Below are 57,424 nucleotides of genomic sequence, written 5' to 3'. Positions count from 1 at the left end.
TAGAAAACTGACTCAGGTTCACCTGTTGGTAGAACAATGTTGAAAGTGGACATGAAAAAAATCAACTCTACTACTGTTTTGTAGTAAAACCTTGTTTTATCATGCTGTCTCTTCATCTTTCACTTTGCGAAGTTTGAGTAAATAAATTCATGATTTGCAAAATCCGTAATATCTATTGTGATATAAAAAGAACCAACATAATCTTGTCTACTCCTTATTTTGCATCTTTAAAAATATGTTCGTAATGAACTTAGACACGATAAACAAAACTACATAGAATAAAAATAAGTGGATGTAATTTACTCCATTAAACATGATGAAAAACGCAAAGTACTGCGGATCGCCTTAGAATAAATGCACCGACTTCTGACGCAATCGTTGCATAAAGATAAAAGCTTTTTTGAAGATTTAGCGTCCATTGATAAACAAATATAACTGCACACACCTTTTAAAAATAATTTACTTCCCATGCTAGGTTTTCCTATTTTAATAAAACAATTCTTATGACGATAACGCCTAGGGAAATCATCATTCTCATATTTGCCACAATTATTCGTTTTCTGCTTCTCCCCAAGCCCTTTTTTCATGAAAAAATGCACAATTAATGATATGATATTATCCGCTTGTCTATTCACGGAACCGATTCCTCTAATAAGGAAGAAACTCGGAAACATGAGACCATGCATTCTTAACAGGAGGATATTTCAATGAATATAAAACAAAAATTTCTACTTGGGTTTGGCGTTATCTTGCTATTTATTGCTGCGATTGCCTGTCTTGGTTATATAGGTAATGACAGGACCGATCAAAAATTAGCGGACATGATGAGGAAAGAGTATCAGTTAATTCAGCTGACTTCTGATATGGAGGAAAATGTCGCCAATCGTGTGATCCTTGCTCGGGGCTATGTGTTGTATGGCGATCCTGCTTATAAGGAAAAGTTTATTGCTGAAACAGAAAAAGCTGCTGTTTTAAAAGAAAAGCTGAAAACGGTAATGGGGGATTCTTTTGCTCTTCAAGATGCGGTGGCCAAAAGTGAAAAATGGGAAGGTTTAATCCTTCATCAAGTGATTCCCGCTTATGATGAAAACGGGTTTGATGTAGCCATTCCCATAATGGAAAAGTATTGCCAAACATGGTCAACGGATGCCAGAGACGCTTGGAGTGCAATCAAATCCAATGCTAATAATCAATTAATGCAGACATCTGATTCGATTATTGCTGATAATCATGTTCAAAAAAAATGGTTTGTAGGCATAGCTATCCTCACCACGCTTGCAGCAATTGTTGTTGCTGTTTGGATGTCCAAAAGCATTGTTTCTCCAATCCATGCGGTTGTCCATCGCTTGTCCAGCATTGCCAATAATGATTTATCAGGTCCACCTCTTTCTTTTAACAGAAAAGATGAATTTCAAGATTTAGGAAATGCCGTAAATAATATGATCCACAACCTAAGAGAAATGATTGCTAGCATTACGGAAATGGAGAAGGGTCTATTCACAGCTTCTTCTAAGTTAGTGGAAAATCAAGAGGCGCTAGAGGAAAAGGCGGAAACGATTCAAACATCTGTTTATCATGTATCTGGTGGTTCTCATATGCAAATGGAGAGTGCTGCTGAAACAGCGAAAGCGATGGAGACAGTGTCCAACCGAATGGAAGCTATTGCCCAATCATCTGTTGAGATGTCTAACTATTCACTGCGTGTTAATGATTTTGCTGCTAATGGGAATGAGATCATTCAAAACACAATTCAGAAATTGAAGGGGTTAGATGCCACTGTTTCAGACACAGCTGCTGTAATGGAAAAGCTTGGGCAGCAGACAAACCGGATTGGAGATATTTCTGCTCTCATTAATGATATTGCCGATCAAACGAATTTGCTGGCATTAAATGCTACCATCGAAGCAGCACGAGCAGGTGAGCATGGAAAAGGCTTTGCCGTTGTGGCAAATGAAGTAAGAATGCTTGCAGAACGTTCCAAACAATCTGCCGGAGAAATTGTTACCATGATATCGTCCATTACAGGAGATGCAGATGCAGCAGTTGGCACCACTGTAAAAAGCAAGGAAGAAATGGAAGCTAGCCTCCATTCAGCGAACAACGCCGGCCTTGCCTTTAAAAATATCCAATCTGCTGTTCAAAATATGACGGCACAAATACAAGAAGTTTCCTCTTCATCGGAGGAAATTTCCGCGGGTTTAGAAGAAACAGCCGCTTCTGTTGAACAATTAGCCAACATCGCAAAAGAAAACGCAGAAGCAATTGACTATGTTTCAAGCAGCACAACAAGCCAGCAGCAATCCGTAGAAAAAGTCGGCCATATTATAGAAGAATTAAACAGAATGTCAGGCGAGTTGAAAAGGATTATGGAGAAGTTTGAGATTTGATTGGGAGTTTTTGTGTTAAAGGAGGAAGGGTACGGTGCCTTCCTCTTTTTTGGTGATGGTAGAGGGGTGTGGACTCGCTTTTTTGAGTGGCATTGGAAACTATATTAGGTTTTATTGCGAAAAACTCAGTTTTTTTGCGATATCTCAATTTTTTTTGCGAAAACCCCTATTTTTTTGCAATATCTCCACTCTTTTTTGCGAATGAAAGCTTTAGCCTCTTCCTCCTTTAACATGTATAAGGAAAACGAAAGCAATTTTCTGCCCTTCCAATACCTTATTTAATCAATGAGTAAATATTTGTGTGATGGGGAACATCATTTTGGTGTAAGTAATTTCTTAAAACCCCTTCTTTTTCAAAGCCTAGCTTTACTAGTAGTTTATTAGATGCTTCATTTTCTGTGAAGACGACAGCTCCAATACGTATTAATTCTAGTTTATTAAATCCGTAGCTTATTACTTCAGAAACCGCTTCTTCAGCATATCCGCATCCCCAGTATTCAGGAAAAAGGGCATAGCTTAACTCAGCTTTTTTATGCTCAACCGACCAATTTTGCAACCCAATTGTACCAATAATGCTTTCATCCTCATTCCGCTGAATTCCCCACTTTATCCCTTGGTTCCCCTTGAAACTATCATCAAAATTTCTAATAATTTCCTTTACCTGTTCTATACTTGATAATGGCTGTTGTCCATAATACCGCAGTACTTTCTCATTAGAAAAACAATTTAAAATAGCTGGTGCATCACTTTCTGTTAATTCTCTCAAGACAAGTCGATCGGTTGCTATCGCAGGAAACATACTCCAACCTCCCCTTTTCTTCAATATGAATATTTTACCATTACCTAAATGTTAAAACAGGTCAAATTCAATTCATATTGAATGAAAGTTTCGTATTGGCCGATTCCCAGACTATTTCTTGATGAGGCAAAAAAATAAGAACTCAGTCTTCGTCACGTACTTTTTTATAAAACGGAGAAAATTTATCTCGTCTGCTTAAATAATGAGCCACCAAATAAATCAGTATCTGAATAGGAATTGAATAATGAAACTTCCATTTGGTCGGCACATAAACCCCCATCCATTGAAAAAATGGTTCTGCAATAAATGCTGAAAATAATGCAAACAAAACTGCCTTCAGAAAAGGATTGCTATTAGGTTTTATTTGCAAAAAGAATATAACGGTTACAGGCATTAAGGTAACATCCCAAGGAAAATATGTCGGAACAATCGGCAGCACATTAAATCGATAATGCCACAAACCAAATTGATCTCCCACTATATCAAGAGCAAGTGCAATAATGATGACAAAAAATCCAGCATAAAGAATACGATCCGTGCTTTTCTTTTTTCGGAAAATAAACCAAAGAATCCAAGGGAGGATGGATAACCCTACTCCTATCCACCATAAATCAGTAAAAACGACATGTTCCTTCCAAATATCAACTTTTTCTTGAATTAATCTATGTATGTCTGAAATATTATTATCAATCAACTTTTCAATATGTTGTTTATCTTCCATTTTGAACCTCTAGTTTTTTCATTATCATGCCATAAACGGGAGGTAACTATTCGCTTTAGAAAGGCAAAAAGGAGCAGCGATTGGCAGCTCCACAGGCTGTCGACAAACGCTCGACTCGAAATACAAACGTTTTCGATCAGCCTTTCAGTTTGTGCAAATACTACTTTGTCTACAATCTGAGGAGCAGCTTAAGCAGCTCCACTTACGAATATCATTAAATAAATCCCCCATTAACCCGTATTGTTTGACCACTGATCCACTGGGAGTCTTTGCTAGCTAAAAATACAACGGCACCTGCAATATCCTCTGGTTCCCCCAGGCGGCCGAACGCATTCATCCGGCGAATGCCTTCAATTTGTTCTTCTGTTTTTCCCACTGTAAACAGCTCTGTATTAACAGGTCCTGGTGCAACTGCATTAATCGTGATCCCTTTTGGCCCAAATTCTTTTGCCAACTGGCGGGTAAACTGTTCAACGGCACCTTTTGATCCTGCATAGACACTGTAAGCTGGGAAAATCTGACCGGCGACGGAAGTAGAGAAATTAATGATGCGCCCATTCTCTTCCATATATTTTGCTGCCTGCTGACACGCAAAGAAGGTTCCTTTTACATTAATCGCAAACATTTTATCAAAATCCTCTTCTGTAATGCTTACAATAGGTTTCGTTATCATGATCCCGGCATTATTGACAAGAATATCGATTTTTCCAAAAGCTTTGATCGTTTCTTGGAATAATTTCTCCACTTCGGAAACAGCACTAATATCCGCTTGGATGGCGACAGCTTCTCCATCATTTTGATGAATCTCCGCTGCGACTTCCTCTGCTTTTGCTGGACTGCTCACATAGTTTATGACTACTTTCGCTCCTTCTGCTGCCAATGTCTCTGCTATTTCTCGTCCTATTCCTCGAGAAGCTCCTGTTACGATAGCCACTTTTCCAGTTAATTTACGGTTCATTATTTCAACCTCCTATTGATAGAAATCGGATATATTTTATTTGTTGAATTGATTATATACTTTTAAAAGACAAATATCAACTGACATTTTTACATTTTTGTCATTTTGATAATAAAAAAGAGAGAGCATTACTATTCATAATTGCTCTCTTCCCCTTATTCAATACCTGACAACAGCAGCCTCCATACTGAATCAAATTCTTCATCAATAGATGAAAGGGACCATTCATATGCATGTGCGGGGTGATGAAAACGGGTTGTTGCACTAAATAATGCTTTCGCGATCTGATCTGGCTGTCCTATTCTGAATTTCTTTTGCTGCATTCCTTTTTCTATGATTCCGGATACCTGGATAATAAGGTTGTTTACATGAGTTGTGATCATATCAACAGCTTCTAATGTGACACTCGTATACATAGCAAACATTTCTGGATCCTCGTTCGCAAATTTCCTTTTCCTTTGCACTAATGTCTCAAACCACATTCGCAGCTGCTTAACGGCACTTTCAGTGGATTGTTTCGCAATTTGTTCTAATGGGTCCAAAATTTGCTGCTCCAGCCATCGCTCTGTTGTTGCCTCTCTTAAAGCCGCTTTGCTGGGGAAATGTCGATAAATCGTTCCATGGCTAACCTGCAAGGCACGAGCGACATCTACAACAGATGTTTTTTCGGGACCATAACGCCGCAGCACCTGTTCTGCCGTATCTAAAATGGCTTCTTTTGTTAATGGCAAGTCATTGGCCATACTCATCGAAGAGAAAACGAACTTTAACCTTAAAAACTGGCGATATCGTGCCCCTTCTTCCCTCCTCTTTTTTCTTTACATATACCTTATCATAACGAATATCAAGTATCAATATTGTTATTTTGTTATTAAGATGTTTTATTTTGTTTAATATGTAACTGAATTTGCTTTTTATGCTTTTCGTCATGTTCAATCATCCCAACAAAATACGCAGAAATAGTCATCTTCTTGTTGCCTGGATAAGGGAACTCAAATTTTTCTGGTGGTATTTTTTCTAATAACAAAATCAATTCTTCTCGAGTAGAAATAAACTCATCAATAAGATCTTCTTTCTTGATGCCTAACCTTGCATAATCAGATGCAGCTTGATTAGTTGCTTCTACATCTACTTGTACGGCAGGAAAGGCTTCTCCAGTTAGTAGAGGCTTGATTCTATTTTCTATGATAAATCGATCCCAAGAAATAAAATGGGCAATAACATCTGCCGTTCCCCATGCTCCTTTTTTAAATGGTTGAAACCATATAGAATCTGACAGGTTCTTTAATGAAAGCACCCATGCTATTAAACTCTTTTTTTCGTTTATTATCGCTTCTTTATTCATTAAACTTCTCCCTTAAGCAACGAAATTTATTACTTTTTTCCCCATTACTATTTTTCCGATTCCAGCTCTTTTCAATTATATAACAGAGACCTCCATGCTAATAAAGTGAACCTTTCCATCAGTGGGGGTTTTACTGCCCGTTAAGAGTGGGATAAAATTCGCACCATGGCACATGAAAAGAAGCAGTATCTCTATTTTTTAGCACAGAGCAGACGGATACACGAAGACTCCTATGGGATTAGCGGGACAGCCGAGACCCCGCAGGAGCTAGCGACGAGGAGGCTCGACGCCCGCCCCATGGAAAGCGAAGTGTATGCCGGCTGCGGACTACTCACAAGAACACCACACTTTTCAGGGTACATTTAAAGTAGAAATTAAAAAAAGAAAAACGACTTAATTGCACAAGTCGCTCAATAGATTGGTTGAGAGTCATATAACTCTTCGCTTTTATTAAAAACAATGATGATTTTCTTCCACTTTATCCGGATACATCCGATTAACCGCTTACAAAAATCTAAAAATATTTCATCTTAATTAGAAAAAAGAAAGAAACTCTACTTCCGTTAGAAATTTATTTATTTTGTATTAGTCCAAAACCAATCCCTGTTGGATCCACTAAATAAGCGAGGTAAAAGTCATCAAATTCCATTTTATCTCTTAAAATTACAGCTCCATTTTCTTTTGCCTTCGTTATCGCTTCATCTATTGAGTCTACTTGAATTTGAATTCGTGTTCCGTGCGGATGATCACTTGGACCTTTTCCAATGCCTCCGTTGATTCCAATAGATTCCTCTTCGCCAGTAGAAATAGACCAGTAATCCCAATTAGGCTCCGCCGCTTTCCAACCAAATACATTCGAATAAAATTTTATGGCTTTTTCAGGTTCTTGACTGCTTAATTCAAAACCTATTACTTTTCCCGTAACATTTCCCATAGATAACGCCCCTTTTCCTTTTTCTAACATTATAGAAAGATTGTTCTTCATTTTCAATTAATAGGCGTTTAATTTATTTTTGCCCAAGTATATTTTCTTCTTGACTTAGAGTCAACTCTAAATTGTAAACTTAGTTCCAAGATAACAGAAAGGGATGAGTTTTGATGAAAAAAGTTAAGAAAATGTATGTGGCTTCAAAAGAGGGTGCCAGAAGAAAATGAAACCGACTAAAATATATCTGCAGCTAATCTCCTTCGCTCTTTTTACTGGTGCTACCTTCCATCTTGCCAAATATACGGTTCTTTATTTTTCTCCTGCTGCTGTGGCAGCTTGGCGTTTTGGCATTGCCGCTATTGTAATGGGAATCGTATTATTTTTTACAGAAGGGATGAAAAAGATTACTTTGCAGAAAAATCGAGGGATCTTTCTTCTTCTAGGCATTATCGGGATCTTTGGGTTTAACTCCTTATTTTTTATTGGATTAAAATACACCTCTCCCGTGAACGGAGCCTTAATTATGGGGCTAAACCCATTAATAACAAGCCTTTTAGCCAGATTCATTTTGAAAGAACCGTTGAAAAAGAGGCAAATCATTGGGATGATGATGGCTTTTATTGGCGTCTTGTTTGTCCTGACACAAGGATCAATGGAAACTATCAAAAGTTTATCCTTCTCTATCGGCGACATAATTATATTCGGGGGAAATATTTGCTGGGCATTATATAGCGTATTAGGACGCCGCTATATTAAAGATGCTACATCCATGGCATCCACTACGTATACGATGATGATCGGGGCCGTTTGTTTACTAATTTTCTCCTTCTTTTCATCGGATCCTGTTCCCCTTTCCCAAATTCCTATTGGAGCTTGGGGAAGCGTGCTATTTATGGCTCTTTTACCAAGTGTCTTAGGCTATCTGTGGTGGAATCAGGCGATAAACATTATTGGTGCGAATAAAACTGCTTTATTTTTTAATCTTGTTCCAGTGGCAACAATGATTATTTCTTTAGCAGCTGGTACACCTATTCATTTATCGCAAATGATTGGAACTGTTTTTGTTATTATTGGAGTGTTGACTGCTTCTGGGGTGGTGGGTTTTTCGAAGGGAAAAAATGAGGTTGTTATGAATAAGGCTTGAGGAAAAAAGGGAAAGTGAACCCCCTTTGAAGGATTCACTTTCTTTTTTCATAAATAGCCTTCTAGAGGCTTTTTAAGCAGACTTTCTTTTTTACGCCCACCACATATCCGTATTTTCATCTCGGATTAAGACATCATTTAAGTTTTTCACTGCTCGTTTAAACCCTTCCTCTATTGACATTAGTGCATCTTCATGTTCAATGCTGACAACATAGTCATAGTTATATAAACGAAGGGCGCTCATCATATCCGACCATTCCTGCATGCTGTGCCCACATCCTACGCTGCGGAACGTCCAAGCACGTGTCTGCAATATCCCGTATGGCTGCATGTCCGTTAATCCGTACATGTTCACATTATCTTGATCGATATAAGTGTCTTTCGCATGGAAATGATGAATAGCGCCAGCTTTGCCAAGAATTTTAATGGCTGCAACTGGATCAATCCCTTGCCACCACATATGACTTGGATCTAAGTTTGCTCCAATAGCATCACATGTCGCCTCGCGAAGCTTCAGCATCGTATATGGTGTATGCACAAGAAATCCCCCATGAAGCTCTAATCCAATTTTCACTTGATACTGCTCAGCCATCTCTCCAATTTCTTTCCAATATGGAATTAATTTATGTTCCCATTGCCAGTTTAAAATATCGCTGTATTCTGTAGGCCAAGCTACTACTGGCCAATTTGGCTGTTTTGCATCTTCGCTGTCTCCTGCTGTACCGGAAAATGCATTTACTACCGGTACCCCAAGCAGTGATGCTAATTTAATCGTTTTTCGTAAAGTAGCATCTGATTCTTCTGCGAATGCTTTTTCCGGTGAGATTGGATTGCCGTGGCAGCTAAAGGCACTGACTGTTAAACCGCGTGACGTAACTGCGTCGATGTAGTTTTTCCGTTTTTGTTCATCCTCTAATAGTTCATCAAGAGGGCAATGTGCATTGCCAGGATATCCGCCGGTGCCAATCTCTACAGCATCAAGGCCTGCAACTTTTACATGGTCCAGCATTTCCTCAAAAGATTTATTTGCAAATAATACGGAAAATACGCCTAATTTCATGAACTGTAACTCCTTTTACATTATATTCTATTTATTTCTTATGCTGAAATAAATTCCTTATTATTATATTTTATCCCACTCTTAACGGGCAGTAAGACCCCCACCTCAGGGATTGTGAGAAATCGAGGAAGAAAGGTGGGGGATGGAAGAAAACCCCCACTGATGGAAGTTTCACTTTATTTATCAGCACCTGCAGTCAATCCTTCGATCAAGTGTCTTTGCATAAAGATAAACAACAAGGTAATCGGCACCGCAATTAAGACGCTTCCTGCTGCAAATACGGTAAATGCATTCCCAAATCGATCATTAATCATATTATATAAACCAACCGCCAATGTTTGTTTATCAGGAGTTCGCAAAACTAATTGGGCAAAAATAAAATCTGTAAATGCACCAGCAAATGACAGCAATGATGTATAAACAATCAGTGGTCTTGCTAATGGTAAAACAATCCTTGCAAAAATAGTGACATGACCTGCTCCATCAATCCGTGCTGCTTCCATTACACTGCTTGGCAGTGTATCAAAGAAATTTTTTGAGAATAGGAATCCTAATGGCGCACCTGCAACAGTCGTTAAAATAATCGCCATATGTGTATTTAATAAGTTTAATTGGCTAAGCAAAATATAAATGGCTATCATACTCATAAATCCTGGAAATAAACCTAGTATAAGCATGCCATGCATGGTGGCATTTCTTCCCACAAAACGGAACTTAGAGAAAATATAAGCCGTTATTAGAGTAAAAATGGTACTAAAAATCATACTCAAAATGGCAATCTTTAGCGTATTTCCATACCAAGTGGCGAACGGAAATTTTTCAAAAAGTGTCACATAATGAGCTATTGTAAATTGAGTAGGAATGACCCTTGCACTATATAATGATGTTCCAGTTCGGAATGAAGACAACACAATCCATACGATTGGATAGAGACAAAATATCGAAATAATAATTAACAACAAGTATCCGACCAGCAAATCAAACTTTCTTTTTACGTTTGACATTAATGTATATCCTCCTCTTTAAATGATTTTGTGTTCCGGAGGTTAAATATTGCATAAACAGCCAAGAGGATAAAAATAAATATTCCGATAACAGAAGCAAAATTATATTTCCCTTCTAACATGGTCAAATTGTAAAGCCATGTGATTAAAATATCCGTGCTACCTGCATACATGTAATCTCCATTCGTAGGCGACCCACCAGTCGTAAGAAAAATAACATTAAAGTTATTAATATTGGTTACAAATTGCATGATAAGAAGCGGTGTCATCGTAATCATGACACTAGGATAGGTAATAAACCGCAATTTTTGCAGCCCTGTTGCTCCATCCAATTCTGCTGCTTCATACATTTCCTTATTTATGGTCGTTAATATCCCCATTACCATTAGCATCGTAACAGGAAAACCCATCCAGAAATTGATAATTAAAACAGTAATTTTCGCCCAGACCGGATCGGATAGCCACGGTACAGGTGAAATACCTAATAATTTTAAATATTGATTAATTGGTCCAAACTGTCCATTAAACATATTGCGAAGGATCAGCGCGGAAACAAAGTGAGGCATGGCAAATGGCAAAATGAAAATGGTTTGCCATACTTTTTTGATTTTAATTCCCTTCTTTTGAACGAGCAAGGCAGTGGCAAATCCTCCAAAAAAACAAGTAAGTGTGGAAAAAATGGCCCAAATCAACGTCCATGAAGCAACACCATAAAAAGTATTTGCCCATGCTTTGATTCGAAAAATATCAGCAAATGCTTTTAAACCAATCCAATTCACCAAATGTGCAGGAGGCTGATTATTCCGTGTATAGTCTGTAAATGCAATCAAAACCATAAAAAGAATCGGCAATACCGTAAAAAATAAAATACCCAGCATCGGAATAGATAAAGCAAAAAAAGGAAATTTATATTCGAATAGATAATGAAGTGTTTGTTTAAAGGTATGAGGATTTAAACCTTTCTCCCTCAACTTCCCAATTTTATATGCATCCATCATTATCATTATATAAGCGATAATAATGATAAAAAATAGAAAAAGTGTGATTAATCCTTGAATTAATAGAAAGATAGAATGATCACCAGGTACATTTTGATAGATTCTCCCTACTTTTTCTAAATGGGACGATTTTGTTCCTAAAGTAACGATTCCCCAAAAAGCATGAGGAACTTTAAAGATTGCTGTATATAAACTGAACAAATAAAACAGAAACATCAGAAATCCTTTTGTGTATTGCTTGTTATATAATTGCCCTAATCCCATAACAAAAACAGACAAAATAAGAGCAGTCCTGCTATGTGGACGATTCTGTTTGTCAATCGATGGTTTTAACTTGGAATAAGTCTCTTTTGTATGATTATACTCCTCCATGCCATTGAAAACTCCTTTCAAGCTAGCTTTAAAATGATAATTGTATCAATGGGGTTCCCTTACCTCTATAGCTTACTTCATTACCAGCTTGAGGTAAGGGTCTTACTAGCAATATGATTGAAATAAATAGGCCATAACCACCTGTGTCAAATCAGATGATTAATACAAAACCATGATCATACCGTTTACTGATTATCCTCGATATTAGCTTTTAATTTTTTTGTAGCAGCATCCAATGTCTTTTTCACATCTTCGCCTTCCCAAATATCTTCTACTGCTGCATTTCTCACTTGATCATATAGTCTGATTGCTGGAATATTTGGTGTCGGCACGGTATGTTTCGATTGTTCAATAAAAGCTTGCAGCATTTGATTGTCTTTAAAATCTTCTGCTGTAATACCATTTGCAACTGGAATTTTACCGCCGATTAATTTTGCAGCTTCAATCTGCTGCTCTTTCGACGTGATAAAGTTAGCGAATATTTTAGAAGCATTCGGATATTTTGTATAGGCTGATACATAGAAAGAGTCAATCCCTGCATACGGTGTTGTATCTATATTTCCAGGCATTTTCGGGAGAGGAATTGCTTTTACTTTAAAAGGCAAATCTTTGTAAGTTGCAGCTTTAGAACTCGTTTCCATATTAATCGCTAGTTTGCCTTGTTGGAATAATCCATCTTTTACATCACCAGTCATATCTGTGATTGGCAACGGCAAGATTTCTTTTATAGATTGAAAGTACTCCATCCCTTTAACTGCTCCTGAACTATTAAGACCGATATCACTAGTATCTGTTCCATTTTTCCCAAAGTCATACCCGCCGGCACCTAGCATCATTGCCGCCGACAAGTTGCCACTATCCATCATAAATGCATATTTGTTATTCTTCGGATCATTAAATTTTTTAGCAAAAACCTTAATATCATCCCATGTATCAAGTTTTACACCTTTAGCTAAATCTTCATTTACATATAAAGCATAAGTAAACATATTACTTGGATATCCATACAGCATCCCTTTATATTTAGCTGCATTTAATGCAGAGGGCATTGTCTTATCAATCGTTCCTTCCTCAAAATAATCATTTGGGAGAACTGCACCTGCTTCTACCGCGTCCCCAAGATGATCTGGCTGCATATTCACAACATCTGCTCCAAATCCACTTGGTCCATCTGTTTTCAGTTTATCTAACTGTAAGTTCCACATAATATTTTCAATTTTTACTTTCACTTTATATTGCTGCTCAAATTCTGCAGCAGCTTGTTCAATCCATGGATTTGTTACTGTCCATAACGTTAATTGAGCTCCAGATTCTGGATTTAATTCTTCCGTTGAATCATTCCTGCTTTTTTCTGGATCCTCTGAAGATTTATTGTTTAAATCAGCTCCTCCATTACAAGCAGATAATACTAACATCAGTATTAATATCAATCCCCATATTCCCTGTTTCTTCTTCATCGCTTTCTCTTCTCCTTTATGATAAAGTTTCTTTCACTTTTTCTATCTCTATGGATGAAAGTTAATTTTTGCTCAATTTCCCTTTGCTCCTGCATCCAAAAAGCAGCATTTTTTCTAAAATAGATGTATTAAAAGATTTCAACTGATTTATACTCTCTATTGTTGATTCCCTCCATCTATTTCTATTTAATTTTCCCTCCTTTATGTAACGGATTACAATATGTAATCCGTTACATAAGTTTTGATAAATTTACAATACTATAACGAAATAGAAAAGTCTTGTTATTTGTCAGATTTTCTGACCGTATTTTAAATATTCCAACTATTATAATAGTGAAAAATAATTTCTTCTTAAAAAATATCTCGAAATATTTAATAGAAAATTGATATTTCGAGGAGAAAATATCAATTAATGGATTCATTTTACTTTCTCCTCTTTAAATAATAGAAAGAAGAATACTGCCACTACCGCTGCAAAACCTGCTGGATACATCCAAAAAACTTTCCATTGAGAAAGAGACTCCGCTCCTTGTGCTGTAATGGTTGTGTTGAAGACATTGCCTGAAACAAAGGAACCGATGACCATTCCCAGTCCCCACGTAAAAGTTCTTACTAAACTTTGTGCTTGTGCCTTTATATTCGTCTCTACCTTTTGGTTCGTATAAATTTCACCTGTTACGAAAAAGAAATCATAACAAATACCATGCAGCGCAATAGCTGTAATCATAAATGCTGCTACCATATCAGGTGCGCCTAATCCAAATAACAGACATCGCAAGATCCAAGCAATCATTCCGAAAAGGAGCATGTATTTGATACCTAAACGTATAAAGAAGAAAGGCATTAATACCATAAAAAGCACCTCAGACATTTGACCAATTGTCATCACACTTGCCACATTCTGAAATCCCTTATTTAGAAATACTGATGCAAAAGAATTATAGAAGGTACCTACTATAAACATAAGCGTTGTACCAATCAAAAATACTAGATAATTCTTATCTTTTAACAAAGCGAATGCATCTAGAAAAAGCAAATCTCTAAATGAGAAAGACCTTCCTTTTGCAGGAGCTGGAGTATGCGGCAAAGTAAAACTATAAATACCTAATGTAATGGAGGCAACAGCACTAATTTTAAAAATAACAGTGCTATTGGAAAGACCTAATTGACCAATTAACATTCCTGCTGCGATAAATGATATCGTTCCAAATACACGAATAAATGGAAATTCATCTCCATTATTCCCTATAGAATTAAAGGCAATATTATTGGCAATAGACGCTGTAGGCTGGTAAAGAAGACAATGCATAGAGAGCAATAATAAAAACATCGTTTCATTCCCTGCGTGAATTTGAGATGGGATCATCATTAATACAACACCACTTATAAGGTGAAGAATTCCCATTAATTTTTCGGATGGGAAGAATCGATCTGCAAGCATTCCTATAAAAATCGGTGAAAAAATAGTAGCAACTCCACCTACAGAGTATGCAGTGCCAATGATAGAAGACAGTCCATGCTTACTAAGAACAAGACCCATTGTAACTATCCATGAAGCCGTAATAAAATACTGAATAAACATCATGACTGAAAGTCGTGGAAAAACAAATACGTGATGTCTCATTAATCTCTCCTTATTATTTATTGTTAATATAGAGAAAAAAGACGAACAGGGATGTTCTTTTTTTCTCTATATTTTCTACGGTTAATGTAATGGATTACATTCAATTAATAATACTACATATAATAATAAAAAGCTCTCTTTTTTGCGTACTATCTAATATATTTTTATACATTCCCACTAGAAAAAAATAAAAATATTCCTTTGTATTAGTATAAAAAGAAATAAAACATCTAATAGCATCTTCTTTGCTATTCTAGTATCATTAGGATATTATGCCAATACATAGTATAATAGAAATAACTAACATTAACAGAAATAAGGGGAATTCTCGATGGATTTTGTAATCCATTACATCTACTTCACACTAGCAAAATAAATTTAAAAATATTCTTTCTTTTTTATAATGCATCCTTGTGCCATAATAAAAAAAAGTAAGAATCGATGTTATCTTATATTTTGGATAGAAATACTATAATTATTCAGGAGGAGTAAATGGAAAATAAAGCATCAACTATTCAAGAAGTTGCCCAAGCAGCTGGAGTTTCAGTAGCTACTGTTTCAAGAGTACTAAACGATAGTTCTCGTGTTAAAGAGGAAACACGAAAAAAAGTTCTTCATGCCATTAATCAGCTAAACTATCATCCGAATTTTTTAGGAAGGGACTTAAGGCGGGCACATACGAAGAGAATTTTGCTTCTCAGCCGAAGCTTAGTATGGCCAATTATGTCAGATGTATATAATGGAGTATATGATGCAGCAAATAAATACGGATATGTTGTGATGGCAGGTGCCACTAATAATAATATACACAAAGAAAGAGAGCTCCTTCAATTATTAACAAACCGATTTGTTGATGGCGTTATTTTAATCAATACTACTCTAAAAGTTAAAGAAATGAATAAATTGTCACAACAATATAATATTGCCCAATGCTTTGAATGGAATTCTGGTGAAAATGAAAATACTTGTTGTGTATCCATTAATAACGAGCAGGCTGCCTTTGATGCTGTTAAACATTTAATTGATAAAGGCCATAAGCGTATTGCTATGATAAGCAGCAAATCCACTTCTTCTGCAAAACTAAGAGAAAATGGATATCGTAGAGCATTAGATTCTGCCAATATTCCTTACGATGAAAAATTATTAAAGCACGGAGAGTACACTTATGAAGATGGAGTAAAGTTTACAAAACAGCTACTGAAACTAAATGAGCCTCCTACTGCTATATTTTGCATAAATGATGTCCTTGCAGTTGGTGCTGTTAATACCATCAAAAATAGTGGACTTACTGTGCCAAATGATGTTGCAATCGTCGGATTTGATGACACAAAAGAAGCGATCATGGCTATCCCAGAAATTACAACCATCTCACAGCCTAAGTATGAAATGGGCTATAAAATATTAGAAATGTTAATTCATAATATTACAAATGAAGAGAAATCTGTGGAACATGTATTTTTAGAACATGAACTTATTATTCGCGGATCTACCCTTTAATATAAGATTTCCTATTTTTCTACCCTTATGTAAGGCGAAAAATCCCGTCCGCTCAGGAATGGATTTTTTGGTTTACATCATGGGAAGAGGCTATTTACAAAGGTACAACCCTCCTCTTCTTTTCCACATAATATACCATCTCTTTAAAACCAATTTCTTTTAGCTTCTTTTGAACATACAGGTAGCTGTCTCCTACTCGATCAGGATGATGTGCATCAGAACCATATGTCACATCCACTTCAAAATAGCTGGCCCGCTCTAAAATTTCTTGAGATGGATACCAATCTCCGCAACCCTTCATCGTGCTTGATGTATTAATTTCGATTGAAATACCTTCTTCTGCGATTACCTTCAACGTTTCATCGATAATGGGTGTTTCTATATTCGAAAATGCTGGAAAATTCCCTTTCATTGCATCCATATGCCCAATAACTTGGAAAATTCCGCTTTTTGCGGATTGTTGAATTAGGTGGTAGTAGGCCTCTTTTCTTTTTACTCGCTGTTCGCTATCCAGCCCCTCCCATTGACTCGTTTCAAAGATGTTTACTCCATAGACAAAATGGACCGATCCAATTAAATAATCAAAGGGATATTTTTGATATTTTTTTCGATATATCTCGATGTGCTTTGGAAAATAATCGCTTTCCATACCAAGCAATACATGAATTTTAGACTTGTATGCTTCCTTAAGCTGAAGCACTTCTTTGATATAGTGATCAAATTCACTGTTAGCCATCGCATAAATTGGTCTCAAGTGGTCAATATCACTGTAAAAATGGGGAGAATGATCGGAAACGCCTATATAGTGCAATCCCTTCCCAATCGCGGATAAAATATATTCTTCCAACTTTCCAACAGCATGACCGCATCGATCATGGTGAGTATGCAAATCAAATAGTATATTTTTCATATAACCTCCTTACCTTCTATACAAAGAAGAAGCTTTATTCAAAGAACCAAGCTTCTTCAATCCATTTATTATAGATGATGAATAATCCATTATTTAATCTATTTAGATAGACTCGACTAAGTTCAATTCGTTTTCACTGCTTAAATCAATCTTTTCTTCACTTTCTATATCAAAAAAGTGTGATTTGTTCATATCAAAATATAATGGCAGCTTTTGTCCCGCCGTTACACGAATACCTGAATCTACTCGCGCTATAAAACTCAATCCGGCAATGGAAGAGTAAAGCATTGTTTCAGCACCCATCAATTCGGAAACCTCAATCTCCGCATTAATAACTGACCCACTTGCTAAATCAGAATTTTTAGTTTGTTCATGAATATTTTCTGGTCGAACACCTAACGTTAATTCCTTGTTTTGGTAGCCTAGTTTTTTAAGTTCTTTCAATTTGTCATCCGGTACTTTGAGCTTCACGCCCCCTATAACCAAACAATCCCTTTCTAATCTTCCATCAAAAAAATTCATGGCTGGTGATCCAATAAAGCCTGCAACAAATTTATTATGGGGTTTTTCATATACTTCTTTTGGTGTCCCAACCTGTTGAATTACACCATCCTTCATGACAACAATGCGTGAAGCCATAGTCATTGCTTCTGTTTGGTCATGTGTTACATAGATCGTTGTCGTTTTTAATCTTTGATGGAGTTTAATAATTTCCGCACGCATTTTCACACGAAGTTTCGCATCTAAGTTTGATAAAGGCTCATCCATTAAAAATACATCTGCCTCCCGAACAATTGCACGTCCAAGGGCAACACGTTGACGCTGCCCTCCAGATAATGCTTTCGGTTTCCGTTTCAAATAAGGCTCCAATCCAAGTATTTCGGCTGCATGTTCTACCCTTCTTTTTATTTCATCTTTAGGTGTTTTGCGAAGTTTTAGCCCAAATGCCATATTATCAAATACCGTCATATGGGGATATAACGCATAGTTTTGAAAAACCATTGCAATGTTTCGGTCTTTAGGAGAAACATCATTTACTCTTCTATCGCCAATATAGAAGTCCCCTTCTGAAATCTCCTCGAGTCCTGCAATCATGCGTAATGTGGTTGATTTCCCACAGCCGGATGGTCCTACAAAAACAATGAATTCATGATCCTCTATATCTAAATTGAAGTCTTTTACTGCCGGGACTTTATTGCCGTATATTTTATAAATATGCTTTAATGTTATTTGAGCCATAACGACCTCCTAGTTTTCTAGCTTTCTTCCAAACCCCATCATAACCCCTGCTATACTTTGTATTTCTTCTGCTTATTTAGCATGTATCAAATTTTGAGATTCTTCGGCAAACTCAATCGCCTTCCCTGTTTTGGCGGATTCATAAATTGCCTCAAGGATTTTCGTCACAATATATGCTTCTTCCGGTTTCACTAAAGGTTCTTTATCTTCTATCACTGCCTCTATCCATTGTCGAGCTTCTAATTCTCCTGCGTTTAGCCCCACTCCTTCATAGTAAGCTACTCCTCCACCGGCAGATGTATTGGTTTCAATAAACTGGCCATATTTAGTAGAATTAAACGTAACATGACCTTTGTTGTCCCATGCTTCTCCAAACATTTCTGCACCTGCTTCTGTGCCGCATAATGTAACTTGTGCTTCTTTTGCATTAATCATATTTAATGCCCAAGAAGTCTCCAGATAGATTGTTGCCCCGTTTTCCATTTTGATAAAACCAAACGCAGAATCTTCTACATCAAATTTGCTGCTGTCCCAAGGTCCAAACATATTTCCTTCTGATTTATCCTTTAATTTTTGAAAAGCAGAACCTACTACCATTTTTGGTTTATAGTTATTCATCATCCATAGAGTTAAATCTAATGCATGAGTACCAATATCAATAAGCGGACCGCCTCCTTGCTTTTCTTTGTCCATAAATACTCCCCAAGTTGGAACCCCTCTTCGACGGACAGCATGGGCTTTTGCCATATATACTTCACCTAAATCTCCTGCAGTACACGCTTCATTTAATGCCATTGAATCACTTCTGAAGCGGTTTTGATAGCCAATTGTCAGCTTTTTCCCTGTACGTTTCGCAGCTTCCCACATGCTTTTCGCTTCTTCCGAATTAATAGCCATCGGCTTTTCACACATCACATGATTTCCAGCTTCCAATGCTGCAATTGTAATTTCTGCATGAGAAACGTTCGGTGTGCATACATGGACAATATCAATTGTTGGATCTTCTAATAGTTTTTTATAATCAGTATAAACTTTGGATTCGCTGCTTCCATACTCTTTCGCCGCTTTTTCTGCTCTATCTAATTCAATATCGCAAAAAGCGGTCATAATTGCTTTATCCTGCACTTTTGCAAGGGATGGAAGATGCTTACCAAAAGCAATGCCACCACATCCAATAATTCCAATCTTCACCTTTTTTGTTTCTGACATTATTAAAATCTCCTTTTCTACTAATTTTCTATTGAAAAATTTATTTTCACTGTCAAAATGTTAAAAGTCTAATCTGCTCTCTGGCAAATTTAAGGAGAGAGCTGCTGGTTTTTCACAGGAGCTTTTCATTTCATAATGCTTTCCTTCGACAGAAGAAAGATGAAAGGCATGCATTATTTCTAAAACATGATATGCCATTTCTCCACTCGCACGATGCGGACGCTCATTTCGGATAGCATAAGCCATGTCCATTACTCCCAGCCCTCTACTATTCTCTGTAAAGCCATGCGTCAAAGTAACTTTTGTAAAATCGCAATGATTTTTACGTTTTAAATAGATGGATCCATCATAAAAATTCGGATGTGGAATAACCAACGTTCCTTCGGTTCCATAAATCTCTATATCAGAAAGCTTCGAATTGCCAGGAATATCAAAGCTCATAATCATCGTCCCTAACGCTCCGCTTTCAAATTCCATTGTTCCAGAAATATGTGTAGGTGTTTCCACTGGAATTTTTTCTCCGTAGTTAATGCCATTTGTTATCATTCTCTCTTGAAATGTTGTTTGCGTTGATCCGCTTACCCGTTTTGCAGCTCCCAATAAATTAATAAGTGCTGTTAAGTAATAGGGACCCATATCAAACATCGGTCCAGCCCCTTCTTGATACAAAAATCCAGGGTTTGGATGCCAGCTTTCTGGTCCAGCAGCCATCATAAAGGCGGTAGCTGCGATAGGTTTTCCAATCCATCCATCATCTATTAGTTTTCGGCATGTTTGGATCGCCCCTCCAAGAAAAGTATCTGGTGCGGATCCCACCAGCAAGTTCTTTTCCTTTGCCAAGTGAAGAATCTTTTCCCCATCTTCCAAAAGAACCGCCAAAGGCTTTTCCCCATACGTATGTTTTCCAGCATGCAATGCCTTAAGATGTATATCAGCATGAACGGCTGGAATCGTTAAATTTATCACGATTTCAATTTCGGGATCGGCCAAAAGTTCATCCACTTTCATTGCTCTCACCTGAAACTGTTCCGCTCTTAACCTTGCTTTTTCTTCATCTATGTCCGCACAAGCAACAATGTCTAAAATATCAAACTTTTTTCCAGCTTCGAAATAGATAGGACATATCGTTCCGCAGCCGATTATTCCAACTTTTACTCTTTCCATTATGTCCACCTCTGTTTCTATTAATCTTGTTGTAAATGTATCAGTAGAATTAAAGGTAATTCTTACGCAGCCAATTCAAGCTGTTTTCCACTGTTACTAACGGTGGGTTCTGACAGTAATCCTGCTCCACCACCAACCACTCAGCACCTGCATTTGCCGCTGCATCAATGGTCTCCAATAAATTAACGTCTCCTTTACCTAATTCTACTGTTGTGTCTTCTCGTTCAACTGCAGTTGCAGACATATCTTTCAAATGAAGCATTGGCAGTCTTCCAGTATATTGATTGATTACATCAACTGGATTACATCCGCCATGAAAAATCCAACCGGCATCCAATTCCGCTTTTACTGTATCTTCTGGCAATGTTTCAAAAATAACATCTAAAATAGGCTTTCCATTCTTTTTCTCTGTAAATTCAAATTCATGGTTATGGTAGCAAAATTGGATTCCATTCTCTGCACATTTTTCACCTGCTTTTGCAAGATCCTCTAAAGCCTGCTTCCACAGTTTTTCATCATCTCTTCTAAATTTATCCATTAGAGAATACACCATAAATTTGCTGCCTACTTTTTGCGTATATTCCATTTCTTTTTCCAAATCGACAGTAATGGCATCATAGCCTCCCAGGTGTTTTGCAACAGGTACTAAATGAAGTTCTTCTAATAGACTTCTCATTTTTTCAGGAGGGAGACCATCATATGTTGCATGGGCAAATTCTACTCCTTCATATCCCATCTCTGCCACTTTTCGTAATGTTCCTACGGGGTCTTTCACCATTTCTGGATGCAATGTCCAAAGTTGTACGCCTATTTTTAACTTCTTCATTTTAATCAGCCTCTCTTTTCTTCTATTAATTGGTTTAGTTACTGCTTAATCATGCAGCTTTATGTAACGGATTACATTTTTGTTTTTTATGTAACGGATTACATTTATTATAAAAGTAATTATTATATAAGTCACTATTATGGTTAGATAATCTGACATTATTTTTTCTATTTCTATCATTAGAATAAGAAAAAGACTACTCTTTCTTTATGTTCGATATTAATAACAACTTAAAATATACCTGGGTATTCTCTTTTAAGGCAATAACAAGTCGGGTAGAAGTGATAATCGGTAGTCAGGAAGTAGATCCCTACAAATAGCTAAATTCTCTCGCCGTCGCATCCCACTTCCCTCTTGCCAAACAAACATTGCAATTGTATAATGATACGGAACCGGTACCGCAAAAGCAATTACGACACTATCCTATATATAATAGATAAAACGTGCTGGAACATTCAGCTTCTCGACACTATCTCATCAACGAAAAAAGGAACTAACCTTTCGTGTATAAGGTTACTTTACACAAACCCTATAAAATAACTATTTTCCCAAATATATACTCCTCTTTTTTTATATTCCTATTTTTAAAAACACTTCTTTTACACTAGATAACCCACTTCTTACTATTAAGAATATTTCATTCCTATTTCAAACAGTAAAATAAACTTCAATATTTTTGTTTTCTCATTACATTTTTAGGTATATCCCCTTATTTTGTATTTTTATTCCTAACAATAGCAGTGATATAGAATGATTTTTTGTTTTTTTTTGAAATGGCTTTCCACAAAAACGAAAACGCTCTCAACTTGTGCCAGCCCTTATGAACAGTCCTTTATTCACAGCGTCATTTACTGGAACTGGTCCCATTGACGAGGAATTTGTCGATTCCGTATATTTGCTTCGTAAGACTATTAATTGGACGAGGTGAAAAGATGGGGAAACAAAAGCAGAAAAAAAGGCAAAAAAAATCATTAAAAGTTTTAGCAAGTCTTTCGCTTGCAGCTGCAGTCAGCTTAACAACCGTAGCTCCAAACGTGCTTGCGGTAACACAGCCGGAGCCTGATACACCATTATCAAAAGAAAATTTAGAAAAGCTGAAAGTATTGGGAGTACAACAGCTGAACAATGGTGTTAAATTAGATTTAGGCACAAATGAAGCTTATTTCCGCATTTTTGACAAGGACTTAGTGAAAGTATCTGTCCTGAAAAAAGGCGAAAAGGAATTTGAATCTCAAGGGATTGCGAAAAAGGAACAAGATTGGAAGACTCCTGAATTTAAGGTAAAAGATACTAATGGTATTATTACCCTCGAAACAGAAGAACTAACCGTTGAAATTAAAAAAGAGCCTTTTGGTGTTAAATTCCTGGACAAAGAAGGAAATGTGATTAATGAAGATTATGTGAATCAAGATAAAACAGCTGGCTATGAAAATGGCAAGCCATATGTGTTCAAAAAAACAGATAAAGACGAGGACTTCTATGGTTTTGGTGAACAAGCTGGCTTAGATGTTAATAAACGCGGCGACAGCATTGGATTATGGAATACAGATGCATATTCCTATACAAAGAATGAAAAATATCTCTACACATCTATTCCATTTTTTATTGGCTTAAAAAATGAAAAAGCATACGGCATTTTCTTTGATAACACGTATCGCTCTTATTACGAAATGGCAAGTGAATCAGATGATTATTATTACTTCTATGCCAATGGCGGGAAGTTAACCTATTATTTTGCCTATGGTCCAGAGGTTGGGGATGTTATTGACCGTTATACAGATCTGACTGGAAAAATGGATGTTCCGGCAGAATGGACATTAGGATTGCATCAAAGTAAATGGGGCTATACACCAGATGAAATCGTGAATGTTGCCAAAACATATCGAGAAAAAAAGATCCCTCTAGATACCATGCATTTTGATATCGACTATATGGATGGATACCGTGTCTTTACTTGGAACGAACAATATAAACAAGCATTAAAGCAGCTGGAGTCAATGCCTGGCTTCCATTCCATTGCGATTAATGACCCAGCTGTAAAACAAGATGAAAACTACAGCATTTATAACGAAGGAACACAAAAAGATTTTTGGGCGAAAAATCCAGATGGCACTCCTTATATTGGTCCTGTTTGGCCTGGAGATTCTGCTTTTCCTGATTTCTCAAAACAAGAAGTACGTGATTGGTGGGCGAAAAACCACAGCGTCTTATTTAATGAGGGAATTGACGGAATTTGGAATGATATGAATGAGCCTGCGGTCTTCCGTGATGACGATCGACATGCACATACAATGCCATTAGATAATTATTTCGGTACAGAGGATAATAAAATTCTTCATACCGAATACCATAATACGTATGGTCATGACGAAACAGCGGCTACTTATCAAGGATTTAAATTGAATAAACCAGGAACACGTCCATTCGTGCTGACTCGCGATATGTATGCAGGTACACAACGTTATGCTGCATTATGGACTGGCGATAATGCAAGTACATGGGAGCATTTACAAATGTCTCTTCCAATCAATATGAATGTTGGGATGTCTGGAGTTTCCTTTGTTGGAAATGATATCGGCGGTTTTGCATCCCGTCCTAGTCCAGAACTATTTGCTCGTTGGATCGAAGTTGGCGCCTTCCTGCCATTCTCCCGTATCCATTATGATTCTGATGCAAAAGCAACGGTGAAACAAGGGCAGGAGCCATGGGCATTTGGTCCAGAAGTAGAACAAATCAGCAAAAAGTATATCGAAATGCGCTATCAATTGCTGCCATATCTTTATAATGAGTTTAGAGAATCTGCAGACAGCGGAAAACCAGTACAGCAGCCGCTTGTCTACCAATTCCAGCATGACGACAAAACGCATGACATCAGCGACCAATATATGTTTGGCGATTCGATGATGCTTGCACCGGTGATCAATGAAGGGCAAACATCCCGTGACGTCTATCTTCCTGAAGGTGCGAACTGGACAGACTACTGGACTGGTCAAGAATATACTGGCGGCCAAACGATTACGGTGGATGCGCAGCTTGACCACCTGCCAATTTTCGTGAAAAAAGAATCGATTATTCCAACACGTGACGTGCAGCAGTATACAGATGAAAAGCCGTTAACGAATCTTGTACTGGATACGTATGTGGATAAAGAAGCCTCCTATACATTCTTTGAAGATGATGGAGAAACAGAGGATTATAAAAACGGCGAGTTTAACGAAACAGAGTTCAAGGTGAAGAAAAAACCGAACGCTATTACCTTTAAACAAGAACAGAAGAAGAAGAACTATCAAGATTCTAAACTAGCACAATATACATTAAAGGTAAACAATGTGGAAAAACCATCTCAAGTAAAAGCTGGCGGCCAAAAATATAAAGAAGTATCATCCTTACAGGAAGCACAAGGACAAACGAATACTTACTTCTATGATGAAAAAACAAAGACTGCGTATGTAAGTATTCCAGTCGATGAGAAAAAAGAAGTGAAAATTCGATAATAAAAGTTAAACAAACGTTTGATTAAACAAAAAAGAGTCCCAATATGCGTCAATGCTGGGACTCTTTTTTTCTTCATGATATAATTTTTTCAAAAACAGGTTTATCTTTTCTTGAAAAAGGGTATGGATAATAGATTTTTCACATAGCAGCTAAACCTTGATGTTGGGAGTAACTTTATGTTTTTAAAGAAAAAATCAATTCTTCTACTAGTCATTATTTTACTTATAGCAATAGGGATAGGATATACATATACATCTTTGTATCCTTCAAAAAAATTACCAGAGCAAACAAAAAAAGAAGCACCGTTGCTGCAGGCAGATTTGATTCAAGCATTGGAAACAGATAAAGCTGCTTATCATCCAAATGATTCTATTGCATTTTCTCTAAAACTTGCAGACAATGTTTCAAATGGTCGCTTAAAAATTTCTTATTTTCACTTGAATAAGGAGGTTTCCCAACAAGAAATTAAGGTGGATTCCAATCAAGTAAAGTGGACGTGGAAACCACCGGCAGAGGACTTTCAAGGCTATCTTGTTCGGGCTTCATTTACTTCCTCCACCGAAAAAGAGGAAGAAACCATTGGTGTCGATGTTTCCAGCGATTGGTCGAAATTCCCCCGGTATGGCTTTTTATCCAGCTTTCCTGATATGCAAGGGGATGAAGAAGGGAAAATCATCTCTAGCTTAAATCGTCATCATATCAATGGAATCCAATTTTATGATTGGCATTATAAGCATCATCAGCCGCTGAAAATGGAAAACAATGCACCTGCTCCTTATTGGGAAGATATTGCTAATCGTCCTACTTCCCTGAAGACGATTAAGTCCTATATTGATTTAGCTCATCAACACAATATGAAAACAATGGCGTACAATCTTTTATATGGTGCTTTTGCTGAAGCCGAAAAGGATGGGGTCCAGACCGAATGGCGATTATTTAAAGACAATCAAAAGAATGCGCAGGATTTTCATCCCCTGCCTGATAATTGGAAAAGTGATGTGTTTTTAGTAAACCCCGGCAATATCGCTTGGCAAGATTATCTATTTAACCAACAGAAAATAGTTTACAACAGCCTGCCATTTGATGGATGGCATATCGATCAGCTTGGACCAAGAGGAACCGTGTATGATTATGATGGCAATGAAGTCGTGCTGGATGATACTTTTCTTCCTTTTCTTGACCATGCTAAATCATCTATGCCGGATAAACGCCTTGTGATAAATGCGGTAAATCAATATGGGCAAAAACAAATTGGCCAAGCGCCGGTTGATTTTTTATATACAGAAGTTTGGGATGACTACAAATATTTTCAAGACTTAAAACAAATTATTGAGGATAACAAGCAATATTCTCAAGGGAAAAATAGTGTCTTGGCAGCATACATGAATTACAATGCATCCAATAATCCAGGTGAATTTAATCCAGCTGGCATTTTATTAGCTGACAGTGTTATTTTTGCTTCAGGTGGCTCCCATCTAGAGCTTGGAGAGCATATGTTGTCCAAAGAGTATTTCCCTCATCATAACTTTATGATGAGTCCATCTTTACAGGAAAGCATAAAGCATTATTATGATTTCATCGTTGCCTATGAAAACATGCTTCGAGACAATGTAGAGAATGATTCTGTCACCATTGATGGAGACTCTTTTTCAACAGAACCAGAAATAGGAAAAATATGGAGTTTTGCGAAACAAAAAGAAAATAAAAAAATCCTGCACTTGATCAATTTGTCGAATGCCACCACTTTAGAATGGCGGGATACCGACGCAAATCAAGCAGAACCGCAGGAACGAAAAGACGTACCCATTAAGCTGGAGGAAAATCGCACGGTCGAAAATATTTGGATGGCCTCTCCTGATAAGGACAGTGGGGTTCCCATTCCGCTATCTTTTGAACAGAAGGACGGCACGGTGTCTTTTACCCTTCCAAGTCTGAAGTATTGGGATATGGTGGTGGTTGAGTATGGGGAATAACAGAGAAAGCTCCTTGGTTATTGCGGTTTGGACTAGCCAGCTAAATATGCGAGTTCCTATCGTCTGATTAGACAGTTAAATTCTGATACTATAATACTATAAAAAAGAACGATGCTAGTCTTTTAGACGAGTGCATCGTTCTTTTTTGATCTTATATTTTCACTTCGTATTTCGAAAGCATCTCTTTCATATACGCTAGAAGTTCTTCTTGCAGGTCTTTTTGCTGCAAGCCAAATTCTAATGTTGTTTTCACAAAGCCTAGTTTTTCCCCAACATCGTAGCGATCTCCTTCGAAATCATACGCAAATACGCGTTGGATTTCGTTTAGCTTCTGGATTGCATCTGTCAGCTGGATTTCACCGCCTGCCCCTTTTTGCTGATTTTCCAGAAACATAAAGATCTCTGGTGTCAGCACATAACGGCCCATGATGGCTAAATTGGAAGGAGCTGTTCCAAGCGCCGGCTTCTCCACAAAGCTGTTTACTTGATAGCGTCTTCCTTCTTGCAGACTTGGATCGACAATGCCGTATCGGTTTGTTTCATGATCTGCCACTGCTTGAACGCCAATAACGGAAGAAAGTGTTTCTTCGTATTGATCGATAAGCTGCTTTAAGCATGGTGTATCGCTTTGAACGATATCATCTCCTAATAAAACAGCAAATGGTTCGTCTCCGATAAAGCTTTTGGCACACCAAACAGCATGCCCCAATCCTTTAGGCTCTTTTTGGCGAATATAATGAATATCCGCTAAATTAGAGGAATACTGTACTTTTTCAAGCAAATCATATTTCTCTTTTTCTAACAGATTATGTTCTAATTCATGTGCGTAGTCAAAATGGTCCTCAATTGCTCTTTTTCCTTTTCCCGTTACAATGATAATATCCTCAATACCTGATGCAACGGCTTCCTCCACTATGTACTGAATAGTTGGCTTATCGACAATCGGCAGCATTTCCTTTGGCATCGCTTTCGTTGCCGGTAAAAATCTTGTCCCTAATCCTGCTGCTGGTATAATTGCTTTTTTTACTTTTTTCAATGTAAATCCTCCGATCATTGATAAATAAATTCATATAGTGTAGCTTTATACAGATCCAGCTGGTGAAGGCCATTATTAGTCATACTTCACGTTTGTTGTTCTATATAACGCACACTTATATTACCATAATTTTGAGTTATTTGGAAATAACTTGTTGTATATTTTTCGAAAAAAATTTTCATGTAAGGCGGAGGGGATTGCCGCTATTAACGCTGTGGGAAAAAAGCAATCGGAATCTCTACTTAATTAAATGGCCATCAAGATAGAGTTTACTAGTAACACTGCTCGTGCAAGGATAATATGAAAACACTCCCATTTCACATTGTAACATATTATGGAAGTGATAAACGGGGAGATAAAGTGTTAAATATTGACTATTTTTGGCGAATAATTGATAAATGCATGAAAAAAGGAGATAACTCTGGGATAAAAAAAATTAATAAAAATGTAGATAAACCATTTAATGGGGCTCCGCCTGCTAAACGAAGAGCGGTTTTTGTCGATTTCTGCAGAATAATAGCTATTTCGAAAAAACTGAAACAATTCCACCAAAAAATGAAACAATTCCATCCAAAATTGAAACAATCTCACCAAAAAATGAAACAATCTCACTCAAAACTGCAACAACCTCACCCAAAACTTGCAAAAACCTCATCCAAAACTGCAACAACCCCCAAAAGCAGCACCAAAAAAAGAGCGATCTTCTCAAGATCACTCCTTTTTATCGTAGCAAATGAAATATAATCCGTTTTTTTCGGACCATTCTGCATAGAATACGTCTTTTGCTTTTACATTTCTCTTGATGAGCTGGTCCTGCAGCCATGCTTTTGATTTGCCTATCTTTTTTAAACCATGCTCTTTCATTATTCCTTCATCCATCACCATAAAGGATGGTGAAGGCTTAGAATCTGCACTTCCTATTACACTGAGCATGCCGTTTGTTTCTAACAGCACGTAGTTTGCATCTTTGATAGAAAAAATATCTTTCCCGCGCAGCATAGATCGAAGCTGTTCCATTTCGATTTGATTTTTCTTTAATTCGTCCATGTTCAGCTTGCCGTTTGCGAGAAGCTCTGCCGGTTCCCCTTTTAAAGGCTTTTTCATTTTATCCATTTTCTGTACAAGCATTTCCACTATATAAATTAGAATTCCCCACACTGTTATGGCACATAAAATGTGTAGAATGGATATTTTTTCATCATAAAGTGATTCTTCTAAAATGCCGCCTAGTATTAACGTATAAATAAAGTCAAATGGCGTTACCTCTGACATTTCTTTTTTGCCAAGCAGGCGCATAACAACAATCAACGCGATAAGTCCAATTACAAGCTTTAGAATAATCAATCCATATAACAAGTTTGTTCCCCTCCTCTCGCTTTCCGTTCTATTCCCGAAAGGAGGGGGGATTATTCCTGTTTTTTGTATAAAGTAATACTTCCATCAGTGAAAGGGGGTTCATCCCCAATGTCATCAACTTAAGATTCCATAAATTGTATTAATATAAAAATTGTTCGTTTGGAGAGGCGTCCGCTCGACTCCTATGGGAATTGCGAGACAGGTGAGACCCCACAGGAGCGTCCGCGACGAGGAGGCTCACCGCTCGCCCCATGGAAAGCGAGCGGTGAGCCTCGGAAAACCTAACGCATACTCCCACTTTTTATTCTATTTCCAATATATTGAAGTTGAACTTAATGACATTGGGGTTCATCCCCCACTGATGGTTAGTTTTACTTATCGGACCTTTACGGGCAAGTTTCAACACCTATCTTCTCGGTTCCTCTGCATCTTGAGGGGGGTCTTACTGCCCGTTAAGAGTGGGATAAATAATGCTGCTTCGTTAATCCATGCCCAAGCTGACTAGCACTTTTGATTTCTTCGTCAGCGAAGATGGCATGCTGTTTGTTGGCTGATGTAGAATAGATTGGATGATTTCTGCTATTTTTTCTGGCTTTTCTATTTCGATTCCTTTTTGGTAATCATTCACTGCTTGCGCAAAATGGTTCATTTTCTGCTTGTCTTGTAAGACGTTCGTTAATTGACCTGCAATGGAGCTTTTTTCATCCAGATGGAAGACAAGCCCTTTTTCTTTTAAATAGTGAAGATTAATTTGTTCTTGGCCGGGCAGGAACGTATGAACAAAAATAGGCAGTCTTTTTTTCAACGCTTCGCTTATCGTAATTCCCCCTGGCTTAGTGACAATCGCATCCGCTTCCTCATACAGCCTGTTCATTTCGGATCTTGATGTCAGATAAGGCAGCGGTTTAATATGCGGCAAATTCCACGAGAGAAGTTCATCATACAGTTTTTGATTATTTCCACAAAGAACAAGAAAATCAAATTGTGTTGACTGCTTTAATCCATCTGTGATTTTTGACATTCCTCCTAATCCGCTATTTCCGCCGGATAGGATTATTTTCGGCCGCTTGCTTTGTTCACGATCCATTGCATTCTTTTTGATTTCTTTATGCACAGGAATGCCTGTGACAATCAGATGATCATCTGGAATAGAATGAGTTCTCTGAAGTGTTTCCTTCATTTCTTGAGTTGGGAGGAAATGATAATCAATTCCTTCTTTTCCCCAAACATTATTGATAAAAAAGTCCGTATAAACATTTATTATCGGAATACGGCATTTCTTTTTCCTTTTTAATTTGCTGAGAAGATAGGAAGGAAAACCATGCGTACAAACGATTAAATCCGGCTTCTCATCCTCTATTAACCGTTCTAATTTTTTCAAAAAAATAGGTTGATACCATGTAAACGCATGAACCTTTGCAGGGGATACGTAGAATAAGTTTTTATAGGCGAGATTATACGTTTCTGGTGCGTAGCGAATCCATTTTAGATAACCATTTGTCACCATCTTTTCCAGAGATTCATTTGTATAACTTAATATATCTATTTTTTTAAGTGTCAATTCCTCTTTTTGATCCTTTAACAGATCCATTAATGCTTCTGCAACTTGATGATGTCCTGACTGCATTTGCAATAGCGGCAAAAACAATATTTTTTTCATCTATGTCATCTCCTTTTTCTTTTAAGAAAATCATCCTAAGATTATTTCTTATAGGAAAAATACGATTTAATTAAAAGTGCCTTTTCTGATTTTTAAATTAATTAATTATGAATTCTCTTTTTTACTTTCTTTTTCACTTGCTTAAATAAAACGTACAGTACAAAAACAAGGAGAAAAAGAACTCCTACATACGGAACATAGTCCGGATTAATCGAAAAATATTGTCCAATATAATATCCACCCAAGATAAATGGATTGATCCAAATCAGGGTGCCTATTAGGGAGCACATAATATATTTCCGAAAAGGGATATTGGCAATTCCGGCAAAGTATGGACTTATTTGCCGCAAACCAGGCATATAAAATCCTAATAAAATCGACTTTTGCACATTTTTTTCGTACCTATATTTAGCTTTTTCCCACCGTTCATTCGTGATGCCGATGTACTTTCCGTATTTATGGATAAATGGATAGCCAATCTTTTTTCCAATAAAATAGCCTGTCATCATTCCAGCAAAAGCACCAAGATTTGCATACAGCACTGCAGCTCCAAACTCGAGCTGATGTTGGCCAATCAACACACCAATTAGAAAAAGAAGGGATTCTTCTGGTGCAGGAATTCCAACAATGCCTAAGTACAAACATAAAAAGATAATAAAATAGCCATATACATTCATGTAATTTACAATCGTCTCTACATTCATAATACCCTCTCTAACTAGCTAAATATTTTTTAACGTTACAAACTTGGTTCCTTTATTCGTCGTCTCATCCAGATAGATTTCCAACTTCTCGAGCATATATTTAGGAGCCTCTATCTCAGCGCCAACCGTTTGTCCGCAGTCATGAAGAACAAAAATGGAGCCTTTTTCAGTCGCTGAACGCAAGGAGTCAAGCAGTCCATTCTGGCACTTCTCTATTCTCCAATCGCCAAAGATATGCGACCAAATGACCACTTTATATCCTTTACTCACAAACAAGGAGAAAAGATTTAAATGACCCCATGGCGGTCGATAAAGAGCGGCTTTTTCCTTTGTACAATCCATTATGGCTTTTTCTGTCCTTTTTAACTCGTCTCTTAGCCGAAAGGGAGAAATAAACCAGCTGGATACATGCTTATAATGATGGATGCCAATTGCATGTCCTTCTTCGTGCATCCGTTGAATAATATCCGGATGCTTTTCTACCTTGCTGCCAACAACAAAAAAGGAAGCTTTGACCCCATATTTTTTTAATAAATCCAGCAATTGGACGGTATAGATGGGATGTGGTCCATCGTCAAAAGTTAATGCAATTGCTTCTGATTGTATCCTTTTTTCCACACCTTTCCCAGTCATACGAATAAACACCGTTGGGATGACCGCATAAAATACGAATAGTAAAAATATACTAGTTATACCTATTACAAGAAAATTGATCACAAACAATACAATTCCTTCCTTTTAATGGGCGTCTTCCCTGCTGTTTTTTGGGAGAAACAGCGCCACTTCTGTTCCAATTCCTTCTTCACTTTTTACGCGAATTTCTCCATTATGCTGCTTCATAATATTTTTAGCTATAGACAACCCTAACCCTGTTCCGCCTTTCTCTCGGCTTCTCGCTTTATCTACCCGGTAAAAACGTTCAAAGATATGATCTATTTCATAAGGAGGAATTCCAATCCCATTATCTTTTACACGAATAATGGTAGATTTTTCGTTCTCTTCTAAAAAGACATCTATTTTTTCTGTACTATATTTTATTGCGTTATCGAGCAGGATAATAATGACTTGTTTTATTTTCAAATAATCGATGGAAGCAGTAATTGGTTCTTTCGTATAATGAAGAACGATTTCTCTCTTATAGGCTCTATTCAGCTGTTTCGTCATCTCTTCACACAATTCGATCATGTCAATTGACTGGAGATCTAATTCATTACCCTTTTCCGTGTTGGCTAAATCCAAAAATCGTTCGGTCATTTTTTGAATATGCGTCGCTTCAGAATAAATGGACTGGATGGCATCAGCCGCAATCTCTTTATTCGTTAAGCCTCTCCTGCGAAGAAAATCTGCACTGCTTTTTATTACCGTAAGCGGTGTTTTCAGTTCATGGGAAGCATCCGATATAAATTGCTTTTGCTTCTCCATATTTTCGTCTAGCTTTTCAATCATGCGATTAAATGTAACCGCCATTTTCTGCAATTCGTCTTTCATATCCTGTTGAATGACAATTCTTTTCAATATACCGCTTTGCTCAATATCTTCCATCGTATTAATCATGTTGGAAATAGGCCGCATGAAAAAATTAGACAACCATCTGCCCCCAAATAGAGCAAATGCAGCACCTAAAATGGTACAAGTAATAAGGATGGAAAGCAAGACGTCTTTTGCTATTTCCAGTCCAACAATGCGTTCACCCATCTCGAGTGTCTGGACTACTTTCCCATTTGACTCAATCGGCACCCGCACAATGATGACTTGCTCTTCACTATGTTCTTCCGCAATGGTTCGCCTTTTTGCTACCGCTACCTTTGAAAATTCCCCTTTTATTTTAGCAGCTAATTGTTTATCATTGGTTACTTGATTCATTATTTCCGAGTCTGAGTTAAGAATCCGGATAAAGATGCGGCTCGTTAAAAAAGATTTTAATTTTTCATTAACAACTGTTGGAGGATCTGTAATGTTAATGGCGTTAATCATATCATCCGCTTTCTGGAACAGTTCCTCTCTTTCCGTTTTGACCACAATGTTCATAAAAGAAAAAAATACAATCGCATTTACTGCAAGCAGCACACAAAAAATCCAGGCGGTCGTGGCGAGATTCATTTTTGTTGTCATTTTCATCTGCTTAATTCTCCCTTACTATATAACCTACTCCCCTGACTGTTTCAATGATGATGGGATTGGAGAAGCCTTCCTCCATTTTCTTTCTTAAATGCCGGATATACACATCAATTACATTCGTTTCTCCTTCAAATTCATATCCCCATACATGAAGCAAAATATTTTCTCTTGTCACAATTTTATTTTTATTGGATATTAAATACACGAGCAAATCATATTCTTTTGGGGTTAATGTGATGGATTGGTCCCCTTTATTTACTTCTCGTGTATCCAGATTAATCGTTAAATCTTTGATGGCCATTACATTATCCTCAGGCGTGCTATCAACCGGGATGGAGTTTTGGCGAATACAGGAACGAATTCTTGCCAAGAGCTCATCTATTTCAAACGGCTTGGTAATATAGTCATTAGCGCCAAGGTCCAGTCCTGTTACCTTATCCACTGTCATGTTCCGAGCGGTTAATAAGATGACCGGAAGCTTGGCGTTTTCTTTTCGAATTCTTCTTAAAACCTCTATGCCGTTCAATTCCGGCAGCATCACATCTAACAAAACCAAATCAAATGTCCCATTCAAAGCAGCTGATAATCCTGATTTCCCATCATAAACTGCGACTGCTTCATATCCTTCATATTCCAATTCTATCTTTACTATTTTCGCTATTTGAAATTCATCTTCCACAATCAAAATGCGCTTTGAAATGATAAACCCTCCTAAATGAAATGCACAAGCGCCTTGTTCATTGCCCTTCAATGGCAACTCTGTCCTCACACATGGACTCCTCAAAATACAAACGTATTCGAACAGCCTGAAGTTTCAGCAATCATGCTTTTTCTACACTCTGAGCGTATTTTTTACTCCTTATACAACATAGCATTATTTTTGCTTGTATTTATTTTTTTAATGAATTTTTAATAAACTTTTTAATGTAATTTCAGGGTGGGTTCCAAACACCTTTGATTAAAAGGAAAAAGCTGCAGAAACAACTTTTAAAATTGGTCTAAAAGTTATTTTTGCAGCTGTTAGTCGGCTTCCAGTTCATTTTCTGTCAGCCATTTATGGTTGGTTACTTTTTTCCCGCCTGTTGTTGGGGTGTAGTCGACCATATAGACGGTTGCTTTTTCCGCCTTCTCAATGGTGGCTTTTGCCCCCTTCATGCCAGGCATATGATCCGCTTCCAATGTTACTTTTGTTCCAGGTGCCAGCTCGTCCTTGCCGGAATCGTTAATTTCTTCTTGAATCACCCATTTATGATTTTCTACTTTGTCTCCGCCTGTTGTCGGCATATAGGAGACAACATATGCTGTTGTGTCGTAAGCACTTAACACGGTGGCTTCTGCTCCGTTCATGCCTTTCATGTGATTTGCTTTAATTTTCACATGACTTCCTTCCATATATTTTGCATTTGCCGCTTCCATCAATCCTTCCGGCACTTCGGCTGTACGGTTATGGGCATGCTCTTCCTCGGAAAATGGATTGGCATTATAATCGTCGTCTTTGTTTGATGAACATGCTGTTATGGCTAGTAAAAATAAAAGTGAAATAACAACAGCTGCCGTTAATTTTTTCATCGTCCCCCTCCTCATCTATTCTTAATTTTATCACTCAGGGGGTGATTTTAAACCTAGTAGGTGGGAGTCTTGTCGATTTTTGTAGAATAATCGATAAATCGATTAAAAGAGAAGATACATGCTGAAAAAAAGAAGAAAAACGAGCAAAAAAAGAAGATAAAACGGAAAAAAACGTAGATAAAACACCTAGCGAAGTGACAGCAGCATTAAAATAGCCATTCCCCACATGACAAAAGCAGATAGCTTATTCAACATCCCCAGCAGTCTGCCGCTTTTATCTGCCATTCCTGTTATTTTCCCTATAATCGCAAGTGCGGTAAACCAAATCCATGATACCACCATGCAAACGGCTGTAAATACGTATTTTTCCATGTCGCTGTATAACATAGAGCTTGTTCCGATCACTCCGACTGTATCCATGATTGCATGTGGATTCAACAATGAAACAGACATAGCAAAGACTATTTGCTTTTTTGGTGAAAATATTCTCTCCTCGTCTTCGCTGACTGCTGGTTTGCTTTTCCACATGACATATCCCATATATAGCAAAAAACAAACGCCTGCCAGCAGAAATATTGTTTTAATCCAAACTATTTTTAATAAAAAAACGGAAACGCCAAGTACTGCCAAACCAATTAAAATTGTATCGCAAATAGAGGCAGTGATAACGGCAGGCAGTGCCTGTCTGAATCGATGCTGCGCTGCTCCTTGATTAAACACAAATAAGTTCTGCACCCCTAACGGCAATATTAATCCTAATGCTAATATAAATGCGTGCATTCCAGCTTGAAGCATAATCTCTCCTCCTGTTCTTTTCCAACAGTTTAGTAGAGCGATTCCGGTTTGTCTCCAGCCAATTGGATGGGATTGAAGCCAACCAATGTATTATAATTAGAAGGTGCAAGTACCCTTGCTCATCGACGGAAAGCTTGAGGTCCACAGGATGTGGATCACACAAACGTTGCTACAGGAGTGGCGGTTTTAGTTTGTGAACCTTACAGATAAAGGAAACACGAAGAGCGTTAGTGCGTTCGTGCTTGACTTATCGTAATCGAGGTGAGGGAAGCTTTGCAGTCGATAGGGTGCTGGCCGGCTAAGTACGCCACGTCCTGTGGCAACGCCGGCACTAGTACATCCAGTAAGTCGGAGCTAGACACCCATCAGACTTCAGAAAACTTATACTTTCTTATCTAAAAAACAACGGAGGAATAATCAAAATGAAACGGACAGAAGAATGGGTGCCTGATAAACACTCTCCCCTTCCCCTTTATCAGCAAATCTATGAGTATATAAAAAATAAAATTATGTGCGGCGAATGGCCTGTTGGCTTTAAACTGTCGGCGCAAAGGGAGTTGGCGGCGCTGTTTGGCGTGAATCGCAGCACGATAGTATATGCGCTTGATGAATTGACTGCAGACGGTTTTTTGCAGGCAAAGGTGGGACAAGGCACCACGGTAAAAAATAATTCATGGAGCCTGCTTTCTTCCGAAAAGCCTACTGACTGGAAAACGTATGTACAAGCAGGTCTCTATCAGCCTAATTTGCCGACCATCCAGGAGATTAATAGAGATGAATTTATTCCGAATATTATCCGGATTGGCACCGGAGAGCTATCCCCAAACCTGCTTCCTTCCCAGATGGTGCAAGGGGCTTTTCAAACACAACAGCTTTCTTTAAGCTATCCTGAGCCGAAGGGAGATGTGCAGCTGCGAAAGGCAATCAGCGACTATTTGGCGAAAAAGGGTATGATGGTTTCTGCACCTTCTATTCTCATAGTTTCAGGAGGCATTCAAGCATTGCAGCTTATTTCCCTTGGACTGCTTTCCCGTGGCTCCACCGTACTGCATGAAGCAGCTTCCTACTTGCATTCAATCCGTGTTTTTCATTCAGCCGGTATGAGGTTGGCAGGTGTTCCGATGGACGAAAAAGGAATGAGGATGGATTCGATTGTCCGGCTAAAAAGACAGCATGCAGCTGCATTATTGTATACAAATCCTACCTTTCATAATCCGACTGGCTATGTGATGCCGCTGGAAAGGCGCCGGGAACTGTTGGCAATTGCGGCCAAAGAAAGGCTGCCGATTATAGAGGATGATGTGTATGGGGATTTATGGTTTAATGACCCTCCCCCTCCAACATTAAAGGAAATGGATACAAGCGGAAATGTTTTATATGTTGGCAGCATGTCCAAAGTGCTCGGACCAGGACTGCGAATCGGTTTTATTGCAGGTCCGGAATCTGTCATCGACCGGCTTGCAGATATTAAAATGCAAACAGATTACGGATCGAGCACCTTGTCTCAGCACCTCGTTTCCGAGTGGCTGACGAATGGATTTTATGAAAATTATACGGCAAATTTACGGATCGAGTTAAAACGGCGAAGAGATTGGGCATTACATTTATTGGAGGAGCATTTTAAAGAAATTGCTGTTTGGACGATTCCAGAGGGTGGATTTTATATATGGCTGTCGATTCTTCCAGCCATTTCGATGGAATCTCTGTTTAAAGAAGCACGCAAAGAAGGAATTTTGCTTAATCCCGGTCCTATTTATGATCGATACAGCACCCAGCAGCTGCGTATTTCCTATTCTTATGCAACGGAGGAAGAGCTGGAAATTGGGATAAAAAGATTAGCACAAATCATACGCCGGCTGGAAAAATAGCAGAAATTTTTATAAAGTGAACCTTTCCATCAGTGGGGGTTTTCTTCATCCCCCACTGAAGGTTAGTTGCGGTCCACAGGATGTGGATCACACAAACGAAGACATAAGGAAGTGGCGACCTTAGTTTGTGTACATTCCTCGGACCTTTACGGGAAAGTTTCAACACCTAACTTCCTCGATTTCTCAGCATCCCCGAGGTAGGGGTCTTACTGCCCGTTAAGAGTGGGATAAAAAAAGTTGACCTTGTAGTGTACCACAGAGTTTATGATGAAAGCAGGTGGAAAAGAGTGTACAAGATTAGTGATTTTGCAGACATGACCGGATTAACAAAAGAAACCCTACGTTATTATGCGGAAATTAAGCTACTGGAACCTGCTTTTATCGATCCGAAAAATAACTACCGCTATTATGATGATGGCAGCTATTTTCTGGCCATTCTATTAATAAAATTAAAAAGATTAGGTTTTACGATACAAGAAATGAATGCTGTGATGAAAGATGAGTCCTTTGCCAACTTAGAAAAGCTGTTAATAGAAAAAAGAAAGAGAATCCAATCTGAAATGGATGACCTTCAACTTCGCATGGAAGAGATTGATGAATTTCTTGAATCTGGAAAGGAGGAAAATGAGTGATTGAATGGAAAGAAGAAACGATGATTGATACCAATATAGAAAAGGTATGGAGTTTATTTCTCGATAAAAATATTAAGAGAATTATGCCAAAAGTGGAAGAGCATCAATTAGTAGAAAAGAAAGAAAATGAAATAGGGGCAAAACATCAGCAAACCTACCGGGAAGGAAAACGATTAGAAACCTATATCGTAGAAACACTGGCTTACGATGATTTGGAAGACAAAAAGCATAAGCAAATTCACTTTGTATTAGGAAAAGCCTTTGATATTACCCTTTCCTTTACACTGCTCAAGGTTGATGAAGCACATACAACATTTATTTATGAAGGGCAGAACAAAGGAGTTAATTTCGTTGGCAGAGCCATGCTAAAACTCGGCGGCCAAAAAAGCAACATAAATGTAGCGAAAGAATTTATGGAAAAAGTGAAGCACGAAGCCGAAAGTTAACGTGAAACTTCCATCAGTGGGGGATTCATTATCACCCACTGATGGTTAGTTGAGTATGATAAGGCTTTCACTATGTTACTTTTGCAGAAACCCCTATTCTATTTGCGATATTCGTCTTTCTATTTGCGAAATATCCAACCCTATTTGCGAAACTTGCCTCTCTATTTGCGAAAAACCCTATTCTATTTGCGAACTCCAAACGAGAAACATCCACAAAAAAAGCGCAGCAGCAAAGCTGTCTCACAGCTCTACCACTCGCGCCATTCTTCGGTAATATCTTCTTCCCATTCCAAGCCCATGATACTTGCGGCTTCAACGATAAATTCGTATAGTTCTTCCCGTTCCATCGTTTCAATGAAGTATTCGTATGTTTCGTTTATCTCATTTAGCCGAAGCACTACTTTTTGCACACATGCTGTAATACTTTGATCTGTTGCATTTTCACCTAAGTTTTGCAGGTCTTGAATAAATGCGTCCAACACTTCATTGGCTGCTTCTAAATTTTCCTCTGTAAAAAGGTCGTCCCCTTCTTCCATACGTTCTTCCCAGGCAATGGTTGGTTTCGTTAATTCCGCAAGTTTCATCGCTTCCTCCAAATTTGAGTCTTACTACTCTTTTTACCCGAAAAAATTCCTGCTTATTCTTCCAAACCCATCGGCAAATAATAAGAAAGATTATTCGTAATCGTACCGCCAATTCGATAGCCAACAGCGGACGCTTTTCCGTTTACTAAAAAGCTTCCAATCAGCAGCTTTCCTTCTTGCTTCCCTTTTTCACTGGAAAAAGTCGCCTTGGGATGCTCAATATATTGCTGGTAAACAGGGAGGTAGTCGGTATACGATTTTTCGCTGTCTGCATGTACCAGCTTTCCTTCTGTATTATAAATTTCCACCGTATCCCCTTCTCGTCCGAATGCCGGCTTTTTCACGAAAGGTATTCCTAATTCCAGAAAATAGGCCGGCTCCAAAAAGGTTGGAAGAAAATAGGCTTCAATCCAATCATGCTCTTCTTTTGTAAAAAAAGCATGGTTTTCCATATGTAAGCCCCAAATCACTGCCTGCACCGCTTTGTTCTGCAATAAAAAAGCAGATGGTGGATTGATTATATCCAATTTCCCTTTCTCGACCAGTTCCAGCAGCCATAACCCAATATTATTGCCTTTGCCATCTTCATCACTGATTAAATTTTCAATCGGGAATGTCTGCCTGTATAAAAGATGAATTCTATTTCCTTCGTCATCAAAAAGGCCAACCCCTTTTTCAATTTGCACCTTATGAAGGGGGATAAACTTCGATGGTAGCCCAGTAATTTTCTGCAGATAAAGAACTGTTTCCCTGTCTTCGATATTATCTTCATGTGCAGTGAAAACAATATAAGGATCTTGGTTAGCTTGTTTGTCACAAAGTTCGTTAATCGCCTTGCGAATCTGTCCGCTTAAAAATAGATCACTATGTTCATTTGGATTTTTAACGGAAAACTCTTTGCATACCAGTCCATTTACATAAAAAAGCTCTTTAATAAAGGTTGGCGTATCGCTGTTTATTTCAATACATTTATAGCCATTGCCTGACGGAATAAGATCGAGGCGGGAAATCAGACTTTCTGCAGACAACGTTTTTACGCGAAGAAAAGCAAGGGTTTCTTTTGGAAAACCCATCTCCATTAATGTTTGATCTGGAACCTGCCTCAGCAGTTTTCCTATTTTAAAAAAGATGCTGCCAATCCGATTGCTCGCCAGATGAAGCTGCTCCAACTCTTGTTTTTTTATTATCGCCGTATCATAAAGGGCATATTCTTCGTTATACAGATCCGCCCAGAAGGAATCGAGCTGGCTGTAAAATTGTTTTCTTTTTTCCTGATAAGTGCCAGACACTATACTGATTCCTCCCCAATATCCTTAACATACAGCACATATACTCCTCTGTCTTCATCAATTTCAGAGGATGTTACTGCTTTTTGACCGAAGCTGGGAACCTCGATAATATCTTTTAAAAGGTAGCGAATAATCTCAAAATGAGATTCACATGGAATAACGGTGAGCAGGCGGTAGTTTTCTGATTCCCTATATCTGCGGATTTCGATATTCAATCCTTTTCCACGGTAGTTTTTTTCATCTAATACGGAAGTATTTCTGCCGATATCTTGAAGAACCAAAATCTCTTCGTCTTCTGCCATTTCATTGGAAATCAGTTCGTATTGCTGCCCTCTCATAATAAAATACGTGCAAAGCTGGCGGGCATACAATTCGTCAATGCCTACTGCCGGTATTTCATATTCATAAAAGGGCTGATAATCTTCATTTCCTTTATCGATAAAATAAGTTAGCTTTTTCATTCCTCGCCATCCTTTTTAATAAAATAAGAAAGATAACATTTTCAACTTAGATGAGTGTCTAGCTCCAGCGCCTATCGCCTATCGTACTTCAGGTCTTCTCCCTACGATAAGTCAACATCGATTCGCTATTACTCATCGTGTTTCCTTTATCACGTTATAACGGGCAGTAAGATATTATCTAAAAAATAGATAATGGATAAAACACTGCCCGTAAAAACCTGATCGGCTCAACTAACCATCATGGGGGAAAACGTCCCCTGATGGAAGGTTCGCCTTATCTCAGTCGGAGCCCCTTCAAAGTATAGGATGTACAAGTGCCGATGAAGACATAAGGCCGTGGCGTACTTAATCGGCCAGTCCGTACGTCGATGGACAGGGCGCTTTCGCTTTTCTTAATATGATAGACATTTTGCCACGATCCAGCCGATCGCAAGGGACAAAGAAAACAGCATCATCCCCACTGCTCGGTTATCCTCTTCAATTGCTTTATGGATGCTGAAACGGATGGTAATTACTTCTGCTAAAATAAAAACAATAATTTGAACGACAATGCCGATCAGTCCCCAAATGGCCATATCCAACAAGGAAACCGAGTATTCTGCCGCCGATCCAAGCACAATCGCAAGCCCAATGACTTTTCCGCCAAGCACGAGCGCAGCGCTAAGATTTTTTTCGGCAATCAGCTTTAGTTCTTTTAGCTTTGGTGTACTAAACATAAACAGCAGGATGCCGACAATTAACAAAAGCAATGCTACTCCTAAATAGGAGGCAAAATTTATATATAAGTTCATATGTATTCTTCCTTTCTTTTATCCTCCGTAACTTTTTGAGCCGCTGCCAAAACCGGAGCTTCTTTTCACTGATTTGCTTGTTTCACTCGAGCTGCCTGATTGAACTGAAGAGTTTCTGCTAGAAGAGGGTTTTTTATAATTGCTACTTTTATATAAATCTGATTTAGAGCTGTAATAACGCCCTCCATAAAAATAATGTCCATAATAATGGGAATGTCTGTCTTCACATTCCCAGCCGCCATCATCTTCGTCCCATTCCCATTGAGAGCAATTCGAATCTTTAGGAGGGTCCGGAATATTTTGTGATTGTGTACTGGTATACTCATCTTCCGTATCGTTATTACATGCTGCTAAATTCAACAGAAAAGCGGTTGAAATAATTCCTGTCATTACTTTATTTGTTTTACTCATTTTTTTCACCTCCCACCATGACTTTTTATACATACGAATAAAATGGGAAAAAGATTCCCTATCTTATTAACTCTCAATAAAACTTCCCAATTATTTCCGCTGATCTATTATTATTGAAATGGTTCATCGTTTTCTAGATTACATAGGAAAAAGATGAAGTGTTCAGTTATAAGCTTCAATGAAACTCCTCCAGCATTTTATAGGATAATTGGGTGCTGCTCCTATTTTATAATAAAATGGAACAATTTGGGCGGATTACAAAAGAATTATACTTGCCGAAACGATCTTCGGAATTCGCGGTATTTCACTTCTCCTGCAAAAAGGGATATTTCCTTTACAAAGCGAATAGGTATAGAAAATGGAAAAAGTATACATAGGGGGATTTACATGCAGCCACCAAAACATATTGTGTCAGCGGCTACAGTTATATTAAATGATAAAAAGGAATTGCTTCTCATAAAAGGACCGCGGAGGGGATGGGAAATGCCTGGCGGCCAGGTGGAAGAGGGGGAATCTTTAAAAGACGCTGCCATTAGAGAAACAAAAGAAGAGTCTGGAATAGATATTGAGGTTACTAGATTTTGCGGTGTGTTTCAAAATGTAGAGAAATCTATATGCAATACATTATTCTTAGGAAAACCGATTGGAGGCACACCAACGACAAGTTCAGAAAGCCTCGAGGTTGGCTACTTTCCATTAGAAAAGGCGCTTAAAATGGTGACGTGGGGAAATTTCCGACAGCGAATTGAATATTGTTTAGATGATAATCTGCAGCCTTTTTATGTGGAATTTTAGAATGAAGTTTCCATAAGAAAAGCGCAAGCGCCTTGCTCATTGCCGTACGAACTGGCCGATTAAGTACGCAACGTCCTGTTGCAACATCGGCACTAGTACATCCTGTACGTCGGAGCTAGACAGCTATCTGACTTCAAAAAACTTATACTTTCTTACTCTTAGATGAAAGGAGCACTTAGTCTTATGCTGAGTGCTCCTTTTCCTAAAAACGTTTATGGAATCAGCAAAATTTTCCCCATGCTTTTTCTGCTTTCCAGCAATTCGTGGGCGTCTGCTCCTTTTCTTAGTGGAAAGGTTGCCGGCGATTGGATGCGGAGCTTTCCTTCCTTCATCCAGTCAAATAACTGCTTGCTTCGTGCTAATCGGTCTTCTTTTGTTTGCAGCACGTTCCATAGGTCTCCGCCTGTTAATGTTTTCGAAGTATCCATGAGCATTCGCGGATCCACAAGGGGCGGTTCTCCACCTGCCATGCCATAAAATACCACGTTTCCTCCGGTCCTAACTGCAGCAAAACTCTGATTTAACGTACTTCCAACGGCATCATATGCAGCATCTGCTCCTTTTCCTGCTGTTGCTTCTTTCACTTGTTCTACCCAATTTTCTTTATAAAAAAGAACAGTGTCTGCTCCTGCATTCCTTGCTGCTTCGGCCTTTTCACTCGTTGAAGTAATCGCAATAACGTTTGCTCCTTTTATTTTGGCTATCTGTACAAGCAGCTGTCCAACTCCGCCTGCTGCAGAATGTACCAGCACTACATCTCCTTGTTTTACGCTATAACTATCGGAAGCAAGGTATTGCGCCGTCAGCCCTTGCAGCAAAAGAGCGGTAGCCTGTTCATCTGTTATTCCAATTGGAATTGGGATAGCTTTCTCTGCCGGAACTGCAACCAATTCAGCATTGGCATGTGGAACATCGGCAAACGCCATTCTATCTCCAATTTTAATGCCGCTGACATTTTCTCCTACTGTTTCGACGACTCCTGCTCCTTCATATCCTAAAATAAACGGCGGCTTCCCTTCTAAATGAAAGTTGCCTTTTCTTCTATATATATCTGCAAAATTGAGGCCAATTGCTTTCATTTTCAGGAGAATTTCATTCGGCTTTAACACTGGGTGCGCTATTTCTTTTATATATAAAACATCTTTATCGCCAAATTCATTAAATACAAGTGCTTTCATCTCTATCACTCCTTCTAGTTTGTGCATTTCGCGAGTTTTTCCCGCATTCCTCGAGTTTTTCCTACGTTCCCTATTCTTTTCCTCCCTTTTATCATATAATCATTACACCAATCAAAAAAGCTGAATATTTCTATCAATTCAATCGATATTTTCGATTTAGGAGGTGTTTGTATGGAGTTAAAACAATTGAAAACATTTAAAATCGCGGCAGAAACCCTGAACTTTACGATGACGGCTAAGCAGCTGAATTTTGCTCAATCAAGTGTAACGGCGCAGATTAAAAACTTGGAAGCGGAATTGGGAACTCCATTGTTTGAGCGCCTTGGCAAACGTTTGGTTTTAACAGAGGCAGGCCGACACTATAAGCTATACGTGGATGAAATGCTGCGGTTGACAGAGGAGGCCCATACTAAAATTTCTGGAACGATAGAAGAAAAAGGAACACTCATTATTGGAGCGCAGGAAAGTCAATGTACGTATCGACTGCCTGCTATTTTAAAAGCATTTAAACAAGCATACCCGCAGATTAAGCTGATTTTTAAACCAGCAAATTCAGATGCAACAGCAAGGGAGCAATTAATAAAAGGAGAGCTGGACATCGCTTTTATTACAGATGTCATCAAGTCGGAAACACAATTGCACATGGAGACACTTATTCAGGAAAAATTGAAGTTGGTGGCTTCTGCTGATCATTCTTTAGTGAATGAAGTGAGCGTTTCCTCCAAAGATTTAGAAACAGAAACACTGCTTCTTACAGAATCCAGCTGCTCTTATCGAATCGTCTTTGAAGAAACGCTCTCACGTGCAGGCTGTTTTCCACCTGCTAAATTTGAATTTGTCAGCATTGAAGCAATTAAACAATGCGTGATGGCGGGACTCGGAATCGCCATCCTCCCTTCTATGACCGTAGAAAAAGAAATTCTATCCGGCAGCTTAAAAGAATTGAGATGGGAAAATTCCCTTGTCCCAATTTATACAAGCATTGCCTGGCATAAGGACAAAATGATTGCCTCCTACTTGCAGTTCTTTATTGATCTTAGCAGGAAGACGTTTCGAGAAACAGTTTCGGCTTCAGGAGAAAATGCGTAGAAAAACGCATAATGTTGTTTAAATAAGAAACAACCTCAGCTACTCCCTGAGTTCCCCTACTATTTTTGTCCCATGCGCTTCACTGATAGGTAATTTCGCTGCAATTTCATTTACGTTTTTATTTGTAATGCCCCCGCCAGGCAGGATGATGATTCTGCCTGCCGCATAATCTAAGTATTCTTTAATCCGCATCAGGTTCTTTTCAATTGGGGAGTCCATCAATCCTCCGTGCGTTAGGATTCGATTCACACCAATTTCCACCAGCCAATCAATTGCTTCCAGCTGAAGTTGGGGATCGATCTCATCAAACGCCATATGAAACGTTATATCCAGTCCTTGTGCTGCTTCTAGGAGGAAATGTATGGAACCTTCATCTATCCACCCTGAATCAGTTAAGCAGCCAAGCACCACCCCATCTGTCCCTAGCTTTTTTAAATGGATGATATCATGCTTCATAATCTCCAGTTCATCCCGCGAATAAATAAAGTTTCCACCTCTTGGCCTAATCATGGACATAACCTTAATCTGTTGAGTTTTACAATATGGAATGGTTTTTGCAGCGACTCCGTGACTCACCGTTGTCCCGCCTGCATTAAGATTGTCGCAAAGCTCAATGCGATCGGCACCTCGGGCAATCGCTTCAGGAACCATAGTAAAATTTTCTACACAAACTTCTTTTATCATTAACAACCACCTAATCTTGCGCCTGTTTTGCTAAAAATTCTTCCTTTAAAATAGAATATACTTTTACATCATGATGCTTCCCTTTGACAAACATGTCTTTTCTCATGATTCCCTCGAAGGTCATTCCCGCCTTTTCCATTACTCGGGCAGAGCCGATATTCTCCGTGAAACATTTTGCTTGAATGCGGATTAAATCCATTTTTTCGAAGCCGAATTTTATTACTTCTTTTGCAGCTTCCGTCATAATGCCCTTTCCCCAATACTCATGTGAAAGGACATAGCCAATCTCTGCACTGCTATGGTTTGGCTTCCACCATACAAAATCAATGGTGCCGATTAATTTTCCGTTCTCTTTATACTGAATTCCCCATAGGGCAACTTCCTTCTTTTCGTATCGATCCAACACAAATTGCAAAAATCCCTTTGTGTCGGAACGTTTTTGATGAGTTTCCCACGTCACATATTTTGTTACTTCCGAATTGGAGCCATATGCATACATATCATCTAAATCGGCTGGCGTTAATTTCCGGAGAATGAGCCTTTCTGTTTCTAGTCTTGGCAAATCACCGTATATCGCTTCGATTTCCATAAAATCCCCTCTATTATTGTAAAATTAAGTAGCGTTCTCTCAAAAGTTTTAAATGATGCAGTTCATGTCCTGCGATAATGTATGCAATGGCGTTTGCAGATACTTCACCATTATTGGCATAGCCTTTTCTAGTAGGCGTCCCTTCTGGCAGTCCTTTTAATAGAGCAATGGTCGACTGTCTCACTATTTTATACTCTTCTACTAAATCTTCCATGGAACGAGAGGAGTATAACGCTTCTTTCACATACTCTTCATCATTGTATCCTGCAAGAGAGGTTTGGTCTCCTCTCGCTATGCGCAATGTTCGGTATTGCATAATGCGCTCTGTTTCTGTCATATGTCCAAGCACTTCTTTTACCGACCATTTTCCTTCTGCATAACGATAATCTGCTTGTGCATCCGTTGTATTTAGAAAAAGAGAAGCAGTTGCGTCTACCTGTTTCCCAAGCAGCTCGATAATATTTCCGTCACCGACAAGCTTTATATACCTCTCGTAAAAATCTGGATATTCTCCCTTTACTGGTTTTGTAAACATATATACCTCCCTTTCTTGCTCCTAAATTTGTTTCCTATACATCTCTTATTCTCCATTTTTCTCTGCTATCCTGCTTTGGATTGGATTGGCTGGTAAATTAGTAGGTTTCGTTAAAGGGGGAACGGCTCTTTCAAAGGATGTTGTTGTTTTTCTACCGAAGGAAGATTAGTTAAACAGCTTACAACGAAGGTGCATCATTTGCATGATAACACCTTCGTTGACCTAATCCCATATACGTATTCTTGGAATTCCTGCTGTTCTTAAATAATCCAATAACTGACCTGTATGAACAGATTCATGATAAGCCACCCTTAGAAGCATGTCACCTAGGTCCCTTATGTATCCTGAATCAGAACGGTCGATTTTTATATTTTTCAGATCAGCTTCAGTAAATGATTTAATAGTGTTTAAGAATTGGTTTCTAAAATGCTCTGCGAATTTCAACTCTGCATCAACTGTTGTAAAAGGTCGATGTTCGAATGGCGAATCAAAAGCAGACAAACTGCCACCATTTTGTATTGCTAAATGATAATAATGTTCACTCTCCAACACATGTCTTACCATTTCTATACAAGTCATTGCTTCGTTATCTGGCTTCCATTGGAGCATATTATGAGGAATAGATGTCCAGACCTTGATACTTCTTCTTCTTGCTTCATTGAAGTTTAAAATAATTAAATCAATAGAATTCATAACTGTTTTCTCCTTTGTTAGTTATAACTTGAATATACACGAATAAGCGTTCGCAGCAAAATGATATTGCTAATTTTTGTTAAAAAAATTATAGTCGGTGCCTTCAGTTAGAAATCAAAATGGAAATTAATTGGTTCTGACTCTATTACCGCTTTCTCCAACGATCCTTTCTTCTTTTTTCTTCGTTTTATCTTTATTTTTTTGTGATTTTTCTTCTTTTTTGTTCTATTTATCTTTCCATTTTGCTGATTTATCGATTTTTCGACAAAAATTGACATCATTCCCCTTTTATAAAATTCCTTTTTTATCCAAAATAAAGGGGTTCATGCTATAAACGTCTAATATTACATCCATAAATATAAACGGAGGTTATAATTTGAAGAAAAAATATGCCAATCTATTGATTTTATTACTTTTGCTTGCTGGATGTTCGAATGAGTACCATGAAAAAGAGGGTTTTGCCAATTCTCGTCTCCAATCTGACTTCCCTGTTCCTGCTAATGCGAAAGAAAAAAGAGAAAGCGCCAAGAAAGACAAATCCGTTTATCAAAAATATGAGCTTATTGGAATTGGGAAGGAAACTACAGATGATGGGGAAATTCATCCCACTGCCTATTTCAAGAAAATCGCAGAGGAAGGATGGACTGAGGAAAAGAAATATGAAGGGAAAGGCTATATTTTCGAAAAAGATGAGGAACAAATCTATTTAGAACTCCACACCGATTTTTTCGAATTGACCAAACTAGATAATTAATAACTACCAAAAAGCGGTCTGATGTCTCCCAACAAACCGCTTCTTCTACATTATTGCACCATCGCCTTCAGCTTCTTCTTTTTCCAAAAAACTTGATAATAAAGTATTTGCGCGGATAAATTAACGAAAAACGCAATCGAATAAGCAAGCCATACTCCTTTTATTCCAAGATCCGTAAAGTGGGACAAAATATATGCTGTTGGTACTTGAATAAGCCAAATGCTTAATATCGTACATAATGTAGGATACAGCACGGTGCCTGTTGCCCGCTTGGTGGCAGAAATTGCTTGTATATGCCCTAATAGTGCATAACTCCAAAAGGAAAGAAGAATAAGGCTTTTTGCCATTTCCATTGTTTGCTGATCTTTTAGAAAGACGGATAAACTCGGATCTGCAAACAAACATACGATGATGATTAAAATTCCGCCATAAAGATAGTTTAAACCAACTCCAATTTTCGTGATTTGTTTTAACTGAGCTGTTTGCCCTGCTCCAACTGATTGTGCCACAAATACAGAAATGGCAATCGAGATGCTCATCTCCGGTATTTGCACATAACTGGCGATTTGATTAACGATACCATATGCAGCTGTTGCGTTGGATCCATATTCGTTTACAAAAGTGACCACCGCAATTTCAGACATCGAAATGGCAACCATGCTGATGCTTGTCGGAATCGCTAAACGAAGCAGATTTTTCACAATCAAGCCATTTAATCGAAAATGCTTCGTGACAGAGAAATCCCATTTCAGAAGATGGTCTTTCTTTTCAAGTAAACTAGTAATAAACCAAACGTAATAATATTCGAAACCACTGCAGCATATAATCCAAGGTCAGGGAAAAGTCCCCATCCAAAAAGCAGGACAGGCAGGAAGATCGTGTTTAACAAAACATTAATAACCAAGGAATAAAATGGTGTTTTGGAGTCGCCCACCCCTCTTAACATCGTTGTATACACCATGTAACTAAACATAATGGGCAAGGTGATAAACAATATCGTGCATAATGAGTGCTTTCTATTAATATATTCGTTGGTGTGCCCATCCATCGTAATAGTGTCTCTGCAAAAACACTGCCGAAAATGGCCAGAGCAGTGGAAAGAATAATGGTAAAAGCCACCGTCACGCCAACTACTTCTTTCATTCTTTCCATATTCCTGGCGCCATATGTCTGACCCACTAATATCGAACTGCCTGTTCCAATGCCAATCGCAAAGGAAACTAAGAAAAAGAACAGCGGATATGGCTGCCAATGCTTGGACTTCTAGCTGCTGACCTACAATGATGCTGCCTTAGACTTGACTAAATGACTGCAAAATACTTGCAAGCATAATTGGGATCAGAAAACGGATCATTCTTTTTCCCAGGGACTGATTGATTGTATCCATCTTCATACTCCCGACTTAATGGTATCCACGAACTCCATATGGCTGAAGTTCTTCGAGCCATTTCTCTTCTAATTTCTTTAATTCTTCTTTTTCATTAAAATAAGGATCATTTTTCTTTTTCACCGTATCGATTACTTCTACAGTAAAAGCCTGCTCACCATATTGCTTCCATTCTGCTGCGAGTTCTTTATTCGTATGGCCGCCTTTATTCAGCATAAACTTGACACCATTAAGTGTTTTCGTATTTCGGGTGCTGCCAATAAACACTTTCCCGTTTTGTTTGTTTTGAATTTTATAGATGCCTGCTTCAATCGGCATTTCTTTATAAAGCTGCTTTAGTTCTTTTTTACGATCCATTTCCACTCACCTATTCATTATTTTTTCAGCCAATAGCTGCTGCCATCTGATTTTCTGTTTGCAAATCCGTACTCGATTAAATACCTGCGAATCAGCACATAATCCTCATAAATCGCTTCTAAGGCTTTGTTTAATTCTTTTTCTGTATATTTTTTTTCGGGATTCAACCGACCCGCTATTTCCCGAAGCACCATCAGCTTTTGTTTCTCCTTTAATGGAAATTTCTCCAGCTTTCCTTCTGAAAAATATTTCTTCACCGCTTTTTGCTGCTCTTCTTCCGTTATGTTGTACCGCTCATCTACCATTTTCGCTTGTTTATGAACGGGAATAAATGCAGGTGCATGCTGATCTTTTTCTTTCAGCAATTCCATTAATGCTAAAAATGTTTTCGCTTGGCGCTCCTTTTCTTTTAAAACAAAACGATGATGGCGAATCGTAGAAGCACTCCCAATATTTAGCTTCCGCTTTACCTCTTCATCGCTTTTGCCTTGATAAAAAAGGTGCAGCAAATTATTTTGGTGCTCCGTTAAACCAGTCAGCTTTTTATCTAGACCAATTAAGTATTCAAACACGGATTGATGTTTTTCTTGTATATGAATTTGCATAAATTTCCCGGCTTCATACAACACATCGTTACGCGGATAGATAATGCCTTTTTCCACTATTTCTCCACAAAGGAGGCAGACAAACCGATCCTTTTGCTCTATAAATCCCTGCTTTAATTCTTCCAAAGTAGCATTCCAAAAAAATTCCGAAAGTTCCATTTTATAAACACTCCAGTTAATAGTTTATATAAAAACAAACATTTTCTTCACATGTTGTAATATAATCTATATATTATTACATCACTTAGCAACCGTCAACAACTAAACAAACGTTTTTATATTTTGTTTGTATAAAGCAAGTAATTTCACTAAGGCTGAACACATTTGGATATTTATGTTAAAATAAAAGTAACAGCAACTAATAGAAAGAAGGAATGATTAAAGGAGGATAATGAATTATGAATAATAAAAGAGAAAAAAGTCAAATTGAAACAAACGATTCTTGGAATCGAGCATTATATGGCAGTCCAACAATTGGAGGATTTGTTGTGATTGGCGCCCTCATTTTGTATGTCTTATTTCATTAGAAAATCATGATGGAGATTAGAAAGCTGCGTAGCGAGGAATACCCTCCAATGGAATTATTGCTTCTGGCCGATCCTTCCAAAGAGCTGGTAGATGAATATATAAATAGAGGCGAGTGCTATTTAGTTTTTATAAAGCAGCAGGTCGTTGGCGCCTATGTCCTGCTGTCTACAAGACCACAAACAGTTGAATTGGTCAACGTTGTGGTGAAAGAAGAACACCGCGGCAAAGGAATTGGGAAAAAGCTTGTGTTGAGTGCCATCCAAACAGCAAGAAAAAACAGCTATAAAACCATGGAAATCGGTACGGGAAATTCAAGTATTGGCCAGTTAGCCCTTTACCAAAAATGCGGCTTCCGAATAATTGGCATAGACAAAGACTATTTTCTGCGCCATTATATAGAAGAGATTTTTGAGAACGGCATACAATGCAGGGATATGATTCGATTGTCTTTGGATTTATAAAATGAATATGCAAACAAATAATTATATAAATTTCAGGATGGATATATGAAGAAAAAATTAATCATTTCGGCAATAATTATCATGCTCTCATTTATTATTTGGTGGACTAATTGTGTATTTTTTGTACCACATTTTCAAGCAGGACCAAATAACACCTTGGTTTCAAAGAATACAAAATTAGAATTAGTTACAGACTCCGAACCTGAAAAATTAGGAATCCATGTTCCAAACTTTTTACCATTTTGGAAAACAATTGGTGAAGTCGATGGAGATATGGACGGTACTTTATGGGAATTTACGGATAAAGGAAATAACTATATTTTATACACCGCAAATACAGAAATGCCATGGCAGTATATTTATAAATATTCTACAAACTAACATTTGCTTAAAATGGCATATAATAGAAGAAAACACTTGATATCAAAGCGTTTTCCCCATCTATCTTTAACGTTCTAGGAGGGAAGCAATTGAAACGTACACCGGAAATGGTTTTAGGTATTATTGCATTAGTTCTTCAGTTGCTTGTTATTATTCTTGGAGTATTCATTGCTCTTTTTATAGGCATTCAATTTCCTGAACAGCTGCCTCAATCCAGCGAAATATGGTATGCATGGCTGGTTTTAGGCATACACGTACTTGGATTTGTTTTAGGACTTGCCGCGCTGTTTATATTAAAAAAAGCTCCAAAAAAGTCAGGTATTATCTTACTCCTAACTGGAATTCTAATGTTGATTCTGACTCTTGGTGCAACACTGATACAGTCGGTTTTATTTATCATTGTTGGCATCATGTGCTTCGTACGAAAACCTGTAATCAAAAATGCGAAAGAACAATTAATTAATTAAACGATAAGCATTCTACTATCATTTACGGGGTTCTTACGTAAAGATAGAACCCCGTAAATGCCCAAATTACAATAAAGGAGAAAAACAGATGATAAAAGGTCTTTACGAAGCGCATTTGCCTGTAAGCTGTTTGAAGCAATCCATTGAATTTTATAAAAAATTGGAATTAGAGCTTGCTTATCAGACGGATAAATTAGCATTTTTCTGGATTAAGAAGGGACAAAGCTGGCTAGGATTGTGGGAAACCGAGAAAGCTGCTACACCCTATCATCCCTCGTTAAGGCATGTTGCTTTTCAAATTGATCGAAAAGATATGGAGAATATAAAAGAATGGCTTGAACAAAAAGGAATTCCCATCCAATCTGCTTTTACATTCCCACCAGAAAAACAGCCACTTGTTCTGCCCAATAACCCAAATGCTCATGCCGCTATCTACTTTCAAGATCCCGATGGAAATTCTCTTGAATGTATCGCACCTTTACGATTAGATTTTGAGGAGACTTTTGACATGATGTCTTTAGAAGAATGGAATAAACGAAATAATGAGGGGGTAACTAGGGGGATAAAATAATAATTTTTATAAAACTCATCTACTTTGACAAATGAGGATTATATAATATCCTTCTATCTCTAAACGTTATTAGTTGAAGAAGAAACAATCCCCAAAAGAACCACATCTAAGTCCTTTTTCCCTTTGAACTATAATAACGCTTTTTTTGATAGAACTTTGCTTTAAAAGACCATATACAAAAAAATCCAAATTAAACATTAACTGTCTTTGAATTAAATAATCAGTTTATGTTTTAAACTATTAGCCTTTCAAACTAATGTCTTTGCACTGTATAAATATTTTTGCTTTAGAATGCAGCAATATTTCATGGATAAAATCTCCATTATCTAAATGGATGATTTCTTCATATCCCCATTCATCAATGCCTCTCATTCCGTCAAAGACTATTTCATTTGAATTAGCATAAGTATTTTTCTTCATATCATATTCAAAGCGATATTTTGTTACACCATTCTAAGTTAATTTGTATTCGTGACCATCCCAGTGTTTTAAATGAGCTTTTAATGTTGTTGGATGCATCTCGCCCTGCTCTTCTTTATCAGGGTCAAAGTGATTTATCAGATTAATAGAATAGATATGGGCATCATGAAAGGAGTCATTTAAAAAAAATTGAAAGGTTTCCTCACTTAACTTGCCCTTTAAATTCTTTTTATTTTCTCTATACCCCAATATGTCCCAATGATCATCTGAAATAAAACACTTCAAAAAATCAGCCTCTTTTCATATAATTTTTTGTTTATATCATCTTCTGCCTTCATCACTTTCTCAACCTGGGAAAAACAATTATTTTTCCGATCTAAAAGTAATCTCCACTATCTCTGGCCGATTAAATAATCGTTGGGGAATAATGCTGTTTCCCAATCCTCTATTTACAATCATAATAGTATTGCCCTTTTTGTATTGGCCTGCTGTAAACTTTGGCATAAAACCTTGGTTTGGCGCCACCAAACCGCCAATAAAGGGAATTCTCACTTGTCCTCCATGTGCATGTCCAGCCAAAACAAGATCCATATTATATTTTTCATATAATCGCAATAATTCTGGCCGGTGGGATAACAGCAGCATAAAATTCTCTCTCTTTTTTGTTCCTTTCAAAGCCGTTTGAATTTCCTGATCGACTATGGCTTCTTCTAAATCTTCACCGGCAATTGCCGGGTCATCTACCCCAAGAAGCTGAATTTCCCCATTCCCTTTTTTAATTGCTTCATTCGTATTTCTCATCACTTTTACTCCGGCAGCTTGCAGCTTTTTCTCCAAACGATCAAATTTTCCCGACCACCATTCATGATTTCCAGTCACATAATAAACAGAAGTAATCGAAACAAGCTGCTTCATCAACCCCAGACTTGGTACTTCCTTGTATTTTTTCGAATCCACTAGATCCCCTGTAAAAACAATTAAATCCGGTTTTAATTTTTTCACTTTTTCTACTAAACCTTTTTGATTTCTCCCAAACTCTTTACTATGCAAATCTGATAATTGCACTATTTTAAAATGATCAAAGCTTGAAGGGATTTTACTAGATTGTATGGTTACGTTTGTCATAGTAACAGCGTTATTTTGATAGTAAGAAAATAGAGCTATTAACAAAACAATAACTGTAAAAATTATGCCCTTCTTTTTCGTAAATTTCATGATGATCCTCTCCTGACTAGTATCTTTTATCCCACTCTTAAGGAGAAGTAAGACCCCCACTGATGGAAGTTTACTTTATCTGCTCTTATACATACTAACGCAAAATATTCATCAATTGTTTCCAAACTATTTTTTAATTAAAACGGTAGATGCTACTAAGCATTATTATGAGTGTGAAGGGTGCACTTGATTTGCTAAAAAGAGTGTGAAAAAACTCATATTAGGCTAATTTAATAGATAGTTTTATTTACTACAAAAATGCCTGCTTCTTTTTGAAACAAGGCATTTTTTGTGTATAAAACTTTATATTTATTCTTGACCAACATTGTCAATTCCTTGTTTTTTATGAAAAAAAGCATCGTAAATAAAGTCTGGAATAACAGAATCAGACTTCTTTAAAGTATAAGAAAATATTTCTATTGTATTAGCAGTGTTTTCTTCAAGAGGAAGAACGTCTATATTCTCCATATTTATATGGTTTGGCAAGAATGATACTCCCTTTCCAGCTGAAATCATTGAGAGAATAAAATCATAGGAATCTAATTCTATAATTTAAAAAGAAAAATTATTTTTATTTGCAAATTGAAATGTAAACTGTCTATATGGACAATTTTTATCTCTACTAACCAAAAAGGTTTCTTTTTGGAGATCCATTACTACCTTTTTTAAATAAATTCCCGAATCGAAAAATTCTGTTTAAAATTCGTGTTGTCCGTCTTTTTATTCGTTATTATCATATCAACTTGCGAGGACTTTAATAAAGATTCTAATTCAGTACTTGATCTAGTATATAAGGTATAGGGAGAGTGGCTTTGGATTAAAAAGGTTTCCAAATAATTTTTCACAATCGTTTGTGTAGCTCCTAATTTATAGGGTGAGCAGTGTTCATTGATTGTAGATTTTGCCTCCTCAATGAGCCCAAGAATTTCTGTAGTATAACGCAAAAGTATCTCACCCTTAGGTTGAAGTTGAAGAACGACTCCTTTATTAGTCCGCTGAAATAAGGGCGTACTTAGTTCTGACTCTAATTTTTTTATTCGTTCGGATACATTTGGCTGCACATACCCAAGTGATTCAGCTGCTTTTGATATGGAACCTAAATCAGCTACCTTTTGAAAAATAATTAAATCATTAATTTCCATATCTATTCCTCCTTGATATCATTATAAATGATATTAAGCATAAGCATTACCTCTTTTACGACAGAATCGGATAATTGTATACTAAATTTATCCAATAGGAAAGTGAGTGAGAAATATTATGATAGGAATGCAATATAAGGTAAAGCTACCTTCAGATTATGATATGGCTAATATTCGAGATCGAGTAAAAAATAATGGAAACAAAACGGATGGATTCGAAGGACTCCATTTTAAAGCCTATCTAATTTCAGAAAAAGGAAAAAGGGGAAACCATTATAATTCTTATTCCCCTCTTTATGTTTGGGACGACTCAGAAAGCATGAATAAATTTCTTTTTGAAGGATTTTACGATAATATATTAGACTCCTTCGGGTGGCAGACTGTTAATATAGGTATACCACTGCAAATCGATTTAACTTTTTCGTTTTCTGTGAGTAAATACGTAGTTGAAAGAATGGGAACCATAGAAGAGAAGTCTTCATTGAGAAATTTTAAACCTTCACTAAATAATCTAGTAATCAAGGAAAACCCAACTAGCAAAGTAACGATATATAATCCAGACAAATGGTCATACAGTACCTTCTATTTTTTTGAAGAATATCCGAAAGGGTTTGAAAACAATAATAATGTTTCTATTTATGAGATTCTTCATATTTCAAGAGGAAGATAATATGGAGGTGTACACAGTCTCAAATAATAAAACTCCATAAAAAAAGGATGCATAATTTATGCATCCTTTCGGTT

The 57,424-nt window shown here is 37.6% G+C and carries 62 protein-coding genes and 1 pseudogene; 18 read left to right on the top strand and 45 right to left on the bottom strand.

Annotation, left to right across the window (positions count from 1 at the left end; translation table 11 throughout):
* Positions 1-707 precede the first annotated feature (707 nt).
* Entirely contained in the window at positions 708-2,387 is a 1,680-nt protein-coding gene (locus ACTYBU_RS17615; protein ID WP_445491711.1) for a methyl-accepting chemotaxis protein, read from the top strand.
* A gap of 274 nt (positions 2,388-2,661) precedes the next feature.
* Here ACTYBU_RS17615 and ACTYBU_RS17610 read toward each other — a convergent pair whose 3' ends face one another.
* From ACTYBU_RS17610 to ACTYBU_RS17585, 6 genes are all read right to left on the bottom strand, one after another.
* Complete coding sequence (locus ACTYBU_RS17610; protein WP_445491709.1) at positions 2,662-3,186, bottom strand: GNAT family N-acetyltransferase; 525 nt, start codon at positions 3,184-3,186, stop codon at positions 2,662-2,664.
* Positions 3,187-3,328: 142 nt separating this feature from the next.
* Complete coding sequence (locus ACTYBU_RS17605; protein WP_445491707.1) at positions 3,329-3,907, bottom strand: CBO0543 family protein; 579 nt, start codon at positions 3,905-3,907, stop codon at positions 3,329-3,331.
* A 214-nt stretch (positions 3,908-4,121) separates the two neighbouring features.
* Positions 4,122-4,865 (bottom strand): SDR family oxidoreductase, encoded by a 744-nt coding sequence (locus ACTYBU_RS17600; protein ID WP_445491706.1) that lies wholly within the window; start codon positions 4,863-4,865, stop codon positions 4,122-4,124.
* A 155-nt stretch (positions 4,866-5,020) separates the two neighbouring features.
* Positions 5,021-5,614 carry a TetR family transcriptional regulator gene (locus tag ACTYBU_RS17595; RefSeq protein ID WP_445491705.1) on the bottom strand — a complete coding sequence of 198 codons (594 nt, stop codon included), beginning with the start codon at positions 5,612-5,614 and terminating at the stop codon, positions 5,021-5,023.
* A gap of 122 nt (positions 5,615-5,736) precedes the next feature.
* On the bottom strand, positions 5,737-6,210 hold the full coding sequence (locus ACTYBU_RS17590; RefSeq protein ID WP_445491704.1) for a DinB family protein: 474 nt from the start codon (positions 6,208-6,210) through the stop codon (positions 5,737-5,739).
* A gap of 571 nt (positions 6,211-6,781) precedes the next feature.
* On the bottom strand, positions 6,782-7,174 hold the full coding sequence (locus tag ACTYBU_RS17585) for a VOC family protein (RefSeq protein WP_445491702.1): 393 nt from the start codon (positions 7,172-7,174) through the stop codon (positions 6,782-6,784).
* 187 nt (positions 7,175-7,361) lie between these two features.
* Between ACTYBU_RS17585 and ACTYBU_RS17580 the strand changes: the two genes are divergently transcribed.
* Positions 7,362-8,282, top strand: coding sequence for a DMT family transporter (locus ACTYBU_RS17580; protein ID WP_445491700.1), 921 nt, complete (start codon positions 7,362-7,364; stop codon positions 8,280-8,282).
* 90 nt (positions 8,283-8,372) lie between these two features.
* Here the strand turns inward: ACTYBU_RS17580 and ACTYBU_RS17575 are convergent, their stop codons facing one another.
* The 5 genes from ACTYBU_RS17575 to ACTYBU_RS17555 form a co-directional block, all read right to left on the bottom strand.
* A complete protein-coding gene (locus tag ACTYBU_RS17575) occupies positions 8,373-9,341 on the bottom strand; it encodes a sugar phosphate isomerase/epimerase family protein (protein WP_445491698.1) in 969 nt (322 codons plus the stop codon).
* 176 nt (positions 9,342-9,517) lie between these two features.
* Entirely contained in the window at positions 9,518-10,345 is an 828-nt protein-coding gene (locus tag ACTYBU_RS17570) for a sugar ABC transporter permease (RefSeq protein ID WP_445491697.1), read from the bottom strand.
* Positions 10,345-11,715, bottom strand: coding sequence for a carbohydrate ABC transporter permease (locus ACTYBU_RS17565; protein WP_445491695.1), 1,371 nt, complete (start codon positions 11,713-11,715; stop codon positions 10,345-10,347). The genes ACTYBU_RS17570 and ACTYBU_RS17565 overlap by 1 nt, the downstream gene beginning before the upstream one ends.
* Positions 11,716-11,900: 185 nt before the next feature.
* Positions 11,901-13,172, bottom strand: a complete 1,272-nt coding sequence (locus ACTYBU_RS17560; RefSeq protein WP_445491693.1) for a sugar ABC transporter substrate-binding protein — start codon at positions 13,170-13,172, stop codon at positions 11,901-11,903.
* A gap of 418 nt (positions 13,173-13,590) precedes the next feature.
* Positions 13,591-14,796 carry an MFS transporter gene (locus tag ACTYBU_RS17555; protein ID WP_445491692.1) on the bottom strand — a complete coding sequence of 402 codons (1,206 nt, stop codon included), beginning with the start codon at positions 14,794-14,796 and terminating at the stop codon, positions 13,591-13,593.
* A 492-nt stretch (positions 14,797-15,288) separates the two neighbouring features.
* Here ACTYBU_RS17555 and ACTYBU_RS17550 point away from each other — a divergent pair, with 492 nt between their 5' ends.
* Positions 15,289-16,293, top strand: a complete 1,005-nt coding sequence (locus ACTYBU_RS17550; RefSeq protein WP_445491691.1) for a LacI family DNA-binding transcriptional regulator — start codon at positions 15,289-15,291, stop codon at positions 16,291-16,293.
* A gap of 94 nt (positions 16,294-16,387) precedes the next feature.
* On the opposite strand, the gene ACTYBU_RS17545 is transcribed toward ACTYBU_RS17550, so the two are convergent.
* The 5 genes from ACTYBU_RS17545 to ACTYBU_RS17525 form a co-directional block, all read right to left on the bottom strand.
* Positions 16,388-17,194: a histidinol-phosphatase gene (locus ACTYBU_RS17545; RefSeq protein ID WP_445491828.1), complete on the bottom strand. Its 807-nt coding sequence runs from the start codon at positions 17,192-17,194 to the stop codon at positions 16,388-16,390.
* Between the two features lie 111 nt (positions 17,195-17,305).
* Positions 17,306-18,442, bottom strand: a complete 1,137-nt coding sequence (locus ACTYBU_RS17540) for an ABC transporter ATP-binding protein (RefSeq protein WP_445491690.1) — start codon at positions 18,440-18,442, stop codon at positions 17,306-17,308.
* A 72-nt stretch (positions 18,443-18,514) separates the two neighbouring features.
* Positions 18,515-19,651, bottom strand: coding sequence for a Gfo/Idh/MocA family protein (locus ACTYBU_RS17535; protein WP_445491689.1), 1,137 nt, complete (start codon positions 19,649-19,651; stop codon positions 18,515-18,517).
* Positions 19,652-19,711: 60 nt separating this feature from the next.
* A complete protein-coding gene (locus tag ACTYBU_RS17530) occupies positions 19,712-20,815 on the bottom strand; it encodes a Gfo/Idh/MocA family protein (protein WP_445491687.1) in 1,104 nt (367 codons plus the stop codon).
* Between the two features lie 49 nt (positions 20,816-20,864).
* On the bottom strand, positions 20,865-21,641 hold the full coding sequence (locus ACTYBU_RS17525; RefSeq protein WP_445491686.1) for a sugar phosphate isomerase/epimerase family protein: 777 nt from the start codon (positions 21,639-21,641) through the stop codon (positions 20,865-20,867).
* A 932-nt stretch (positions 21,642-22,573) separates the two neighbouring features.
* Between ACTYBU_RS17525 and ACTYBU_RS17520 the strand changes: the two genes are divergently transcribed.
* Positions 22,574-25,135: a glycoside hydrolase family 31 protein gene (locus ACTYBU_RS17520; protein WP_445491685.1), complete on the top strand. Its 2,562-nt coding sequence runs from the start codon at positions 22,574-22,576 to the stop codon at positions 25,133-25,135.
* A 177-nt stretch (positions 25,136-25,312) separates the two neighbouring features.
* The gene (locus ACTYBU_RS17515) at positions 25,313-27,109 is read left to right on the top strand and encodes a glycoside hydrolase family 66 protein (RefSeq protein WP_445491684.1); all 1,797 of its coding nucleotides are present in this window, start codon (positions 25,313-25,315) and stop codon (positions 27,107-27,109) included.
* 151 nt (positions 27,110-27,260) lie between these two features.
* Here the strand turns inward: ACTYBU_RS17515 and galU are convergent, their stop codons facing one another.
* On the bottom strand, positions 27,261-28,145 hold the full coding sequence (galU, locus tag ACTYBU_RS17510) for a UTP--glucose-1-phosphate uridylyltransferase GalU (RefSeq protein WP_445491683.1): 885 nt from the start codon (positions 28,143-28,145) through the stop codon (positions 27,261-27,263).
* Positions 28,146-28,445: 300 nt separating this feature from the next.
* On the opposite strand from galU, the gene ACTYBU_RS17505 reads away from it, so the two are divergent.
* The gene (locus tag ACTYBU_RS17505) at positions 28,446-28,889 is read left to right on the top strand and encodes a hypothetical protein (RefSeq protein ID WP_445491681.1); all 444 of its coding nucleotides are present in this window, start codon (positions 28,446-28,448) and stop codon (positions 28,887-28,889) included.
* On the opposite strand, the gene ACTYBU_RS17500 is transcribed toward ACTYBU_RS17505, so the two are convergent.
* The 8 genes from ACTYBU_RS17500 to ACTYBU_RS17465 form a co-directional block, all read right to left on the bottom strand.
* Positions 28,857-29,501: a DUF421 domain-containing protein gene (locus ACTYBU_RS17500; RefSeq protein WP_445491679.1), complete on the bottom strand. Its 645-nt coding sequence runs from the start codon at positions 29,499-29,501 to the stop codon at positions 28,857-28,859. The two genes, ACTYBU_RS17505 and ACTYBU_RS17500, sit on opposite strands and share 33 nt — an antisense overlap.
* Before the next feature lie 481 nt (positions 29,502-29,982).
* On the bottom strand, positions 29,983-31,161 hold the full coding sequence (locus tag ACTYBU_RS17495) for an MGDG synthase family glycosyltransferase (protein WP_445491678.1): 1,179 nt from the start codon (positions 31,159-31,161) through the stop codon (positions 29,983-29,985).
* 101 nt (positions 31,162-31,262) lie between these two features.
* Complete coding sequence (locus ACTYBU_RS17490; RefSeq protein ID WP_445491676.1) at positions 31,263-31,865, bottom strand: DedA family protein; 603 nt, start codon at positions 31,863-31,865, stop codon at positions 31,263-31,265.
* A gap of 18 nt (positions 31,866-31,883) precedes the next feature.
* Complete coding sequence (locus tag ACTYBU_RS17485) at positions 31,884-32,582, bottom strand: polysaccharide deacetylase family protein (protein ID WP_445491826.1); 699 nt, start codon at positions 32,580-32,582, stop codon at positions 31,884-31,886.
* 21 nt (positions 32,583-32,603) lie between these two features.
* A complete protein-coding gene (locus ACTYBU_RS17480) occupies positions 32,604-33,983 on the bottom strand; it encodes a sensor histidine kinase (protein ID WP_445491675.1) in 1,380 nt (459 codons plus the stop codon).
* Positions 33,984-33,987: 4 nt separating this feature from the next.
* Positions 33,988-34,683, bottom strand: a complete 696-nt coding sequence (locus ACTYBU_RS17475) for a response regulator transcription factor (protein ID WP_445491825.1) — start codon at positions 34,681-34,683, stop codon at positions 33,988-33,990.
* A 320-nt stretch (positions 34,684-35,003) separates the two neighbouring features.
* Positions 35,004-35,552: a YdhK family protein gene (locus ACTYBU_RS17470; RefSeq protein WP_445491674.1), complete on the bottom strand. Its 549-nt coding sequence runs from the start codon at positions 35,550-35,552 to the stop codon at positions 35,004-35,006.
* Between the two features lie 186 nt (positions 35,553-35,738).
* Positions 35,739-36,347 (bottom strand): LysE/ArgO family amino acid transporter, encoded by a 609-nt coding sequence (locus tag ACTYBU_RS17465; RefSeq protein ID WP_445491672.1) that lies wholly within the window; start codon positions 36,345-36,347, stop codon positions 35,739-35,741.
* Between the two features lie 422 nt (positions 36,348-36,769).
* On the opposite strand from ACTYBU_RS17465, the gene ACTYBU_RS17460 reads away from it, so the two are divergent.
* The 3 genes from ACTYBU_RS17460 to ACTYBU_RS17450 all read left to right on the top strand — a co-directional run bounded on the left by ACTYBU_RS17460 (position 36,770) and on the right by ACTYBU_RS17450 (position 39,293).
* Positions 36,770-38,215: an aminotransferase-like domain-containing protein gene (locus ACTYBU_RS17460; protein ID WP_445491670.1), complete on the top strand. Its 1,446-nt coding sequence runs from the start codon at positions 36,770-36,772 to the stop codon at positions 38,213-38,215.
* A 287-nt stretch (positions 38,216-38,502) separates the two neighbouring features.
* Positions 38,503-38,847 (top strand): MerR family transcriptional regulator, encoded by a 345-nt coding sequence (locus tag ACTYBU_RS17455; protein WP_445491669.1) that lies wholly within the window; start codon positions 38,503-38,505, stop codon positions 38,845-38,847.
* Positions 38,844-39,293, top strand: coding sequence for an SRPBCC family protein (locus ACTYBU_RS17450; RefSeq protein WP_445491667.1), 450 nt, complete (start codon positions 38,844-38,846; stop codon positions 39,291-39,293). Before ACTYBU_RS17455 ends, ACTYBU_RS17450 begins: the two co-directional genes overlap by 4 nt.
* 248 nt (positions 39,294-39,541) lie before the next feature.
* Here the strand turns inward: ACTYBU_RS17450 and ACTYBU_RS17445 are convergent, their stop codons facing one another.
* The 5 genes from ACTYBU_RS17445 to ACTYBU_RS17425 all read right to left on the bottom strand — a co-directional run bounded on the left by ACTYBU_RS17445 (position 39,542) and on the right by ACTYBU_RS17425 (position 42,829).
* Entirely contained in the window at positions 39,542-39,877 is a 336-nt protein-coding gene (locus ACTYBU_RS17445; RefSeq protein WP_445491666.1) for a hypothetical protein, read from the bottom strand.
* Positions 39,878-39,930: 53 nt separating this feature from the next.
* Positions 39,931-41,166, bottom strand: coding sequence for a glutathionylspermidine synthase family protein (locus ACTYBU_RS17440; RefSeq protein WP_445491664.1), 1,236 nt, complete (start codon positions 41,164-41,166; stop codon positions 39,931-39,933).
* Positions 41,166-41,627 (bottom strand): RNA helicase, encoded by a 462-nt coding sequence (locus ACTYBU_RS17435; RefSeq protein ID WP_445491663.1) that lies wholly within the window; start codon positions 41,625-41,627, stop codon positions 41,166-41,168. The genes ACTYBU_RS17440 and ACTYBU_RS17435 overlap by 1 nt, the downstream gene beginning before the upstream one ends.
* A gap of 392 nt (positions 41,628-42,019) precedes the next feature.
* Entirely contained in the window at positions 42,020-42,418 is a 399-nt protein-coding gene (locus tag ACTYBU_RS17430; RefSeq protein WP_445491662.1) for a DUF350 domain-containing protein, read from the bottom strand.
* A gap of 18 nt (positions 42,419-42,436) precedes the next feature.
* Positions 42,437-42,829, bottom strand: coding sequence for an aminotransferase yhxA (locus tag ACTYBU_RS17425; protein WP_445491660.1), 393 nt, complete (start codon positions 42,827-42,829; stop codon positions 42,437-42,439).
* A gap of 387 nt (positions 42,830-43,216) precedes the next feature.
* Between ACTYBU_RS17425 and ACTYBU_RS17420 the strand changes: the two genes are divergently transcribed.
* Positions 43,217-43,624, top strand: coding sequence for an NUDIX hydrolase (locus tag ACTYBU_RS17420; protein ID WP_445491659.1), 408 nt, complete (start codon positions 43,217-43,219; stop codon positions 43,622-43,624).
* A 212-nt stretch (positions 43,625-43,836) separates the two neighbouring features.
* On the opposite strand, the gene ACTYBU_RS17415 is transcribed toward ACTYBU_RS17420, so the two are convergent.
* Positions 43,837-44,802: a quinone oxidoreductase family protein gene (locus tag ACTYBU_RS17415; protein ID WP_445491657.1), complete on the bottom strand. Its 966-nt coding sequence runs from the start codon at positions 44,800-44,802 to the stop codon at positions 43,837-43,839.
* A gap of 171 nt (positions 44,803-44,973) precedes the next feature.
* Between ACTYBU_RS17415 and ACTYBU_RS17410 the strand changes: the two genes are divergently transcribed.
* Positions 44,974-45,891: a LysR family transcriptional regulator gene (locus tag ACTYBU_RS17410; protein WP_445491656.1), complete on the top strand. Its 918-nt coding sequence runs from the start codon at positions 44,974-44,976 to the stop codon at positions 45,889-45,891.
* Positions 45,892-45,930: 39 nt separating this feature from the next.
* Here ACTYBU_RS17410 and ACTYBU_RS17405 read toward each other — a convergent pair whose 3' ends face one another.
* From ACTYBU_RS17405 to ACTYBU_RS17385, 5 genes are all read right to left on the bottom strand, one after another.
* Positions 45,931-46,575, bottom strand: coding sequence for a copper homeostasis protein CutC (locus ACTYBU_RS17405; RefSeq protein ID WP_445491655.1), 645 nt, complete (start codon positions 46,573-46,575; stop codon positions 45,931-45,933).
* Positions 46,576-46,585: 10 nt separating this feature from the next.
* Positions 46,586-47,164 carry a GNAT family N-acetyltransferase gene (locus ACTYBU_RS17400; RefSeq protein ID WP_445491653.1) on the bottom strand — a complete coding sequence of 193 codons (579 nt, stop codon included), beginning with the start codon at positions 47,162-47,164 and terminating at the stop codon, positions 46,586-46,588.
* A 13-nt stretch (positions 47,165-47,177) separates the two neighbouring features.
* Entirely contained in the window at positions 47,178-47,699 is a 522-nt protein-coding gene (locus ACTYBU_RS17395) for a DinB family protein (protein ID WP_445491652.1), read from the bottom strand.
* 222 nt (positions 47,700-47,921) lie between these two features.
* Positions 47,922-48,392, bottom strand: a complete 471-nt coding sequence (locus ACTYBU_RS17390) for a DinB family protein (protein ID WP_445491651.1) — start codon at positions 48,390-48,392, stop codon at positions 47,922-47,924.
* 107 nt (positions 48,393-48,499) lie between these two features.
* Positions 48,500-48,673, bottom strand: coding sequence for a hypothetical protein (locus ACTYBU_RS17385; protein ID WP_445491650.1), 174 nt, complete (start codon positions 48,671-48,673; stop codon positions 48,500-48,502).
* A gap of 95 nt (positions 48,674-48,768) precedes the next feature.
* On the opposite strand from ACTYBU_RS17385, the gene ACTYBU_RS17380 reads away from it, so the two are divergent.
* Positions 48,769-49,146, top strand: a complete 378-nt coding sequence (locus ACTYBU_RS17380) for a hypothetical protein (RefSeq protein ID WP_445491649.1) — start codon at positions 48,769-48,771, stop codon at positions 49,144-49,146.
* A 50-nt stretch (positions 49,147-49,196) separates the two neighbouring features.
* Here the strand turns inward: ACTYBU_RS17380 and ACTYBU_RS17375 are convergent, their stop codons facing one another.
* The 4 genes and pseudogenes from ACTYBU_RS17375 to ACTYBU_RS17360 form a co-directional block, all read right to left on the bottom strand.
* Positions 49,197-49,847, bottom strand: a complete 651-nt coding sequence (locus tag ACTYBU_RS17375; RefSeq protein WP_445491823.1) for an MATE family efflux transporter — start codon at positions 49,845-49,847, stop codon at positions 49,197-49,199.
* Between the two features lie 47 nt (positions 49,848-49,894).
* Positions 49,895-50,325 (bottom strand): annotated as a pseudogene (locus ACTYBU_RS17370) (MATE family efflux transporter).
* A 223-nt stretch (positions 50,326-50,548) separates the two neighbouring features.
* Positions 50,549-50,890: a GIY-YIG nuclease family protein gene (locus ACTYBU_RS17365; protein ID WP_445491647.1), complete on the bottom strand. Its 342-nt coding sequence runs from the start codon at positions 50,888-50,890 to the stop codon at positions 50,549-50,551.
* Between the two features lie 17 nt (positions 50,891-50,907).
* Complete coding sequence (locus ACTYBU_RS17360; protein WP_445491645.1) at positions 50,908-51,654, bottom strand: DUF2087 domain-containing protein; 747 nt, start codon at positions 51,652-51,654, stop codon at positions 50,908-50,910.
* Between the two features lie 239 nt (positions 51,655-51,893).
* Here ACTYBU_RS17360 and ACTYBU_RS17355 point away from each other — a divergent pair, with 239 nt between their 5' ends.
* The 5 genes from ACTYBU_RS17355 to ACTYBU_RS17335 all read left to right on the top strand — a co-directional run bounded on the left by ACTYBU_RS17355 (position 51,894) and on the right by ACTYBU_RS17335 (position 53,903).
* On the top strand, positions 51,894-52,022 hold the full coding sequence (locus ACTYBU_RS17355) for a hypothetical protein (protein ID WP_445491644.1): 129 nt from the start codon (positions 51,894-51,896) through the stop codon (positions 52,020-52,022).
* A 9-nt stretch (positions 52,023-52,031) separates the two neighbouring features.
* Positions 52,032-52,484 (top strand): GNAT family N-acetyltransferase, encoded by a 453-nt coding sequence (locus ACTYBU_RS17350; protein WP_445491642.1) that lies wholly within the window; start codon positions 52,032-52,034, stop codon positions 52,482-52,484.
* A 45-nt stretch (positions 52,485-52,529) separates the two neighbouring features.
* Entirely contained in the window at positions 52,530-52,865 is a 336-nt protein-coding gene (locus ACTYBU_RS17345; protein ID WP_445491641.1) for a hypothetical protein, read from the top strand.
* 89 nt (positions 52,866-52,954) lie between these two features.
* Entirely contained in the window at positions 52,955-53,332 is a 378-nt protein-coding gene (locus ACTYBU_RS17340; RefSeq protein WP_445491639.1) for a DUF4064 domain-containing protein, read from the top strand.
* 88 nt (positions 53,333-53,420) lie between these two features.
* On the top strand, positions 53,421-53,903 hold the full coding sequence (locus ACTYBU_RS17335; protein WP_445491638.1) for a VOC family protein: 483 nt from the start codon (positions 53,421-53,423) through the stop codon (positions 53,901-53,903).
* 240 nt (positions 53,904-54,143) lie between these two features.
* Here the strand turns inward: ACTYBU_RS17335 and ACTYBU_RS17330 are convergent, their stop codons facing one another.
* From ACTYBU_RS17330 to ACTYBU_RS17310, 5 genes are all read right to left on the bottom strand, one after another.
* A complete protein-coding gene (locus ACTYBU_RS17330) occupies positions 54,144-54,323 on the bottom strand; it encodes a hypothetical protein (RefSeq protein WP_445491637.1) in 180 nt (59 codons plus the stop codon).
* A 33-nt stretch (positions 54,324-54,356) separates the two neighbouring features.
* Positions 54,357-54,608 (bottom strand): hypothetical protein, encoded by a 252-nt coding sequence (locus tag ACTYBU_RS17325; protein ID WP_445491636.1) that lies wholly within the window; start codon positions 54,606-54,608, stop codon positions 54,357-54,359.
* Between the two features lie 78 nt (positions 54,609-54,686).
* Positions 54,687-55,538, bottom strand: coding sequence for a metallophosphoesterase (locus ACTYBU_RS17320; RefSeq protein ID WP_445491635.1), 852 nt, complete (start codon positions 55,536-55,538; stop codon positions 54,687-54,689).
* A 309-nt stretch (positions 55,539-55,847) separates the two neighbouring features.
* Positions 55,848-56,024: a hypothetical protein gene (locus ACTYBU_RS17315; protein WP_445491634.1), complete on the bottom strand. Its 177-nt coding sequence runs from the start codon at positions 56,022-56,024 to the stop codon at positions 55,848-55,850.
* Positions 56,025-56,203: 179 nt separating this feature from the next.
* Complete coding sequence (locus ACTYBU_RS17310) at positions 56,204-56,680, bottom strand: LysR family transcriptional regulator (protein ID WP_445491633.1); 477 nt, start codon at positions 56,678-56,680, stop codon at positions 56,204-56,206.
* A gap of 118 nt (positions 56,681-56,798) precedes the next feature.
* Between ACTYBU_RS17310 and ACTYBU_RS17305 the strand changes: the two genes are divergently transcribed.
* Positions 56,799-57,350, top strand: a complete 552-nt coding sequence (locus ACTYBU_RS17305; protein WP_445491631.1) for a DUF4865 family protein — start codon at positions 56,799-56,801, stop codon at positions 57,348-57,350.
* The last annotated feature ends 74 nt before the right edge of the window (positions 57,351-57,424 follow it).

This window comes from Niallia sp. 03133, assembly GCF_052663225.1.
Note: the sequence above shows the minus strand (reverse complement) of the source record. Positions and strands in the feature narration are given on the sequence as shown.

Bases quoted from the DNA above. Each gene is read 5' to 3' on its own strand.
- ACTYBU_RS17365 (WP_445491647.1), bottom strand. From the start codon at position 50,890: ATGGATCGTAAAAAAGAACTAAAGCAGCTTTATAAAGAAATGCCGATT.
- ACTYBU_RS17585 (WP_445491702.1), bottom strand. From the start codon at position 7,174: ATGTTAGAAAAAGGAAAAGGGGCGTTATCTATGGGAAATGTTACGGGA.
- ACTYBU_RS17385 (WP_445491650.1), bottom strand. From the start codon at position 48,673: ATGATGTCAATTTTTGTCGAAAAATCGATAAATCAGCAAAATGGAAAG.
- ACTYBU_RS17555 (WP_445491692.1), bottom strand. From the start codon at position 14,796: ATGAGACATCACGTATTTGTTTTTCCACGACTTTCAGTCATGATGTTT.
- ACTYBU_RS17395 (WP_445491652.1), bottom strand. From the start codon at position 47,699: ATGTTTACAAAACCAGTAAAGGGAGAATATCCAGATTTTTACGAGAGG.
- ACTYBU_RS17525 (WP_445491686.1), bottom strand. From the start codon at position 21,641: ATGAAGAAGTTAAAAATAGGCGTACAACTTTGGACATTGCATCCAGAA.
- ACTYBU_RS17410 (WP_445491656.1), top strand. From the start codon at position 44,974: ATGGAGTTAAAACAATTGAAAACATTTAAAATCGCGGCAGAAACCCTG.
- ACTYBU_RS17605 (WP_445491707.1), bottom strand. From the start codon at position 3,907: ATGGAAGATAAACAACATATTGAAAAGTTGATTGATAATAATATTTCA.
- ACTYBU_RS17590 (WP_445491704.1), bottom strand. From the start codon at position 6,210: ATGAATAAAGAAGCGATAATAAACGAAAAAAAGAGTTTAATAGCATGG.
- ACTYBU_RS17310 (WP_445491633.1), bottom strand. From the start codon at position 56,680: ATGGAAATTAATGATTTAATTATTTTTCAAAAGGTAGCTGATTTAGGT.
- ACTYBU_RS17415 (WP_445491657.1), bottom strand. From the start codon at position 44,802: ATGAAAGCACTTGTATTTAATGAATTTGGCGATAAAGATGTTTTATAT.
- ACTYBU_RS17420 (WP_445491659.1), top strand. From the start codon at position 43,217: ATGCAGCCACCAAAACATATTGTGTCAGCGGCTACAGTTATATTAAAT.
- ACTYBU_RS17480 (WP_445491675.1), bottom strand. From the start codon at position 33,983: ATGAAAATGACAACAAAAATGAATCTCGCCACGACCGCCTGGATTTTT.
- ACTYBU_RS17520 (WP_445491685.1), top strand. From the start codon at position 22,574: ATGGGGAAACAAAAGCAGAAAAAAAGGCAAAAAAAATCATTAAAAGTT.
- ACTYBU_RS17465 (WP_445491672.1), bottom strand. From the start codon at position 36,347: ATGCTTCAAGCTGGAATGCACGCATTTATATTAGCATTAGGATTAATA.
- ACTYBU_RS17565 (WP_445491695.1), bottom strand. From the start codon at position 11,715: ATGGAGGAGTATAATCATACAAAAGAGACTTATTCCAAGTTAAAACCA.
- ACTYBU_RS17600 (WP_445491706.1), bottom strand. From the start codon at position 4,865: ATGAACCGTAAATTAACTGGAAAAGTGGCTATCGTAACAGGAGCTTCT.
- ACTYBU_RS17595 (WP_445491705.1), bottom strand. From the start codon at position 5,614: ATGAGTATGGCCAATGACTTGCCATTAACAAAAGAAGCCATTTTAGAT.
- ACTYBU_RS17430 (WP_445491662.1), bottom strand. From the start codon at position 42,418: ATGAACTTATATATAAATTTTGCCTCCTATTTAGGAGTAGCATTGCTT.
- ACTYBU_RS17345 (WP_445491641.1), top strand. From the start codon at position 52,530: ATGAAGAAAAAATTAATCATTTCGGCAATAATTATCATGCTCTCATTT.
- ACTYBU_RS17360 (WP_445491645.1), bottom strand. From the start codon at position 51,654: ATGGAACTTTCGGAATTTTTTTGGAATGCTACTTTGGAAGAATTAAAG.
- ACTYBU_RS17400 (WP_445491653.1), bottom strand. From the start codon at position 47,164: ATGGAAATCGAAGCGATATACGGTGATTTGCCAAGACTAGAAACAGAA.
- ACTYBU_RS17530 (WP_445491687.1), bottom strand. From the start codon at position 20,815: ATGGAAAGAGTAAAAGTTGGAATAATCGGCTGCGGAACGATATGTCCT.
- ACTYBU_RS17460 (WP_445491670.1), top strand. From the start codon at position 36,770: ATGAAACGGACAGAAGAATGGGTGCCTGATAAACACTCTCCCCTTCCC.
- ACTYBU_RS17305 (WP_445491631.1), top strand. From the start codon at position 56,799: ATGATAGGAATGCAATATAAGGTAAAGCTACCTTCAGATTATGATATG.
- ACTYBU_RS17320 (WP_445491635.1), bottom strand. From the start codon at position 55,538: ATGAAATTTACGAAAAAGAAGGGCATAATTTTTACAGTTATTGTTTTG.
- ACTYBU_RS17435 (WP_445491663.1), bottom strand. From the start codon at position 41,627: ATGAAAAAGCTAACTTATTTTATCGATAAAGGAAATGAAGATTATCAG.
- ACTYBU_RS17350 (WP_445491642.1), top strand. From the start codon at position 52,032: ATGGAGATTAGAAAGCTGCGTAGCGAGGAATACCCTCCAATGGAATTA.
- ACTYBU_RS17390 (WP_445491651.1), bottom strand. From the start codon at position 48,392: ATGAATTCTATTGATTTAATTATTTTAAACTTCAATGAAGCAAGAAGA.
- ACTYBU_RS17515 (WP_445491684.1), top strand. From the start codon at position 25,313: ATGTTTTTAAAGAAAAAATCAATTCTTCTACTAGTCATTATTTTACTT.
- ACTYBU_RS17355 (WP_445491644.1), top strand. From the start codon at position 51,894: ATGAATAATAAAAGAGAAAAAAGTCAAATTGAAACAAACGATTCTTGG.
- ACTYBU_RS17445 (WP_445491666.1), bottom strand. From the start codon at position 39,877: ATGAAACTTGCGGAATTAACGAAACCAACCATTGCCTGGGAAGAACGT.
- ACTYBU_RS17560 (WP_445491693.1), bottom strand. From the start codon at position 13,172: ATGAAGAAGAAACAGGGAATATGGGGATTGATATTAATACTGATGTTA.
- ACTYBU_RS17505 (WP_445491681.1), top strand. From the start codon at position 28,446: ATGAAAACACTCCCATTTCACATTGTAACATATTATGGAAGTGATAAA.
- ACTYBU_RS17535 (WP_445491689.1), bottom strand. From the start codon at position 19,651: ATGTCAGAAACAAAAAAGGTGAAGATTGGAATTATTGGATGTGGTGGC.
- ACTYBU_RS17405 (WP_445491655.1), bottom strand. From the start codon at position 46,575: ATGATAAAAGAAGTTTGTGTAGAAAATTTTACTATGGTTCCTGAAGCG.
- ACTYBU_RS17550 (WP_445491691.1), top strand. From the start codon at position 15,289: ATGGAAAATAAAGCATCAACTATTCAAGAAGTTGCCCAAGCAGCTGGA.
- ACTYBU_RS17575 (WP_445491698.1), bottom strand. From the start codon at position 9,341: ATGAAATTAGGCGTATTTTCCGTATTATTTGCAAATAAATCTTTTGAG.
- ACTYBU_RS17615 (WP_445491711.1), top strand. From the start codon at position 708: ATGAATATAAAACAAAAATTTCTACTTGGGTTTGGCGTTATCTTGCTA.
- ACTYBU_RS17570 (WP_445491697.1), bottom strand. From the start codon at position 10,345: ATGTCAAACGTAAAAAGAAAGTTTGATTTGCTGGTCGGATACTTGTTG.
- ACTYBU_RS17490 (WP_445491676.1), bottom strand. From the start codon at position 31,865: ATGAATGTAGAGACGATTGTAAATTACATGAATGTATATGGCTATTTT.
- ACTYBU_RS17610 (WP_445491709.1), bottom strand. From the start codon at position 3,186: ATGTTTCCTGCGATAGCAACCGATCGACTTGTCTTGAGAGAATTAACA.
- ACTYBU_RS17425 (WP_445491660.1), bottom strand. From the start codon at position 42,829: ATGAGTAAAACAAATAAAGTAATGACAGGAATTATTTCAACCGCTTTT.
- ACTYBU_RS17540 (WP_445491690.1), bottom strand. From the start codon at position 18,442: ATGGCTCAAATAACATTAAAGCATATTTATAAAATATACGGCAATAAA.
- ACTYBU_RS17580 (WP_445491700.1), top strand. From the start codon at position 7,362: ATGAAACCGACTAAAATATATCTGCAGCTAATCTCCTTCGCTCTTTTT.
- ACTYBU_RS17330 (WP_445491637.1), bottom strand. From the start codon at position 54,323: ATGAAGAAAAATACTTATGCTAATTCAAATGAAATAGTCTTTGACGGA.
- ACTYBU_RS17470 (WP_445491674.1), bottom strand. From the start codon at position 35,552: ATGAAAAAATTAACGGCAGCTGTTGTTATTTCACTTTTATTTTTACTA.
- ACTYBU_RS17495 (WP_445491678.1), bottom strand. From the start codon at position 31,161: ATGAAAAAAATATTGTTTTTGCCGCTATTGCAAATGCAGTCAGGACAT.
- ACTYBU_RS17335 (WP_445491638.1), top strand. From the start codon at position 53,421: ATGATAAAAGGTCTTTACGAAGCGCATTTGCCTGTAAGCTGTTTGAAG.